The sequence below is a fragment of the Streptomyces sp. NPDC002513 genome (assembly GCF_053595355.1).
The window spans coordinates 1-54849 of sequence record NZ_JBSFXK010000035.1 but is presented as its reverse complement, the minus strand read 5'-3'; the positions used below and the strand labels follow the sequence as shown (position 1 = coordinate 54849).

The following is a 54849-nucleotide window of genomic DNA, read 5'->3' as shown; positions in this document are numbered from 1 at the left end:
GGTGTTCCTCACAGCCAGGACTGTCACCCGCGTATCTGTCCCCGGCGCGAGGCCGAGGCGATGGATCCGGTCAAGGCTCTGCAGGAACCGCCCCGCCATGAAGTCACGGTCCACATACACCGCGTCGTGACAGACGTGATGCAGGCTGATTCCCTCTCCGAGCGTCGCAGGGTTAGAGATCAGCACCATGCAGCTCGGGTCTTCCCGGAAGCGTCGCAGTTGCTCGTCTCGGTCGGCTGTGCCCCCGTAGACGACGGCTGGACTGTACTTCTCAAGCAACTGCTCCAGAGTGGTAAGACTCCGCACGAACGTGGTCCACACCAGTGTCTTGCGGCCCCGCTCGGCATTCTCTGCAACTATCGCTACCGCCTCCTTGTACTTGGGAGACAGCTCGTAGTCCGGCAGATTCTGCATGAGGGAGTACAAGGAGCTTCCCTGGGGGATCTCCATCGGCGGCAGCTGATAAGCCAACGGCTCATATCGGCTACCGCCCTCAAGGAGCAGGGCAGGACTCGTAGCTGCCATGAGGAGCCGCAGAGCCGTCTTGCCGAGCGAGCTGAGGTCCTCTCTTGCCGCTCTGCTGTTCATACCACCGACCAGGGAACCGTAGATTTCGTCATGCAGCGGAGGCATATCCAGGTACCGGATCCCAAGGTGAACGGGGGGAAGGCCCAGTTCCTGCTTCGTCGTCCGAGTGAACAGAGGCCGAAGGACAGTGCTGGCGTAGGCAAGGTCTCCGCCCGCCACAGCTCGGACTACAGTGCGCTGACCGTGGCCCGGCCAGACGAAGCCCATCAGGTTCTCCAGGTCCTTCGATCCGTTCGGCGCTGGCGTCCCAGTAAGGATCATCCGCCGCTCAGCGAGGGGGCCAAGTGCCATACATGCAGCGCCGTACGTGCCTCGTGCGCCGAGCTTCATCCTGTGCGCCTCATCAAGGATGATCATCGAAGGCGCCGCCTTCAACCAACTAGCCAACGTGGCCAACGAGCGGTCCAGCCGCTCGTAGTTGACGATAAGTACCTCCGCCCATTGGTCCATCGATCCGTCGAGAACATGGGTCCGCAGTGGGTACCTGAAACAAACGGCGGTCTCGTAACGCCAGGACTCATAGGCCGACTTAGGGCACACCACCAAAACTCGGCTCACCTTTCCCCGAGCCTTCTGCGCGGCGTAGACCGCAAGGGCCACGCGTGTCTTACCCGCACCGGGGACGCTGAAGTTGGCCCCGTGCTGGAGTGACAGCAGCTTTGCGATGTCACGAAGCTGGAATGTACTGAGTTCAGCTTCCCACGTGTCTCCAAGCAAGCTCGGAACTGAGCCAGGGGCAACCTCACCCTGCGGCTGAGAACCAGCAAGTCGTTCCTCGACCGTGTTCGCGTCCCTGACGACGCTTGTCACAAGGTTGCGCAGCTCGGGAGCCCACTCCACTCCCTCGTGATGAGGCCAACTCCCAAGAACCGCCAGATCGGCGAGCAGTTCGTCAAGCGCGACTGAGGCGCTCAGAGGCCCGAGCTGGCCGCCCGTACGGAAACGGGCGGCCAGCTCTACAAGGTCCTGCTGGTAGTGATCGGTTGTCCTGAGGACGACTCGTGTGCGTGCCTCGTCAAGGCCGAGATGCAGGGACGTTTCCGTGTTTTCCGTTGTCACTGCGGGCCCCCCGCAGCCGCGGCCTCCAGCAGCCAGGCAACTCCGTCCCCGGGATTAGGCAAGCCACGGCCGGCCTGCTGAGCCAGCTTCCGAAGGCTGCCACGGAGCTTCAGCACCGCCTCGTCGAAAGCCTCCTCATCCAGGCTCCGGGAGGTGCGGGCCTGGACAAGGTCCATCACGCACTGATCGATGCTCGCGCAGGCCTCTGCAAGGCGAGCAGGCGCCAGCTGCTTGCGCTTCCGCAAGCGTCGATCGCGGCCAGCAGCGTCAATCGCCTCGTCAAACGCCCTCTTCGCTTCGTCGAGTACGGACTGGCCCTGTGCTTTGTCACCATCGAGCAGCTCCGGGCCAGCGCTCCGGACCGCAGCGCTGGCGCGGAGGATCTGGTCGTTCAGCGCTCGAGCCTCGGAAACTGCAGAGGAGGCCGAGGGCACCGTCAGACCAAGTCCCGGAATGGACACTGCTTCCGGCTGTGTTGCAACAGAGTCGCCCGTGGCCAGCGTGGCCGGCAACGTACGGCCCAGGTGCCCCTCCTTCAAGAACTCCTCGTCGATATGTCGGACGTCGGTCTTCGAGAAGTTCAGGAGGATAGCGGCCAGCCGCCACTCCTTGAGGACCTCCGCCTGGTCACGGTCGACGGTCTCAAGCTTGACGTACAGGCGGTGGAGTTCCTTGAGTCGCTCCTGAGCCCCCTCCCAGTCCACCAATCGCAGTGCGAGACCACCGCCGCTCTTGCTCCGGTCGATCAGCTCCCTGATCGTGCTAAGGATCCAGCGCTCCTGGTGATAGGTCTTGACCTGGATCCGGAACTCCTTGGCGATCTGCTCAGGTGTCCGGCCAAGCGCTGCCTGCTCCTCCATCGCCAGGAGCTTGTTGATGAACGTGTAGTCGCGCCGATGGTCCTTGCGCAGCTGGAGGGATAGTTCGACGGCGTTGATGTCCGCCCATGTGAACGACTCAGGCAGGACCCCAACCCGCATCGACTGGACACCGAGCTCCCGCAGGGCGGCAGCTCGCGTGTTTCCATTCACCAAAATTCCGTGGTGTGTCACGAGGCCAGGGTCGTTCTGACCGAACTGCTTCAAGCTGTCTTTCAGCGTATCGAACTCCGGGTCCCGCAAGTTCGGATCGGCCGGCGACGCCTGGAGCAGGAATTTCAGGTAGTCCTGGCTTTCGGCACTCCAGGGGTCCTTCTCCAGAGCGTCGTCACGAGCCGAGTCGTGGCTGCGCTGGGCGCGGATCCGGTGCGTACCCGGGTTGAAGTACAGCCCGCTGAGCGGGAGGTCGATCACCTCAACATGTGCCTGCTGCTCATTCCAGTCCACCGTGACGGTCTCCCTGGTACCGCCGGCGACCTTGACCTCCTCAACCTTCTTCTTGATCAGTTCACTGAACTCGGCCGCCCGAGGCGGCGGCGGAAACTCCCGCAGCATTGCTCTCCCCCTTCTGTACTAGTCGTCCATGTCGTCGAGCGCGTCGGCGACGGCCTTGCGTGAGTCGTCAGGCAGAGTCCTGTAGAGGCCCCAGATCTTCTCCATGGGGCTGAGGGACCTCTGGTCGGCGGCAATCCACGCTGAGAAGACCTGCCGTTCCATGGGAGACAGGCCTTCCGCCAGGTCGAGGATCACTCCCAAGTCGACCTCGCGATCGGCTCCGCCCGCCCCGCATCGCTTGCATTCCGTGACGAGCTGGTAGTCGACCGTTCCGTCTGGCATCAAAACCTTGCGCCGAGCCACGTTCAACACCGACAAGGTGATGCCGTCCTCGTACGCCTCGCCGCCCGCGATGCCGCACGAACGGCAGAGGTAGTTGTCCGCCTGGAACACCTTCAAGCGCTGGGCCGCCGTGAGGCTGTTCTTATGCTTCGGCGCCTTGGACTTGCCCGGGATCCAGACGTCCTCGCCCCTGACCACGAAGCGCTGCTCCTGCTGCTTCAGTGAAGGGTCATCGCGGCTGGTGTCGATGCGCCAGTCGCGATCCCGCAGGTCCCGGATGCGCCGGTCGATCTGAGCGACATCCGGGAAGGCCGCGCGCAACTGTGCCTTCGTAAAGATATTGCCCTCGCCCACTACAAGAAGAAGCCACAGCGCTGCACGCGCCATGCTCCCCAACTTCGTGTCCTGCCAGGACGGCAGCGTCATCTAGTGCCTCCGGTCATGTCGCGCGAAAAAACGCACTAAGCCAATGCAATGCACAGCAAAACTGCGCAATGCAGGCTTACACCCCCCGCCTCTCGGGCGGCTCCTCAGCCAGTCTGACACCACAACCCGAAAGGAAGTCCAGCGCCAGAACACTTGCTCCAGAAATAGCAAGGATCAACTCCCCGCCGCTCGGGCACAATTGCGAGATCGGGATCACGACCTCGCTTGGAACCCGGAGGCAGAGCGGCATGGCAAAGGACGACACGGGCGCGGCTCAACACGACTGGATCGACAAGGGGTTCGGCAGTGACGTTTCTGCTGGCCAGCGCGCCCTCGCACGGGCACTGCAAGGGCTCTGCCGTCACTTGGTCGACGTCGACCAATCAGGCATACCTACTGGAAAGCGACCAACTCAGGCTAGAGCGGCGAAGCGCATTTATAGCAACGAAAGCTCTCTGTCCAGATTCCTGAGCGGGGACTCCATCCCCAGCCTGAGAATCATCGAGGAGCTGCACAGGGCGGCCTGCTCAGACACGGGCGGAGAAGGCCTCGTCGGCATCACTCTCAAGGAACTCAGGAGCCTCCGGGACCATGCACATGCGGAGAGGCGCTGCCGCCACTGCGCTGAGCTGGTTGCGGAACTCGACGAAGTCACCCAGTGGCTCCGCGAGACGCAGTCCGAAAGTGCATCCCTGCGCCAGACCAGCCAAGACAACGCCAAGGATCTTGAAGCCCTACGCGGCGACGTGGAGATGCTGACGGCGACAATCACAGAACTGAAGGCAACCAGGGCCGGCTTGCAAGCCCGTCTCGCGGTTCGCGCGTCGTCGACTCCGCTGCCGGTCCCCCGCCGGAGGGGGGACCGGCAGCGGAGGAAGAACGATGTTGCCGCCACACGCCTGGTGGCCAAGCAGGCGGGGGAACTGCATAGCGGCGGCCGGCGGGATGCGGCGCTTTCTCTGCTGCGCCACACCACGGAAGTACTTAACCACCTTGAGACGGCGACGCTGCTCCGCCTGCTGAGACGGGAGCAGGAGGACAGCCTCGCTGACAACTTGATCCATATCTACGGCCGGGATCAGAACGACCAGGACATCCTGCACGTGGCTCTGGAACTACATAAGCAGGGCGCCACCGATGACGCCGGCGCGCTTCTCCGAGCCGCACTGGAGTGACCACTGGCATGCGCTTTTCTGCTAAGCCGCCTCCGTTTCGGCTTCGTAGTGCGTCTGCGCCCGATCGAGGATGTCGTCCGGGTCATGGCCACGAGCAGCAGTCCAGTGGAGGAGATCAGCGATGAGTTCGATCGCTGCCTGCTCAAGGACAGCGTTCCGTTTGCCACCCTGGAGCACGGGCTTTCCTGCTGCGCCCTGGTAGCACTCAAGCGCCTTGAAGGCCCGCTCGATGCGCAAGCACGCACGCTCTGAACTGAACGCGATCTCGCACCAGACCGCCTTGCCAGCAGCCGTCAGGCCCGCCCCCCACCTCACGGCCAGTGCCGCGATGAGATGCAGGCCGCGGCCGCACTCCTCGTCGCAGCTTGGGCTCCTCAGCGAAGGGAGCATGCTGCTCTTGTCGTGGACTTCGACGCGTAAACGCTCCTTCCGGCACTCCAGGACCAAGGTCGCTGACGCGCCCTCGCCGACGTGCTTGATGACGTTCGTTGCCAGCTCCGTAACGAGAAGCTCCACCTCATCGGCAGCGGCAGGGGTCCCCCACTGCCTGAGCTGCGCGACCGCGGCTCTCCGAAGCAGAGACACCTCCGCCGGCACTGCCTCGAAAGGCAGGACACAGCGGAGTCGGGGCTCGGCGGCCTCGTAGCAAGTCATGACTACTCCTCCCTCCCGGGCCACACACGCACCCAACCTGCCGTGTTGGCCTGGCTGCGCTGTGTAGCGATCCGTAAGCCGAGAATGGCATAGAGAAGTCTTGCCGTGTAACTTCTCACGATAATCCATCGGGTGAATCTGGTGGCCGGGTGCCTCGTGGACTGCCTAGCCTGATGCGCGTCGCCGGGCGTGTCGCCCAGCGCTCGCACAGAGGAGCCGCATGTCCGTTCGAGCCACCACACGCCGTCGACAACTGGGCGCAATGATGCGCAAGTTGCGTGCTCGCAAGGGGCTGACGCTTGAGGAAGCCGGAGGGCTTGTCGGCGTGTCCAAGGCGACGGTCAGCAGGTATGAGACTCAGGCCGGCCCAGTCAAGTGGATCGTGATCGACGCGCTGTGCCGGGAGTACGGAGCGACTGAGGCTGAGCGTCGGGCTGTTGTCGCCCTGGCGAAGGACGTCAAGCAGCAGGGTTGGTGGAGTTCATTCGCCGACTCCATCCCGGAGAGCATGAACCTTCTGCTCACGCTTGAGAACGAGGCCGTACGCGAAGATCACTTCTCCTGCGTCTACGTCCCTGGCCTTCTGCAGACCCGTGCTTACAGCACCGCGCTCCAGAAGGCCAACGAGGTGCCCTTGGAGCTTGCAGAGGTCGAGCGGCTCGTGGACATCCGTATGAAGCGGCAGGAGGTCCTCGGCCGTCAGAAGCCTCCGAGACTGTGGGCCATCCTGGATGAGTCCGTGATCCGTCGGGTCGTCGGTTCACCGGAGACCATGAAGGAGCAACTCGGCCGCCTGCTGGAGGCGAACGAGTCCGCCCACATCAGGCTCCAGGTGCTCCCCTTCTCCAAGGGCGCCCACGCGGCAGCTCTCGGAAGCTTCGTCATCATTGGCGGTGCCGAAGCGGCCCTCGACGTGGTGTACGTCGACTTCCACACGGGGTCACTCTTCCTGGAGAAGGACGAGGAACTGGAGCGATACAGACTTGCGTTCGAGTACCTCCGGGCGCAAGCGTTGGACATGGAGGCATCCTCCGCCATGATCCATCGCGTTCGCAAGGAGCTGTGAATGCCCGTCGGCCAGCCGCCAGTCCCCGATTCCGCATGGTTCAAATCGTCTCATAGCGGGGGCAACACCACTGAATGTGTGGAGGCCGCCTTCGTACCGAACGGCGTACTGATACGGGACTCCAAGCAGCCTGACCGGGCCTGCGTGGCGGTATCACCCGACGCATGGTGCCAGTTCCTGACCGATTGGCTGAAGCGCTGATCCATGGCGAAAGAGACACTGTTGGCAACGCCAGTGATTCCTGTAAGAGTTGGACAGCGCTGATGAGAAGCAGGCGGCGAACGGGGCAGTAGTGCAGAGGTGGAGACGGGTTGCGCTGATTCTCTGCGCTTTGGCACTCGGTGTCCTCGCACTCGCCTATCCCCGTGGGCACGGCGATGTCGTGGATGCGACGCAGTTCAGCGTCGCTTTCTTCGCCACGCTGCTCACCGGTGAGGCGGTCATCTTCGCGCTGACTTTCTCCGCGGCCAGCTCCTGGCCGTCGTTACGAGCGATCGACGGCCACATCGCCTTCCGGGAATGGGTGTTGATCGGCTGGTTCGCCGCCCTGTTCACCGGCTGCGGGTTGCTCGGCGGCAACGAAGCCAGTGCTACTTATGGCGCGTTGCTGTTCCTTCTGGCCAATATTTTCGGGATCTTCTCTTTCGTTCAGCTCTTCGGTCTGGCGAGTATCGGCGGCCGCAACCGGCTGCTACGTCGGACCCTGACCGAAGCTCTGGCCCGGCAGGGCACGGTTCCCGGCTCCGCCTCTCCCGAGCCCGAGAACGACCCCATCATCCACACCTACCTGGGCACCGTCAGCCAGGCGGCCACGAGCAACGACCCCACGGCGATCCGGCACCTCGTCAACCAACTGGTGGAGGCAGAGGTCCCGGCGGAAGCTGCGGACAGAACCATCACGGTTCACCTCGACGTCCTCCATCGTCTATCGCGCGCCACGCTGGTCAGCGGTGCGGACCCGGTTCAGGTCATCGTCTGCGCCCATGCGCTGATCGACTCAACCATCCGGCACTCCCGCCGCCTGCCTGACCCAGCGCCAGCGCTGGGTGCGCTCAGCCGCTACCTGGCGTGGCTCGCGAACACCGTGCTGCTCATGTCGGTACGAGGCGTGGCTTCCAACCGAGCCGCCCGCGAGCTGGTCGCACTCACTACCGACGCCCGGCTGAAGATCCTGCGCTGCGTCGACCCGGACCCGAAGTCCGCCAACACCCGCGACGAACTCGGCACGATTTTCACCAGACCGATCCAAGTCCTGCTGTGGAGCGGTGACTTCAGCGAGTTCCACGGCGCCCATCAGGCGAGCGCACTGTACGGCGCCTACGAGATCCTCACCGGCACCAAGTTCATGGGCAACTACTGGGACGGCGCCTCCATCCTGGCTCAGCTGCGCCAGGTCCTCTACGGAGCCGACGCCCTCTCCACTCCCGAAGCCGACGCCGCGCGCAGCACCTTCGCCTCCGTGCAGGGATACGACCACTTCTGGGCGCTCGTCTCGGTGACCGCGCTCGCCACCCTGCGTGACGCTCGCCTGCCTCACCCCCCGGAGCTGATCCGTCCCGAATTCACGCCGGATCAACAGCTGTTGGGCGCCTATCTACGCACCTTCGCCACTCACCGATACTTCAGCACCGCCGCGGAGGCCAGAGAAGCGCTGTTGGGGCTCATCAGCCGTGCCGACCCGCCCAGTTCACCAGCCGCAGAGATAAGAAGGGCACGGCGCGGTCACAGCTATCAGGTACCCGCCCCGCTCGTCGAACCACACCAGCGTCCGGCCGCAATGCTCCTGGCCATCGCCTGCCGCATCGCTCCGCTTGCTCCAGGCGACAGTGACACGGCGCTGCGTGCCTTTCTCGCCTCCCTCCCCACTCACGCGCTCAAGGCCGCCGCGCGCCTGGCAGCACGAGTTCTGCCTGGAGCTGCCGAGGAGGGCCAACCGGCTGAGGCCATCGTCACCGGTCTCAGAGTTCTCCAACTCGTCGGCGCGCACACCCGGGAGGGAGCATGACCGATCCCGTCATAGATGCAGACGCCTGGCGGGGGCGGCTGGCCGACCTTGGGACGGAAGAGGTAACCGCCGCCGTCGTCGTACAGTGCGGCCAGGACTGGCTACTGCCCGAACTCACGGCTTTCCGCAACGAAGTCGATCAGGCCCTCATGACTGCCCAGCTGCGCCGCGGTGACAGTCTCGCCATTACCCGCGTAGTGCTGCACAGCCTCCCCCTTGAGCCCGACGCTGCGGCCCGTCCCACCGCGATCGACGAAGCCTTCGAGGAATGGCATCACCGGCTGTCCGCCACTAGTGTTCTACTCTGTGACTCCAGTCCAGCCGCACCCCGCGTCCATCGCCTGATCCTCCGTGGCGACCAAGTAGCTGCTGACGTCCCGGATATGCTCGAACTGCGTAAAAACGGCGAATGGACCGACCCTCACATGGCCGGACTGGCGCTGCGCACCACCGAGATCGTCGGCGCCACCACTCCACTCACCGGCTACGACCTGAGCCTGGACGGTCCGTTCGGCGACGCCGACCCTTCCGTCTACATGTGAGTGCACCCGCAACTGGCTCAATCGGATACTTGGAGACAAGGTGCCCTACGTTCCCGAGACCGCCCAGGACCATGCCTTCCTCACGCAGGCCATCAAACTGTCCCGGCACGCCCTCGAAGACGAGGGCAAGACCCCCTTCGGGGCGCTCGTCGTCATCGACGGGGAAGTCGTCGGGACTGGCACCAGCTCGGTGGTCGAACTTCACGATCCTACTGCTCATGCGGAAGTCATGGCCCTGCGTGCCGCCGGCGCCGAGCTCGGGCGCCACCTCATGGAAGACGCCGTCATGTACTGCAGCAGCGAACCGTGCCCCATGTGTCTGGTCGCCTGCTACTGGGCTCGGATTCCCCGTCTCGTGTACGCCGCCACCAGCCATGACGTGGCTGTTAACGGCTTCGAGGACCTCCAGTACTACAGGCAACTCGCCCTCCCGAACGCCGAACGCGCCCTCCTCGATGAGACCGCAGCGGGCAACGAGGCTCGCGATGTGGCGATCGCAGCCCTGTCTCACTGGGCAGACAAGCTGCCGTTTCCCGTGGAGCCCAAGCTCTGACCCACCCCGGTCGCGACGGCACCAGCAAGACGGCGGCCACCAGCAGACACAGCCCTGCAACCGGCCCCACAGGCCACCCATGCACCGGCCGCTGGCGACACCGACTCGGGGCGGGACTCGGAGGGCGGGTGCCGCCTGCGTGCGGCAGACTCCCGCCTCCGGGCCCGATGGCCGTCGTCAGCCGAACGCGATCAGCCGAACTGGCCCGGCTGGTAGTCGCCCGCCGGCTGCTGGACGATCACATTCATGCGGTTGTACGTGTTGATGAGGGCGATGAGGGAGACCAGTGCGGCGAGCTGGTCCTCGTCGTAGTGCTTGGCGGCGTTCGCCCAGACCTCGTCGGGGACGCCGCCTGCCGCGTCGGCGATGCGGGTGCCCTGTTCGGTCAGGTCCAGGGCGGCGCGCTCGGCGTCCGTGAAGACCTTGGCCTCCCGCCAGGCCGCGACCAGGTGGAGGCGCTGCTGGGTTTCCCCGGCGGCCGTGGCGTCCTTGGTGTGCATGTCGGTGCAGAAGCCGCAGCCGTTGATCTGGCTGGCGCGGATCTTCACCAGCTCCTGGGTCGCCGCCGGCAGGGTGGAGTCGGAGACGACCTTCCCCGCCGAGTTGATGTACCGGGCGAACTTGGCCGCGACGTTGTTGCTGAAGAAGTTGAGGCGGGCTTCCATGGTGATCTCCTTGATCCTGGCCGTAGTGACCGTTCCACAGCACTGACGGAGCGGAACGGCGGGATGTGACGGCCAGGGCGGGGAGATGCGTGTGACGTGGGTCACGCTTCGTGCGTGCGTGTCCTGACAGGTGGGCGATGCCGGTGACCTGTGGCCGACGCTGTCGCAGGTCGTCACCATGGTTTCTTCACGACACCTCACGAGAGGGTGTGAACCGGCAGGTCAAAAGAGCTCGAGCTCGGCGGACTCGACGGCTCCCAGCATGCGGCACTTCCCGGTCTCTCCGTCCACGCAGACGTAGCCCGTGCCGATGGCCATGTCCCGGAGGTCACCGCTGCGGAGATAGGCGACCGACTGACAATCGAAGTAGAACCTGCTGTCGACGAGGGTGCGCTCACCGTCTACGAGTGCGAAGGCCGTTCCCTCATGGCTCACTTCCTCGTCCAGGAACCTCTGGGCCAGCTTGGCCGCCTCTTCGATGCTCAGCATCAGCCTGTCCTCAGAGTTGGTCGTCGACTTCCGGTCGGGGCTGCCCTTCCTGCGCGCCGTGGCCCACGCCCGCTCTGCCATTGCTGACCCCCTCCACCCGTTTAGACGGCGCATCATGATCCGGACCCTCGCCCTGCCCGCCGATGGTGCCGGTGATCAAGGCGCCTGCGGTGAGCGTGATGGACAGGGTGTGGCCTCCCGGAGCGCCGGCCGACGGAAGCAAGTCCTTATGGCTGGACTTGACGCTGGAGTAGGAATACCCCGGGTCGGGCGGCGAGATTCACACAGCCCCCCGAAGCGGAATTTAATGCTCAGCCCATACGGCGATTTGCCATTTTGCGGTCGGCTCAATTCGAAGCTTGACCAGACGGTCGGCTGGCGTGCTCTCAAAATCGGTTGTATACACAGCCCGACCATCGCAAGCAGCGACGTTCATGACCAGACCACCGGATCCATCAGACAGGTTCAATTTGCCATTACCGATGCAGGCAACCTTGATGGTGAGGTGCGAACATCCCTTTTTGAGAGTTGGCAGCGACAGTGAATGAATTCCTTGTCCTTCGGTTGCCAGCAAAAGGGCGCCGGTAGAAGGTCCAGACAGCCTGAGGGCGTCCAGTCCTGGGAGCCTGGCACTTGTGGACGGGCCGGGTGACGGCATCGCCGTATTTGAGGAGGCGGGTGCGCTGGCCTCCGTCGACCCTGGGTGAGATGGAGAGTTGCTTGAGCATCCCGCCAAGAACCCCATAAATGCGGCCAGAGCCGTGAATGACGCCAAAAAGCGGCACGAATGCACCCGAATCCCCGTTTCCCCCGTCAGCCAGCCGGTCCCGCTGACCATAGGGAATTTATATGACCAACGGGCCAACAGGGAAGAGCGATTAGCAAAGAAAAGGTAGATACCGAAAGGGGCATTCCGGTTGATCGTTGCGGAATGACTGGAAAACAACACTTGTGATCAATACAGCTAGTACTCCAGCCGTAGATCGTGATCTTCATGGTCGAGCTGTCCTGCCTCACTGAGCCTTGACCGGTCTCAGCGAACTCTGATCACGCCGTCTTCCGACACGTGAAGTGCGTCATCATGGTGCGCATGGGGGAGTTCAACGGTTCGTACGTGGTTCGGTATGGCTGGACTCGTACTGGCGTCTTGGGCGTCATGGTCATGGTCCTGCTCATAGGGGTGGAGGGCTTCCTTCCGCACGTGGAGCCGCCGGAGATGGACCACGTCGATCTAGTGTTCAGCCCCTTGGCTGTGTGGATCGCGGCGGTCTGCTCCAGTCACCGCAAGAGTGTGCAGGTGGACAAGCAGGGAATCACGCTTTACCGCCTCCTTCCTTTCCGCAGGCCTGAGTTCGTGGCCTGGCCCGAGGTCGTGGCGGTGGACTGGTCGGCCACAGGCCCCCCGTGGTGGCGCGGCAGCGACCTGGAGGTCTACTGCCGCACTCCCCGGCAGACCGCCGCGTGCCTCTCGACCAGCCGCCGGCGGGAAGCGCTTGATACCTACCTGGCCACGCACGTTGACCCGGACTTCGTCGCGGTGTTCGGGAACGCCACCCGGATCAGACGCTCCACGACTTTGAGCCGTATCGACCCCGTCCGCCTGGCCACGGCTATCGCATGTCTCGCTCCTGACGTCCGGTACTTCGGCGATCTCGGCGACGTTGCGCTCGGCGGCCAAACCGGAGGCCGCCAGTCCGACGCGACGTCGTGAAAGAGCGGACACGTCGATGAGACGAAACGGCCGGTGGTCAAGGTTCGATGAGACCGGTCGAACGTCACTGAGACAGGGCATGGGCGACAAGGACGGCCCTGCCGACCTGGCACCGCTCAGCCTTCGGTAGAACGCTCAGCCTTCGCTGCAGCAGGACACGAGCGGCTACTTGGCGCCGGTAATGGGAGTTACGAGCTCGGGCCTGGTGTCGTCGTCGCCACTGTGACCAGCGAAGCCGGTGCGTGAGATCGTGGAACGGGCTGATCAGCGCCGCGAACAGATGCTGGATCTCGTTGCCGGTCAGGGGGATCAGGTCGTCGGGCGGGGGATTTTCCCGGCATTCGACGGCTGCGGTGACGGCCAGAAAGGCGTGGGCGAGCATGGCGAGGGTGACCCACCTGTGCCAGGAGGTCCAGCGGCGGACCTGGTGCTCGTCCAGGCCGGCCAAGCCCTTGCTGGCCTGGAACGTCTCCTCCACAGTCCAGCGCCGCCCAGCCACCCGCACCAGGTCGGACAACGGCACCTGCCGAGGCGAGAAGCAGCGGTAGAAGGCGAGTTCACCGGTTCGTCGGTTGCGGCGGACCAGCAGCCACCAGTGGCCGGGGCATCCAGCCGATCCTTGGATGTCGACCTGGGCCCAGTCGTAGTACCGCTCGCCTTTGGCACCCGCTCCTGCCGAGCGCCGCTGCCATGCCCGCCTGGGTATCCGCGCCGCCAGTGCCTTCGCCTGGAGCTTTCCCCCGGGGATGGTGACGGGGTGGGTGCTGGAGACGGCCAGCACGTAGCCGAACCGACGGTTTTCGAGGGCGACCCGCAGGTGTGGGTTGTCGCCGTAGACCTCGTCTCCGGCGACCCAGCGGGCGGGCGTCCCCGCGTCAAGCGCCCGGGCGATCATCCGCGCGGCAAGCTGGGGCTTGGTCGCGAAGGAGAGACCATCAGGCATACCGGCAGCTCGGCAGCGATCGGCGTCGTCGGTCCACGAGCGCGGAACGTAAAGGGCCCGGTCGATCGCGGCGTGCCCACGGTCCGCGGAGTAGACCAGGTAGACGGCAACCTGCGCGTTCTCGATGCGGCCCGCCGTACCGGTGTACTGGCGCTGCACCCCGACGGTTGTGGTGCCCTTCTTGAGATCTCCAGTCTCGTCGACTACGAGCACCGCCTCGTCGTCGTGCAGGTGCTCCACCACGTAGGCCCGCACGTCGTCGCGGACCTGGTCGGCGTCCCACTTGGCCCGCCCGAGCAGGTGCTGCATGCCGTCCGGGGTGCTCTCTCCGGCCCACTCTGCGATGGTCCAGCAGTTTTTGCGCGGCAGGTCGGACAGCAGCCCGAGCACCAACCGCCCGACCCGACGTCGGGGTTCGACCCGTGCGAACCGGCCCGCGATCTGGGCCATCAGGCCCTCGAACGCCTCCTGCCAGCGGGCAGGGTCTACGCTGTGACCTGCGGCCACCGCATGATCTTCAGTCTTCACACACCGATGATCAACGGTGGCCGCACCCGTCTCCACAGCGCGTCAGGGTCGCGCAGCGCCTGTCTGCCGTCATGTGTCTGGAGGACTTGTGCAACGTGGCGAAGTCTGGTGGGTCCAGTTCGACGAGCGGAGGTTGGTCGTACTGCTGTCGGGAGACGACACGTCCGGGATCCGGGTGATGCAGGTCGTCGCTCCGGCGGGCGTCGACATCAGCGGTCTGGGCATCGAAGTGACGGTCGGCGCCGGTGAAGGACTGCCGTTCGAAGGCGTGCTGCGGCTCGCGTTCCCGCGTCCAGGCTTCACCCCGTGCACGTGGCTGACCACTGTGTCCCGGGACGACCTGATAGAGCGGGCGGCCGTCCTGTCCTCCGTGAAGCTCAGCGAGATTGACGACGCCCTCCGACTCGCTGAACAAGCGCAGGAGCGGACCCCGGCCACGACCGCGAAGCTCAGCGAGATAAGGGATGCCCTCCGTCTCGGTGAACTCGGGTAGACGGAGAAGGAGCCGACGCCCGCGACGGCGTGGGCGATCTCGGGCGAGATGATCGACGCTGGCCACCTGCTGCCTCGGCGCCCCTCACCACCGAGATCACGATCTACGGCTGGAGTACTAGCGGTCAATCGGGATCTCATAGACGGTCTTGCAGTGAGCGGCGGGAACCACTCTGTCCGCCGTCTCCACGGGCCGCCCCTGGTCGCTGTAGTACGTCCGCCATGTACGTGGCGAGCGCGGCCTTCTGGATGCCGAGTGTCGACGCCTCCTCGGTAGTCGCCTGCCTCGGCTCGGGCTGCTCCACAGCATGGCTGACGGTGACGCCGATCGCGGCCATGCGGTTCACGACGCCCGCCCGGCGTGTGGTCCTCCCTCAGGGAGAACGACGAGAGTGCCGGTGGCTCCTGTGGCCGGGCCGCCCGGCTCCGACCCGGCGTCGGACCGGGTCGGTGTGCGGAGTTAGCCTCGTTGCGCCGGGGCGTGCGGCCGGGATGTGGCCGCCGGGCCGGCTCGGAGTCGTGTCAGAGGAAGGCGGCAGCAACGATGGTGAAGGTTCCTACGGCCCTGGTGGCCGCGAGTGGTCTTGTCGGCGGGTACGGAGTCGCCCGCTGGAGCAAGAAGCGGCAGCTCGGCGGGGCCGTGCTGGCGGTCGCGGGGGCGACGGCCGCGCAGCGGTGGCGGCGGCAGGCCGGGGGTCCGGCGGCCGGGGCGCTGACCGCCGCGTATGTCGCCGCGTTCGCCGGGTCGCATCCGCTGGCCAAGAAGGTGGGCGCCTGGCCGGCCGTGTTCGGGGTGGCGGGTGCCGTCGCCCTGGCGTCGTGGGCCGTGGCGGACCGGCGCGGCTGACCTCCGGGTTCCTCGGGGCACCGGCGGGCGCTCGCCTTCGGGTTCCTCGGGGCACCGGCGGGCGGTCACGCCACCTCGCCCCGGAGCCCCCGGGGCGCCTACGGTGTCGCCCTGGCGCTCGCCGCTCCCTCCGGCACCGCCGTCAGCGGCACGGCGATGTCCTCCAGCGAGCGGCGTTCCGCGCGTACCGCGAGCAGGGCCGCGACCAGGCCCGCCGCGCACATCAGGGCCGCGCCGATCTGGAAGGCGAGGACCGTGTCGCCGACCTTGCCGGTGTTGGTGAGGTCCGCGAACAGCAGGGGGCCGCTGATGCCGCCGGCCGCGGTGCCGAGGGCGTAGAAGAAGGCGATGGACATGGCCCGGGTCTCCATCGGGAACACCTCGGAGACCGTCAGATAGGCGCTGGAGGCGCCCGCCGAGGCGAAGAAGAGCACCACGCACCAGCAGGCCGTCAGGGTGACCGCGCTCAGCGCACCCCGGCCGAAGAGCCAGGCCGTACCGAACAGGAGCAGCCCCGACAGCAGATAGGTCGAGGAGATCATCACCCGGCGGCCGACGGTGTCGAAGAGCTTGCCGAGCAGCAGCGGGCCGGAGAAGTTGCCGACCGCGATGACGGCGAAGTAGTAGCCGGTGTGATCGGCCGGGACGTCGAAGAACCTGGTGAGGATCGCGCCGAAGCCGAAGGTGATGGCGTTGTAGAGGAACGCCTGGCCGATGAAGAGGGAGAAGCCCAGGGTCGCGCGCTTGCGGTACTGGGAGAAGACCGTGCGGGCGATGTCGAGGAAGCCGATGCTCCTGCGCTGGTGGATGGTGATCTCGGTCTCGGGGCGGGGCAGCCGCTCGCCCTTCTCCGCCTTGATCTGCCGTTCGATGGCGGACACCACCGCTTCCGCCTCCCGCTCCCTGCCGTGGATCAGCAGCCAGCGCGGACTCTCGGGCACGTGCCGCCGCACCAGGAGGATGACCAGGCCGAGGACGACGCCCAGCGCGAACGTCAGCCGCCAGCCCACGTCCTTCGCCAGGATGCCGGTGTTCAGCGCGAGGATCGACAGCAGGGAGCCGCCGACCGCGCCCACCCAGAAGCTGCCGTTGATGATCAGGTCGACGCGGCCGCGGTAGTACGCGGGGATCAGCTCGTCGATCGCGGAGTTGATGGCCGCGTACTCACCGCCGATGCCGAAACCGGTGAGGAAGCGGAAGAGGAAGAACCACCAGGGCTGGAAGGAGACCGCCGTCAGGGCGGTGGCCGCGAGGTAGACCCCGAGGGTGATCATGAACAGCCTCTTGCGGCCGTAGCGGTCGGTGAGGCGGCCCCAGAAGAGGGCGCCGGAACAGGCGCCCGCCACATACAGCGCCGCCGCCATGCCGGTGACCTGGCCGGAGCTGATCGCAAGACCGCTGCCGGGCTCCGACAGCCGGCTGGCGATGTTGCCGACGACCGTGACCTCCAGGCCGTCGAGGATCCACACCGTGCCGAGCCCGATCACGATCCTCCAGTGCCAACGCGACCAGGGCAGGCGATCGAGGCGAGCGGGTATCGCGGTGGTGACCGTGCCGGGCGGGGGCGCGGTGGGGGACATGGCTGCCTCCTTGTGACGCCGGGCGACGCCGCACGGGGCCCGAGTGCCCGCTCACCAGCGCCCTACGCCCGGCGCACCCCCGGCGCCGGCCGCCGGCTCTCATCCGATCGCCCCGGCACCGGCCGCCGGCTCACCCCCCGAGCACCCGCGACACCGTGTAGATCAGCAGTCCCGCGAGTGAGCCCACCACCGTGCCGTTGATCCGGATGAACTGCAGGTCCCGGCCGATGTGCGCCTCTATCTTCCGCGTGGTGTGCCCGGCGTCCCAGCTCGCGACCGTGTCCGTGATGAGGGAGGTGATCTCCTTGCGGTACGTCGTCACGACGTGCACCGCCGCGCCCTCCACCCACCGGTCCACCTTGGCCTGGGTGCCCGGCTCGTGCGCCATACGGCCGCCCAGCGACAGCAGCGACGCCCGCACCCGCACCCGCAGCTCGCTCCGCTCGTCCTGCGCGGCGGAGAGGATCATGGAGCGGACGGCGGTCCAGGCGGAGGCGATCAGGTCCTGGACCTCGCCGCGGCCCAGCACCTCGCCCTTGAGCCGCTCCACGCGCGCCCGGGTGTCGGTGTCGGACTGCAGGTCGGAGGCGAAGTCGGCGAGGAACCGGTCGAGGGCGGCGCGCGCGGGGTGCGAGGGCGAGTCGCGCATCTCGGTGACGAACCGCAGCAGTTCCTTGTAGATGCGCTCGCCGACCTTCTTGTCGACGAACCGGGGGGTCCATCCGGGGGCGCCGCCCTGGACGGCGGTCATGACCTGGTCGTCGTGCAGCACGAGCCAGTCGTGGGCGCGGACGCATATCAGGTCGACGACCCGTCTGTGGCCGCCGTCCGCGACGACCCGCTCCAGCATCTTGCCGAGGCCGGGCGCGATCTCCTGGGCGCCGGCGCGGCGGGTGATGGCCTCGCCGACCACCGCCTGGACATCGGAGTCGCGCAGCACGGTCAGGGCCCCGCGCAGAGCCGTCGCCAGCTCGGCCGTCACCCGGTCGGCGTTCTCCGGGCGGGCGAGCCAGGCGCCCAGGCGGCTGCTGATGCCGACGGCGCGCAGCCGCTGCCGTACGACCTCCTGGGAGAGGAAGTTCTCGCCGACGAACTCGCCCAGCGAGACACCGAGCTGGTCCTTCTTGTTCGGGATGATGGCCGTGTGCGGGATGGGCAGGCCGAGCGGGTGCCGGAAGAGCGCGGTGACCGCGAACCAGTCGGCGAGCGCGCCGACCATGCCGGCCTCGGCGGCCGCCGCCACATATCCGGCCCAGGGGCCCGCGCCGGAGTGCCGCGCCCAGGTGGCGAGGGTGTACACGAGCGCCACGAGCAGCAGCAGTCCGGTCGCCGTGCTCTTCATCCGGCGCACGCCCCGGCGCTTCTCCTCGTCGGCGGCACTGAAGGCGGTCATCGCCCGGCTCGGGACGGCGGCAGCCCGGCCCACGGCGGCAGCAGCGCCCGTCACGGCGTCCGGCGCCGCGCCAGCGGACGGTCCGGCACCGGCAGACCGTCCGGCGACCGCAGGCCGCCCGCCGCGCGCCGCTTCATCCGGTTGTGTGCGTTCCATCCGCTCCACCCGATCGTGTCCTCCACAACACATTGTCCCTTCCTGACCGACTCCTGGAACGGAACAGGAGTTCCCGGCGTCTGTCCGCTCGGAGAAGTCTCGGGGGCTTTTCAGGGTCTCGTCGGGGTTCCTCTCGGGGATCGGGTAAGGGCTCCTGCGCTCCCTCCCGCCTCATGACCCCTCATGAGGATGCTCAACACCGGAGCCTCGTCGCTCCCGTCGCCCGAGGAGACCCGCGCCGCATGACCAGGCGACACGGTTATGCCCTGCTGTCCGCGATCGTCGCGGTGATCGTGGCCCTGTCCGCCGCCCTGTACGTCGGCGCCGCAGCCGATGACGGCGGTGGCCGCGGCGCCCCCGCCGCCGGCCGGCAGGCCCCGCCGGGCTCCGCCGCCCCCGCCTCCGCCGGCACCTGGGTGAGCACCTGGTCGGCCTCGCCCTCCGGCGCCGAACCGGGCACCGGGACCGACGGGATGGCGGGACGGTCCGTGCGCAACGTCGTGCACACCGACGTCGGCGGTACGAGTGCCCGTATCACGCTGTCCAACCTCTACGGGCGGCAGCCGCTGACCGTCACGCACGCCTCGATCGCCCTCGCCGCGGCGGGCGGCCCCGCCGCGGCTCCCGGCACCATGCGCCGCCTGACCTTCGGCGGCGCCGTCCCGGTCGTCGTGCCCGCCGGAGCGCAGGTGGTCAGCGACGCCGTACGCATCGCCGTCCCGCACGACTCGGACGTGCTCGTGACCACGTACTCCCCCACCCCGGCGGGCCCGGTCACCTACCACCGGCACGCCCGCCAGATCTCCTACGTCGCACAGGGCGACCGCACGGAGGACGCGAGCGGCGCCGGGTACACCGGACGGAGCCCGTCCTGGCGCTGGCTGACCGCGCTCGACGTGCTCAGCGACGAGGCTGTCGGGACCGTGGTCGCCCTCGGCGACTCGATCACCGACGGCGTCACCTCCACCACGGGCGCCGACCGCCGCTGGACGGACGTCCTCGCCGAACGGCTGCGCCAGTCGGCCGGAACCGGTGACGTGCCCCGCTACAGCGTGGTCAACCAGGGAATCAGCGGCAACCGGGTCCTGGCCGACGGCGGCCCCGGCCGGCCCGCCGGCAACCCGAGTGCCCTCAGCCGCTTCGACCGCGACGTACTGGGCCGTACGAACGTCAAGGCCGTCGTCGTCGACCTCGGCGTCAACGACATCCTGCGCGATCCCGGCCGGGCCGACCCCGACCGGATCACGGAGGGCCTGCGCACCCTGGTCCGCCGGGCGCACGCACACGGGCTGAAGGTCGTCGGGGCGACACTGATGCCGTTCGAGGGCCACCGCGGCTACCGGCCCGACCGCGAGCGGGTGCGGCAGGCCGTCAACGCGCGGATCCGGTCGGGCACGGTGTACGACGCGGTCGTCGACTTCGACGCGGCACTGCGCGACCCGTACGATCCGCGCCGGCTGCGCCCCGACTACGACTCGGGCGACCACCTCCACCCCGGCGACCGGGGCTTCGCCAGGATGGCGGAGGTCTTCGACCTGACCTCGCTGAAGGGCGCGGCACCGGCGCGGCTGTGACGGCGACCGGCCCGGCCGGCCCGGCCGGGACCGCCAAGCCGCGGGTTCGTTCAGTAGTCCCCGTGACGGCGGCGGTCGCGTTCCTCGCGGCGAGCCTCTCGGCGGGCCTCCCGGCGTTCCTCCCGGCGCTCCTCGTGCCGCTCGCGGCGTTCCTCGAGGTGTTCGCGGAGCAGTTCGAGGTGATCCTCCAGGGCCTCACGGGCGTCGGACAGGCCCTCCGGGCCCTCCGGGCCCCCGCGACGGGATGCGTTCAGCTCCTGGCGTGCGGCCTTGCGGTCCAGCTTCTCCCGGCGCCGCTCCTCCTTCAGCCGCTGCCGCTCGGCCCGGGTCAGCTTGCGCTCGACGCCGACCCCGCCCCAGAACGCGAACCCGGTGACGATCACGCGCGGCGCGCCGGGTTCGCCGGGCGTGCCCTCCTCGCGTTGGTCGAAGCCGCCCATGATCCCGATGCCGCGCACGACCACCTCGACGCCCGGCGGCACGATCACATTCATCCCGCCCATGATCGCCACGCAGTTGATCTCGACCTCGTGGTCCGCGAAGTTCGCCTCCCGCAGATCGATCTCGCCGCCGCCCCAGAAGGCGAAGGAGGTGAACCGCCGGGGCACCGTCCAGCGCCCCTTGCGCTGGAACCCGGACAGGATGGCCACCGCCCACGAGGACGACCCCTCGCCGCCGACGATCCGCTCCCGCCAACTCCCGCTCACCACAGGCTCCTTGACCAGGGACACCGGCGGGGCCCCGGCGCCCGCGGCCGGCAGGTCCCGGGTGATCGGCGCCAGTTCGCGGTACGTCCGCGCCCGGTAGGTCGCCTCCAGCCGCTCCTCGAACTCCTCCATGTCGAGACGGCCCTCCGCGAGGGCGTCCCGCAAGACCTCGGCGACCCGTTCACGGTCGGCGTCGGAAGCACGGAGATCCGGTGCGGAAGACCCGGAATCCCGCGGCGTCAGCCGCTGATCGTCACGTCCCCCGGAAGACACAGCGTCGGTCATGGGCCTCAGCCTACGAGTTCGACGGGCGCCGGACTACGCCGAAGTCCACTCGGTGTCCTACGCCGAAGCCCTCTCGGCGTACATCCGCGCGATCACCTCCTCGATGTCCGGCTCCCGCACCGACAGGTCCACCAGCGGATACTCCGCCGCGATCCGCGCCACCAGCGGGGCCGCCGACCCGGACGCGGGGAAGGCGAGCCACTGCCGCGGCCCCTCGATGCGCACCACGCGCGCGGGCGGCGCCTCGATCGGCGGCAGCTCCCGCTCCAGGTCGACCACGAGGACGCGCTCGCTGTCGCCCACCTCGTGCAGCCCGGCCGGCGTACCGTCGTACACCAGGCGCCCGTGGTCGATGACCATCACCCGCGAGCACAGTTGCTCGATGTCCTGGAGATCGTGCGTGGTGAGCAGCACCGTCGTGCCGCGCTCGGCGTTCAACTCCCGCAGGAACGCGCGGACCTTGGCCTTGGAGACGACGTCGAGGCCGATGGTCGGCTCGTCCAGGTAGAGCACCTCCGGGTCGTGCAGCAGGGCCGCCGCGATGTCGCCGCGCATTCGCTGCCCCAGCGACAGTTGCCGCACCGGCACATCCAACAGGCTGCCCAGCTCCAGGAGTTCGACGAGGTGGTCCAGCCGCTCGCGGTACCGCCCGTCCGGGATGCGGTACATCCGGTGCATCAGGCGGTAGGAGTCGATCAGCGGCAGGTCCCACCACAGGGTCGTCCGCTGCCCGAACACCACCCCGATGCGCTGGGCGAGCCGCAGCCGTTCGCGGGCGGGGTCGATCCCGGCGACCCGCAGCCGGCCGCCGCTCGGGGTGAGGATCCCGGTCAGCATCTTGATGGTGGTGGACTTCCCGGCGCCGTTCGGCCCGATGTAGCCGACCATCTCGCCGCGCGCCACGGTGAAGGAGAGCCCGTCGACGGCCCGCACCTGCCGCCGCTCACTGCGGAGGAAACCGGTCCGCTTGCGCACCTGGAAGACCTTCTCCACACCGTCCAGCTCGATGAAGCGAGCGTCCCGTGCCACGCCGCCGTCCCGTGCCACGCCACCGTCCCGCGTCATGCCACCGTCCCGCGTCAAGCCGTCGCCCCGCATCAGGTCACCCTCCCGCATCAGGCCACCGTCCATGAATCTCTCAGCTCCCCGTACTCCGGTACGAACGCAGTCCCGCGCGCCAGGCCAGCCCCGCCGCCGCGCAGCAGCCCGCCGCCACCAGCGGCGGGGCGAAGGCGACCCAGGCCGGCAGGTCGAGCGGATAGGGCCGCCCCAGTACGTACAGCGCGGGCAGCCAGTTGACGAAGGCGAGCGGCAGCACGAAGGTCACCCCGCGCACCAGTTCCTTCGCGAAGACGGTGGGCGGGTACTGCAGCAGCGTCTGACCGCCGTAGGTGAAGGAGTTCTGCACCTCGGAGGCGTCCTGCGCGACGAACTGGAAGGCCGCGCCCGCCACGAACAGCGCGCTGAAGATCAGGCCGCCGCTGAGCAGCGTCAGCGGGATCACCGCCACCTTGAGCGGGGTCCAGGCGACATCGAGCGCGGCGAGCGCGTACCCGAGGACGCACGCCCCCTGGGTGATCCGGCCGAGCCGGCGCGGCGCGAAGCGGTCCGCGGCGACCTGCGCCAGCACGGGCGCGGGGCGCACCAGCAGGGTGTCCAGCGTGCCGTCGCGCACCCGTCGCCCCAGCCGGTCCATGGAGCCGAGCGCGAGGTCCGCGAGCCCGAACGCGGTCGCCGACAGGCCGTACAGAAAGGCGACCTCGGGCAGCCGGTACCCGCCGATGACGTCGACCCGCGAGAACATCAGCAGGATCGCGACGAAGTCCAGCGCGGTCGCCACGAGGTTGCCGAGCGCACTCATCACGAACGAGGCGCGGTAGGCCATCGTGGAGCGGATCCACATCGCGGTGATCAGCCGGTAGGCGCGCAGACCCTCCCGCACCCGGCCGTACGTCTGCCCGTCCCGCCCGGACCGCCGCCGGCCTCCGCCCCAGCGGGCCACGTCCGCGTACGCGCCCACGTCCGCGCCGTCGTCCACGCCCGCGCCGTCGTCCACGCCCGCTTCCACGCCGGCGCCCGCGGCCTCGTGCATCCGCCCGCGCGTCTCCCCGTACGTCTCCTCAGCCACCCTGCACCACCACCCGGCGCGTCGCCGCGGACTGGAGCATCCGCCCGGCCGCCAGCAGCACCACGGCCCAGGCGAACTGGCGGGCGTAGACGGCCGCCGGGTCCGCCGTGCCCAGCAGGATGTCCGTGGGCGCCTGGATCAGCGACGCCCAGGGCAGGGCGCGCACGATCTCGCCGAGCACGTCCGGGAAGACGTTCAGCGGCAGCAGCATCCCCGAGCAGAAGATGGCCGTGATCCAGGAGATCTGCGCCACACCCGCCCCGTCCATCAGCCAGAACGCGCTGAGCGCGACCAGGAAGCGGATCGCGAAACTGACCACCGCGCCCAGCGTGACGGCGGCCAGGAAGGCCACCCAGACCAGCGGGCTGGTGGGCAGGGCGAGCGGGAAGACGAGCGCGCCGACCACCATCGGGAGCACGCCCCGCGCCAGCAGGTGGAACAGGGCCCGCCCCAGATCCCCGGCCAGCCACCACAGCTGGAGGTCGGCGGGCCGGTACAGGTCGATCGCGATGTCGCCGGTGCGGATGCGCTCGATCAGTTCGTCCTCGAAGCCGCCGCCCATCACCGAGACGGTCATCAGCAGCGCCTGCCCGATCCACACGTACGTCAACGCCTGAGCCTCGTCGTACCCCCCGAGATGAGGCCGTTCGTGCCACAGGGCGAGGTAGGTGTATGCCAAGATCAACCCGAAGACTGTGTTGGTGAACACCCCCGCCGCGGTCGCGGTCCGGTAGGTCGCGTACCGCCGGAAACCACCGGCGGCGACAGCGACGTACAACCGGCCTGTCCCCACGGGAGAACCTCCTTCGACGTGTGCCGGAGCGAAGCGCAGGAGCCTAGCGCGCGGACGAAGTGGGGTACCACACGTTTTCCCGCTACGACAGGTCCGCCGTACCGGGAACTGAACGGTGGGTGCGACAGTCTTCATCAGGGGGCACACATGGCGTATCAGGGCGTACGGGAACGTACGACGCGAAACGGGAGTCCGGCACCACGATGAGCGACGAGCCGCAGCCGCAGCAGAGCAGCAAGGGCGTGGCGTCCACAGAGCCGCCGGAGCCCGCGGCCGAGGACCCGCGACCGGCGGCCGAGGACCCGCGATCCGCGGCCTCGGACCCACCTGCGGCCAAGGTCCCGCAGCCCGCGGCCAAGAGCCCGGAGCCCGCGGCCAAGAACCCGCAATCCGTGGCCTCGGACCCACCCGCGGCCAAGAACCCGCAATCCGCGGCCTCTGACCCACCCGCGGCCAAGGTCCCACAGCCCTCGGACCCGCAGCCCACGACCAAGAGCTCACCGCCCGCAGCAGCCAAGGTCCCGGTCCCGCGGCCCGCGGCCAGGAATCCGCAGCCCGCGGACCCGCCGCCCACGGCCATAGACCCGCAGCCCGCGGCCTTGGTCCAGCAGTCCGGGTCCGGGTCCGGGTCCGGGTCCGGGTCCGGCGGGAAGCCGAAGCGCCCCCGGCGCACGGGATGGCGCCGGCTGATCCCCACCTGGCGGCTGGTGCTCGGCACCTGCGTCGTCGGACTCCTGCTGCTCGTCGGCCTGTTCGCCCTGGGCTACTCCATGGTCAAGATCCCGCCCGCCAACGCGCTGGCGACCAAGCAGAGCAACGTCTACCTGTACGCGGACGGCACCGAGATCGCCCGCGACGGCCAGGTCAACCGCGAGAACGTCGGCCTCGCCCAGGTCTCCAAGGACGCCCAGCACGCCGTGCTCGCCGCCGAGGACCGCGACTTCTACAGCGAGTCCGCCGTCGACCCCAAGGCGATGATCCGCGCCGGCTGGAACACCGCCACCGGCAAGGGCAAGCAGTCCGGCTCCACGATCACCCAGCAGTACGTCAAGAACTACTACCTGGGCCAGGAACAGACCGTCACCCGCAAGGTGAAGGAGTTCTTCATCTCGATCAAGCTGGACCGAGAGAAGAGCAAGAACGCCATCCTCGAGGGCTACCTCAACACCAGCTTCTTCGGCCGCAACGCCTACGGCATCCAGGCCGCCGCCCGGGCCTACTACGGCGTCGACGCCGTGGGCCTCGACCCGGCCAGGGGCGCCTACCTCGCCGCGCTGCTCAACGCGCCCAGCGAGTACGACGTCGTCGCGCACCCGGAGAACAGGGGCGCGGCCGAGGCCCGTTGGAACTACGTCCTCGACGGCATGGTCACGAAGGGCTGGCTCAGCCGATCCGAGCGCGCCGGCATGAAGTTCCCCATGCCGAAGGAGGCCACCTCCTCCACCAGCCTGTCCGGCCAGCGCGGCTACCTCGTCAACGCGATCAAGGACTCTCTGCTCGAGAACAAGATCGTCGACTCGGACCAGCTCGCCGCCGGCGGTTACCGCATCACCACCACCCTGGAGAAGAGCAAGCAGGACGCCTTCGTCAAAGCGGTGAACGACCAGCTGATGTCCAAGCTGGACAAGAACCGCAAGGTCGACACCTACGTCCGCGCGGGCGGCGCCGCCGTCGACCCGCGCACCGGCAAGGTCCTCGCCATGTACGGCGGCATCGACTACGTGAAGCAGTACACGAACAACGCCACGCGCGGCGACTTCCAGGTGGGCTCCACCTTCAAGCCGTTCGTGCTCACCTCCGCCGTGGAGAACGGTTCCCGGACCCAGGACGGCCGGCCCATCACGCCCAACACGATCTACGACGGCACCAACAAGCGCCCCGTCCAGGGCTGGTCCGGCGGTGTCTATGCCCCCGAGAACGAGGACAGCCACTCCTACGGCGACATCACCGTGCGCAGCGCCACCGACAAGTCGGTCAACGCGGTGTACGCGCAGATGGCCGTGGACGTCGGCCCGGCGAAGATCAAGCAGACCGCGATCGACCTCGGCATCCCGGCCGGCACCAAGGACCTGAACCCCTACCCGTCCATCGCCCTCGGCACGGCCACCGCCAGTGTCCTGGACATGGCGGAGGCGTACGCGACGCTCGCCAACCACGGCCAGCACGGCACGTACACCCTGATCGACAAGATCACCAAGAACGGCCAGGACGTGGTCCAGCTTCCCGAGCGGAAGACCAGCCAGGCCGTCAGCCGCGAGGCCGCCGACACCACGACCTCGGTCCTGCAGAGCGTCGTCCAGAACGGCACGGCCACCAGCGCCCAGGCCGCGGGCCGCCCCGCCGCCGGCAAGACCGGCACCGCGGAGGAGGACACGGCGGCCTGGTTCGCGGGCTACACCCCCGACCTCGCCACGGTGGTCTCGGTGATGGGCCAGGACCCGGTCACGGCCGCCCACAAGCCGCTGTACGGCGCGATGGGCCTGCCCCGCATCAACGGCGGCGGCGCGCCCGCGCAGATCTGGGCGCAGTTCACGAAGGACGCGCTCCAGGGCAAGCCGGTCCAGGACTTCGACCTCAAGCTCCAGGACGGCGCCGACCAGACCCTGGAGCCCTCCACGGGCCCCACGGACCAGCAGCCCGGCACCACCGGCGCCCAGGACAACGGCGGCACCACCGGCGACCAGAGCACCCAGGGGCAGGACCAGGGCCAGACCCAGGGCCAGACGAACGGCGGCACCATCGGCGGCCCGACCGGTCCCGGCGGCCCCGGCGGCCCCACCGGGACCGGCGGCACCACGGGCGCCGGCGGCCCCACCGGCACGGACGGCACCACCGGGACGGGCGGCACCACGGACACCGGCGGCACCACCGGGACCGGCGGGGCGACGGGCGGCACAGGCGGCACCACGGGCGCCGGCGGCACCACCGGCAACGGGGGCACGACCGGGACCGGCGGCACGACCGGCGACGGCGGAACGACCGGGCCGGGCGGCGCGACGGGAGGAGCGGGGGTCTGAGCGGGGCGGCCGGGCGGCCGGGCGGTCACCGCCGCGACCCGGCCGCGCGGGGTCAGTGACCCGAGGTCGCCTTCAGCCCCACCACGGCCACCAGCAGCAGCGCCACGAAGAAGATCCGCGCGGCGGTCGCGGGCTCGCCGAGCACCGTCATGCCCAGGACCGCCGCGCCGGCCGCGCCGATGCCCACCCAGACGCCGTACGCCGTACCGATGGGCAGGGATTTCGCGGCGTACGACAGCAGGAGCATGCTGACGACGATGCCCGCGCCGGTGGCCAGACTCGGCCAGAGGCGGGTGAATCCGTCGGTGTACTTCATGCCGACCGACCAGCCGACCTCCAGCAGGCCGGCGAGGACGAGCAGGACCCACGCCATGGGGGCACCTCCGTGTTCCGGTGATCAACAGGGGGGTGCGTCGTCTTTGCGGTCCCGGTACGGCGCGTCTCGTCGGGTCCCTCGCGGGTCCGTCCAACGTAGCAAAGAACAAGCAAAAGGGGCTGGTGACAAGGATCACCAGCCCCTTTCGCACACCGCTCGCGCGGGCCCGCGGGCCGTAACGGACCCCCGGCCCACGGGCATACGGGCCTACGGGCATACGGGCATACGGGCCTACGGGGCCTGCGCAGACCGTCCGGCCTACAGGTAGAGCCCCGTGGAGTCCTCCGACCCCTCGAAGCGGTCCGCGGCCACCGCGTGAAGGTCGCGTTCGCGCATCAGCACGTACGCGGTCCCGCGCACCTCGACCTCGGCCCGGTCCTCCGGGTCGTACAGGACCCGGTCGCCCGGCTCCACGGTCCGCACGTTCTGCCCGACCGCGACGACCTCGGCCCAGGCGAGGCGCCGGCCGACGGCCGCGGTCGCGGGGATCAGGATGCCGCCGCCGGAGCGGCGCTCGCCCTCGGCGGTGTCCTGCCGCACCAGCACGCGGTCGTGCAGCATCCGGATGGGCAGCTTGTCGTGGTGGGTCTTCTCGCTCACGCCCCGAACCTACCTGTCTCCGACGGCTTCGTGCGCGGCCGGGTCAGCGCTTGCGGCGCCGGGACCCGAGGGCCAGCAGGCCCACGACCCCGACCACGACCAGCGCCACGGGCACGATGCGCTCCAGGCGCGGCGTGCCGTCCTCCGTGACCAGTTGTCCCTTCACCTCGCCGACGACCCGGTTCGCGCCGACGTAGGCACGCCCGAGCGTGTTGTCGACATGGGAGACGACCCTGGCCTTGGCGTCCCCGACGATCGTCTTCGGGTGCACCCGGACGCCGATCTCGTCGAGCGTCTCGGCCAGCGTTTCGCGGCGGCGTTTGATGTCCGCCTCGATCTGCGCCGGAGTTCTGGTGTCCGGTGTGCCCGACGTGTCCGCCACCGCGCTTCCTCCGTGGTCGTTTGCGACGTGTTCCGTGCAATTCCGGTATCTGTGGTCGACAGTCTGTCAGTTCCTCGCCGAACGCACTCATCGGCACCCCTCGGAAGCGGCCGGAAGCGGATTAGGCTCGTCGGGGTAAAGCCCCCTGTCTGTGAGGTAACGACGATGAGTGAGCGACTCCAGCCCGGCGACACCGCCCCGGCCTTCACCCTGCCGGACGCCGACGGCAACGAGGTCTCCCTGGCCGACCACAAGGGCCGCAAGGTCATCGTGTACTTCTACCCCGCCGCGCTCACCCCCGGCTGCACCAAGCAGGCGTGCGACTTCACGGACAACCTGTCGCTGCTGGCGGGCGCCGGCTACGACGTCATCGGCATCTCCCCCGACAAGCCGGAGAAGCTCGCGAAGTTCCGCGAGAAGGAGGACCTGAAGGTCACCCTGCTCTCCGACCCGGACAAGAAGGTGCTGGAGGCGTACGGCGCGTTCGGCGAGAAGAAGCTGTACGGCAAGACGGTCGTCGGCGTCATCCGCTCCACGGTGATCGTGGACGAGGAGGGCAAGGTCGAGCGGGCCCTGTACAACGTGAAGGCGACAGGGCACGTGGCGAAGATCATCAAGGACCTGGGGATCTAGAAAGATCTAGAAACCCAGCAAACCCCACCCCCGAGCGGCTCGTACCGCCCCTTCCGGTACGGGCCGTTCCGCATGCGGGGCGTGACGATCCGATCAACGGTTCGTTACTCCGTACGGACCGCGAACACGCGGCCGGAAGCGGAGGGATTCGATGGGGGACAGTGCGTACACCAAGGAGCGGCTGGAGGAGGCGGCTCAGGGGGCGCGGACGCTGTCGGAGGCGTTACTGCGGCTGGGGGTGGATCCGAAGAGTTCGAAGCGGGACTACATCAGGGGGCGGATGAAGAAGCTCGGGGTGAACACCTCGCACTTCGAGCGGGAAGGGGTGAAGTGGACGAGGGAAGTGCTCGAGCCCGTGGTCGCCGCGTCCACGAGTATCAACGAGGTGGTACGTCGGCTCGGGCTCGACTCCGTGGGGGGACATCAGACCAACATCGCCCGCCGCATCAAAGCGCACGGTATCGACACCTCGCACTTCACGTCCGTGGTGCGCACCGAACGCATGAGGTACAACCAGCGCCGCCGGACCGCGGAAGAGATCCTCGTCGAGGACACCTCGGCGCATGCTCCGCGGGTTCCGAGTCAGCGCCTCAGGAGAGCGATGCGCGAGGTGGGAGTGGAGGAGCGCTGCGCCCTCTGCGGAATCGAATCGGTCTGGCTCGGGGAACCGCTCCCGCTGGAGATCGACCATATCGACGGCAACTGGCGGGACAACCGCATCGAGAACCTTCGGTTCCTCTGCCCGAACTGCCACTCGACGACGGACAGTTACCGCGGCCGCGGCAAGAGCCGTGCTCAGAAAGGCCTCGTATGAGCACGGGTGCCCTCCGCCCACACCGCAGAGGCCCTAGCCCCACCCCCGACGAACTGCGTGCGGCGGTGGCCCAGTCGACCTGCCTCCGGGAGGTCTTGCAGCGCCTGCAGCGCCCCGACAACCGCTGGCAACGGGCGTTGCTACGCCAATGCATCGCCGAAGAGGGCCTGACGACCGCCCACTTCCTGGGACAGGGACACCAACGAGGGAAACGCAGCCTCAACGCCAAACGGCCTGAGGACATCCTGGTCCTGCACGACGGTCACCATCGGACAGACACCGCACGTCTACGCCGCGCGCTTCGGGACATCGGCGTGCCCGAGCAATGCGCCGGATGCGGGGTCGGTCCCGAATGGCTCGGAAAGCCCATGACGCTGGAGATCGACCACATCAACGGGGACTGGCGGGACAACCGTAGGGAGAACCTGCGGCTCCTCTGTCCCAACTGTCACGCGATCACCAGCACGTGGTGCAGAGGAGGTCGGCGAGCGATACACGGCGCCCAGTAGAGTAGGCGGCGCTGCGGGCCCGTACCCCAGCTGGCTAGAGGGCGCCGGTTTAGGTCCGGTGTGTCGTGGGTTCGAGTCCCACCGGGCTCACCGCAGCGGAGGGCGCACCATCCATGGGTGGTGCGCCCTCCGGCATGCTCGCTCAGCCCAGCAGTTCCCGCACCACCGGCACCAGGGCCCGGAATGCCTTGCCGCGGTGGCTGATCGCGTTCTTCTCGTCGGGGGTCAGTTCCGCGCAGGTGCGCGTCTCGCCCTCGGGCTGGAGGATCGGGTCGTAGCCGAAGCCGTTCGTGCCGGACGGGGCGTGCCGCAGGGTGCCCCTGAGCTGGCCCTCGACCACGCGTTCGGTGCCGTCCGGCAGGGCCAGGGCGGCCGCGCAGGCGAAGTGGGCGGCCCGGTGGGGGGCGTCGATGTCGGCGAGCTGGGCCAGGAGCAGCTCCAGGTTCGCCCGGTCGTCGCCGTGCCGGCCCGCCCAGCGCGCCGAGAAGATGCCGGGGGCGCCGCCCAGCACGTCCACACAGAGGCCGGAGTCGTCGGCCACGGCCGGCAGGCCCGTCGCCCGGGCCAGGGCCTGGGCCTTGAGCAGGGCGTTCTCGGCGAAGGTGACGCCGGTTTCCTTGACGTCGGGGATGTCGGGGTAGGCATCCGCGCCGACGAGGTCGTGCGGGAGCCCGGCTTCGGCGAGGATCGCCCTGAGTTCGGTGATCTTTCCGGCGTTGCGGGTGGCGAGGATCAGGCGGGTCATGCCGTCCAGTATCCGTGGGGTGGCGGCGCCCCTTCGCCGTGCCCCGGTTCCCTCAGGACGCAACGGCCTTCGCCTGTCCCTGTGGTACGAGGACGTACTGGGTGGTACCAGGACGTACCGGCCCTCGTCTAGGACGTGCAGACCTTCGTCAGTTCGCCGGCCGCGTCCGTGACCGGGCCGACGTCGGGGGTCTTGTCGCCGTTCTTGAGGGCTTCGCGGACGTTGCCGACGGACGTGCGCAGGCCGTCGACCGCCTTGTTGACGTCGACGTCGTCCGTCTTGTCGCCGATCTTGTCGAGGTCGTTCTCGATGGAGTTCAGGGAGGCGTCCGCCTGGCTCGGGTCGTTCGCCGCGTTCTCGACGGCCTGCTGGAGGTTGGTGACGCTGTCGGCTATCGCGTCGGCGGTCTGCACACAGTCGATCGCCTTGTTGACGGCGTCGCAGCCGGCGCTCGCCCCCACGGCGGCGAGTACGGCGACGGCGGCGAACGCGGCGGTGGTGGTGCGGCGACGGTGGTGGCGCGCGGCCATGAAACGGTTCCTCCCCGTGTGACGGTGCCGCGCCTTCCCCTGGAGGCACCGGCCGGTCCGGCGCGTACGGCACCGCGGGCGGGGCGCGGGTTCTGCCCGGCGCCCCGCCGCGTCGGCTGTGCGGCTACTCCTCAAAACGCCGGACGGCGCTACTCGGTTGCCTCGAGGGTCGCGCGCTGGATCGCGGTGAGCTGTTCGCAGCCCGTGGCGGCGAGGTCGAGGAGGGCGTTGAGTTCCTCGCGGTTGAACGGCGTCGCCTCGGCCGTGCCCTGGACCTCGACGAAGCGGCCGTCGCCGGTGCAGACGACGTTCATGTCGGTGTCGGCCTTGACGTCCTCCTCGTAGCGGAGGTCGAGGAGGGGGACGCCGCCCACGATGCCCACGGAGACGGCCGAGACGGTGCCGGTCAGCGGCTGCCGGCCGGCCTTGACCAGCTTCTTGCGCCGAGCGAAGGCCACCGCGTCGGCCAGTGCCACATAGGCGCCGGTGATCGCGGCGGTGCGGGTGCCGCCGTCCGCCTGGAGGACGTCGCAGTCGAGGACGATGGTGTTCTCGCCGAGCGCCCTGTAGTCGACGACGGCGCGCAGGGAGCGGCCGATGAGGCGGCTGATCTCGTGCGTACGGCCGCCGATCTTGCCCTTGACCGACTCGCGGTCGCCGCGGGTGTTGGTGGCGCGGGGCAGCATGGCGTACTCGGCGGTGACCCAGCCCTCGCCGGTGCCCTTGCGCCAGCGCGGCACTCCCTCGGTGAGGGAGGCGGTGCAGAGGACCTTCGTGTCACCGAAGGAGACGAGGACGGAGCCCTCGGCGTGCTTGCTCCAGCCGCGCTCGATGGTGATGGGGCGGAGCTGGTCGGGGGTGCGACCGTCGATTCGAGACATGGGTCCGAGCCTATCCGTACGCGGAGAAGGGGCCCCTCCCGCGGTGGAAAGGGCCCCTTCCGAGTGAGTGCCGGACCGCTGGGGTCCCGGGCGGGCTCACATCATGTCTTCGATCTCCGTGGCGATCGGGTCGGCGTCGGTGCCGATGACGACCTGGATGGCGCTGCCCATCTTGACGACGCCGTGGGCGCCGGCGGCCTTGAGCGCGGCCTCGTCGACCAGCGAGGGGTCGTTGACCTCGGTGCGGAGGCGGGTGATGCAGCCCTCGACCTCTTCGATGTTGTCGATGCCGCCGAGCCCGGCAACGATCTTCTCAGCCTTGCTGGCCATGTCTTCTCTCCCTGATCCGAACCGCTTTGTCGCAGTAACCCACAGCTGGCCCAACTTCGCGAGCGGTCCTGTCGTCGGCACCCGGGGAGGGGTTCCGGCGGTGCGACCGCCCGGACGCTGGTCTACACCACCTGAGGACCGCAGCCAAGCAGTGTGTCGTATTTCTCCCTCTATGGGCATTGCCTCCCGTATGCCCTGGGCCACAGAATTCGTGGGTTCCTTATCTCGCATTCACCGTGCTACAACAGGTCTACACCACCTGTGGTGTAGACCACGGAGACGCCGCCGTCCCCCCTCTCCCCTGTCCCCGGGCGGCGCCATGCCCACTGGAGGAAGTAGTGTCCACGGTCAGCGCCGCCCCCGCGGCTGACAAGAAGAAAAAGGGCGCGGGCGTGATGGCTGTTCTGCAGCGCATCGGCCGCAGCCTCATGCTGCCGGTGGCGGTACTGCCCGCTGCCGCCCTCCTGGTGCGTCTGGGCAACACCGACATGCTCGGGCGCCCCTCCTTCCCCACCTTCCTCACGAAGATCGCGGGCTTCATGGCCGCTGGCGGCAACGCGATCCTCGACAACATGGCGCTGCTGTTCGCGGTGGGCATCGCGATCGGCTTCGCGAAGAAGTCGGACGGTTCGACGGCGCTCGCGGCGGTCGTGGGCTACCTGGTCTTCAAGAACGTGCTCGCCACGTTCACCGACAAGAACCTGCCCCAGGTGGCGCAGGTCGTGGACGGCAAGGTCGTCATGGTGAACGCGCCGGTGGACGCCAAGGTCCTCGGCGGTGTGGTGATGGGCATCGTCGTCGCCCTCCTCTACCAGCGCTTCTACCGGACCAAGCTGCCGGACTGGGCGGGCTTCTTCGGCGGCCGGCGTCTCGTTCCCATCCTGTCGGCCTTCGCGGGCCTGGTCATCGGCATCGTCTTCGGCTACATCTGGCCGGTGCTGGGCACCGGTCTGCACAACTTCGGTGAGTGGCTGGTCGGCTCGGGCGCCGTCGGCGCGGGCATCTTCGGTGTCGCCAACCGTGCGCTGATCCCGATCGGCATGCACCACCTGCTGAACTCGTTCCCCTGGTTCCAGGCGGGCGACTACCACGGCAAGAGCGGCGACATCGCCCGCTTCCTGGCCGGGGACCCCACCGCGGGCCAGTTCATGACGGGCTTCTTCCCGATCATGATGTTCGGTCTTCCCGCGGCGTGCCTGGCCATGGTGCACTGCGCCCGCCCGGAGCGGCGCAAGGTGGTCGGCGGCATGATGTTCTCGATCGCGCTGACGAGCTTCGTGACGGGTGTGACCGAGCCCATCGAGTTCACCTTCATGTTCATCGCGCCGGTGCTGTACGCGATCCACGCGGTGCTCACCGGTGTCTCCCTCGCGCTGACCTGGGCCCTCGGTATGAAGGACGGCTTCGGCTTCTCGGCGGGTGTGGTCGACTTCGGCCTGAACCTCGGCATCGCCACCAACCCCTGGGGCCTGGTCCTGGTCGGCCTCTGTTTCGCGGTGGTCTACTACGCGGTCTTCCGCTTCGCGATCACCAAGTTCAACCTGCCCACGCCGGGCCGCGAGTCCGACGAGGAGCTGGCGGAACTGCAGAAGGCCGAGGCCAAGTAGGCACCGGCCGTCAGCACCGGCCACGAACGGGCCCCGGGAGCCGATCGGCTCCCGGGGCCCGTTCGTCGTGGGGGTCCGCCGTGCGTCGTGGGGATCCGCACGGCACTCGCCAGATCCCGTACGACAGGTGATCCGTACGGCGCTCGCTAGATCTCGTACGACACCCGCGGCGCCGCCAGGTCCACCGGTCCCGGGTACGCCGCGCGGGCGTCCTCCAGGTTGACCTGGGGGTCGGTCCACGGCGGGATGTGGGTGAGGACCAGGCGGTGGGCGCCGGCGCGGGCGGCCGACTCGCCGGCCTGGCGGCCGTTGAGGTGGAGGTCCGGGATGTCCTCCTTGCCGTAGGTGAACGCGGCCTCGCACAGGAAGAGGTCCGTGTCGTGGGCAAGGGCGTCCAGGGCCTCGCTCACGCCCGTGTCGCCGGAGTACGTGAGCGACTTGCCGCCGTGCTCGACGCGGATCGCGTACGCCTCCACGGGGTGGCGCATGCGTTCCGTGTGGACGGTGAAGGGGCCGATCTCGAACGTGCCCGGCTTCACCGTGTGGAAGTCGAAGACCTCGCTCATCGAGGAGGCCGAGGGGGTGTCGGCGTAGGCGGTGGTCAGGCGCTGCTCGGTGCCTTCGGGTCCGTAGACCGGGACCGGGTGCGCGCGGCCGCCGTCGTGGCGGTAGTAGCGCGCGACGAAGTACCCGAGCATGTCGATGCAGTGGTCGGCGTGCAGATGGCTGAGGAAGATGGCGTCGAGGTCGTAGAGACCGCAGTGGCGCTGCAGCTCGCCGAGGGCGCCGTTGCCCATGTCGAGGAGCAGCCGGAAGCCGTCGGCCTCGACGAGGTAGCTCGAGCAGGCCGATTCCGCGGACGGGAACGACCCCGAGCAGCCGACGACGGTGAGCTTCATAGAGCTGGAACCTCCGCGTGGCGATATGGAAAAGGGCAGGGACGGGGGCGGTGACGGGGGTCGTGCGGTCCGTCGAGCGTAAGGCGCGGAAGGTCGGGTCGCGCCTTCGCCAAGGGCCGTTGTGGGGGAACTCACCTGTGGTGTCACCGGTTCGGCTGGAACGGGGGCGCATGAGGCTTATGAGAGGGCGCACGGGAGTTGAAGGAGGGCGGGCGTCCCGGCGGACGCGCCGGTACCGTCGTCCTATGGACACGTCCTGGTGGCTCGCGCTGGCGGCGGTGGTGCTGCTCGCGCTGGTCGCGACGCTGGTGGACGGGTGGGGGCGCGGCGGGCGCCGTCACCGTGCGGCCACGCGTCCGGCGGGTCGCACGCGGGTCCATCCGCGCCCGGCCGAGATCTGGTGGGCGGACGTGCCCTCCCAGGGCCGGGCGGCCGGCCGGGAGCGGCCGTGTCTGGTGCTGACGGTGCACGGGGACAGCGCGACGGTCGCGGGGATCACCAGCAGGTTCCACGACGAGCGGGCGGGTGTGATCCCGCTGCCGCCGGGCATGGTGGCCGATGCCCAGGGCCGGCCGAGCTTCCTGGAGACGGACGAGCTGCGGGACGTGCCGCTGTGGGACTTCCGGCGGCGGGTCGGGGTGGTGGACCCCGCGCTGTGGGACCAGGTGCGCTACCTGGCGGGGTGAGCCGGCGGTGCGGGGCGAGCGGTGTCATCGCGTCGCCACCATGACCGTGACCGTCCACCGCTCGATGCCCAGGCACGACATCTGGCCGGGGTGCTTGGCGCACAGGGGGCGGGTCGCGGTGAGCCGTGCCGTGCCGGGTGCGACCGCGTCGAAGGCGGCGATGGTGTCACCGGGTGCGCTGCCGATGCCGGCGTTGACGGCCTTCAGCGCGCCGCCCATGACGGTGACGGGGCTCCAGGGCCGGTCCTTGCTGCCGGCCAGGGTGAGGCGGAGCCGCCCGCCCCCCGTCAGACAGACGGCGTGGCCCGTGTCGGCGGCGGTGAGCCGGACTTCGGGCGCGCATTCCGGTCCGGTCGCCGTGGGGGACGGTGGAACCGGGGCGGCTTTCGAGGGCGGAACGGAGGGTGGTGCGGAAGGTGATGCGGACGGGGAAGCCGACGGCGGGCGCGACGGGGCTCCTCCGGCGCCTGTCACGCCTGAGCCCTGGCCGCCGCAGCCCGCGAGGAGCAGTGCCGCCGCGGCTGCGACGAGGGGGGTGGTGATGGTCCCGTGGGGGGTCGTACGGCGCATGGGGCGGCCGCCTTTCCTCAAGCCCGTGCCCTGTGTGCTGGCCCTTGCGCTGCTGTGACGTTTCTCCGGCGCATCGGGATCCCTGCCTCCGTCACATCGCGGGATCGTGTCCGGCACATCGGGGATCGATCCCTGTCTCCAGCACACCGGGATCGTGTCCGGTGCACCGGAACTCCTGTCTCCAGCGCACCAGCATCCCCGCACAACCGCCACCGGGCCCGAACGCCAGCGGGCCCCGGCCGCACCCGCGGCCGGGGCCCGTCGCACCGGAGTGCGTCACGAGGTCAGCCGGTCGTCAGCGCGGTGTCGTCGACGACGAAGCTGGTCTGGAGGGAGGAGTCCTCGACCCCGCTGAAGGTCAGCGTGGCCGTGGAGCCGGCCAGCGAGGACAGGTCGAAGGACTTCTGGGCGTAGCCCGAGGCGGCGTTGACGTTCGAGTACGTCGCCAGGGTCTTGCCGCCCGCGGTCACCGTGAGCTTGTCGTACGCGGTGCTGCCGGTCTCCGCGGTGTCGATGTGCAGGTAGAAGGTGAGCGTGGCCTTGCAGCCGGACGGGATGGTCACCGACTGGGACACGGTGTCGGTGTGGCTGGAGCCGTAGCCGTCGAGCCAGGCCTTGTAGGAGCCGCTGTGCGCCGCCTCACCGGTGTCGTTGGTGATGACCCCGCTGCTGGCGGTCCAGGCGGTGTTGCCCGACTCGAAGCCGGGGTTGCCGAGGAGCTGCGTGCTCGTGCAGGTGCCGCCGGAGGAGCTGACCGTCCAGGTGAAGGAGGCCGAGCCGGAGGCGCCGGTCGTGTCCTGGGCGGTGACGGTCACGTTGTAGGTGCCCGCCGTGGAGGCGGTGCCGGAGATCAGGCCGGTCGAGCTGTTGATCGACAGGCCGGTCGGCAGACCGGTGGCGCTGTAGGTGAGGGCCGCTCCCGCGCTGTCGGAGGCCGAGATCTGCAGGCTGGCCGAGCCGCCGGTGGTGGTGGACTGGCTGCCCGGGTTGGTGACGGTCACGGTGCTGCCGCTGCTGCCGCCAAAGGAGAAGGCGGACGTGCCGTTGGGGGTGCCCCAGCCGGTCGGGCCGTCGTAGCCGGTGCGGGCGGTGCAGAAGTACGAGGTGGAGCAGCTGCCGTTGCTGCCGCTGGTCACGTCGTACAGGTTCGAGGTGTGGGAGTACGGGTACTTCGCCGGGTAGTCGGCGGAGCCCGGGGTGCCCGCGAGGGCGTAGACGCCGGCGATGATCGGGGCGGAGGCGCTGGTGCCGCCGTAGACCGCCCAGCCGGAGCCGCCGTAGGTGTCGTAGACCGCGACGCCGGTGGCCGGGTCGGCGACCGCGGAGACGTCGGCCTCCATGCGCTTGGCGCAGCCGGTGTCGGTCTGCCAGCTGGGCTTCGGGTCGTAGGCGGAGCAGCCGGAGCCGGTGCCCTCGGTGGAGCTGGTGTTCCAGACGGACTCGGTCCAGCCGCGGGACGTGGAGGACGTCGACAGCGCGGTGCCGCCCACGGCGGTCACGTACTGGGAGGTCGCCGGGTACTCGGCGCCGTAGCCGGAGTCACCCGCGGAGACGGTGATCGCGACGCCGGGGTGCTTGAAGTACGAGGTGTCCTCGCCGGTCTGGGAGGAGGACTCGGAGCCGCCCCAGCTGTTGGAGACGAACTTGGCGCCGAGGGCGACCGCCTCGTTCTCCGCGGTCCCGAGGTCGGAGTCGGTGGCCGAGTTGGCCTCGACGAGGATGATGTTGCAGTTGGGGCAGACGGCGCTGACCATGTCGATGTCGAGCGCCTCTTCGCCGGCCCAGCCGGTGTCGTTCGTCGGCAGCGAGGTGGTGGAGCCGGTCTGGCTGACCTGCTTGAAGCAGCCGTTGGCCTTGGTGCACGCCGACAGGCCGAACTGGGAGCGGTAGGCGGCCAGGTCCGACTCGGCGTTGGGGTCGTTGTAGGCGTCGACCACCGCGACCGTGAGGCCGGAGCCGCCCGTCGAGGGCAGGTTGTAGGCGCTGTGCAGGTTGGCCGGGCTCAGGCCGGAGGGCGCGGCGGCCAGGGCCGCGGCGAGGCTCTGCCTGATGTCGGTGCGCCGCTGGGCGAAGCAGGACGCGTGGCCGGCGGCGGGGGTGGCGCACAGGTGCTGGGTGGGCACCTTCTGGCCTGCCTTGCCGGTGGCGTGGACGGTCTGTGCCGTGGGGGCCGTCAGCGCCTTGGCGTTCTGGGCGGCGCGGCCGGAGTGCGAGGAGAGGGTGGTGTCGGGGGCGCTGTGGGCCCCGGCGGCCGGGGCCGCCATGAGACCGGCGACGGTGAGGGCGAGTGCGGGGACTGCGGCGGTGAGAAGTCTTCGCAGACTCCGTCGCCGCTTGCTCGGGCGTGACGCACGCATGGGGGTGGTGCCTCTCTCGTGTGAGGCCGGCGCCGCGCGGACCTGGGTGGGGCCGTGCGCGGAGCCGCAGCCGGACGTGGGGATTCACGAGCTGGGTGACAGGCCGTGACGCGCGTAGCGGCGGCGGTTCGCGCGAGCATGGGCATGACACTTGGACCATTTCGAACGCCCGCGATGCCGAATGAGCGTGACATGACAGGGTGCGCCAGACCGTAACCCGCGGTGGAGAGGGGCGGGCAGCCCCGAAGAGAGATCTTTACCGCTCCATGAGCAGCGCTTAGCCCCCTCATAGGAGGGGGTTGACGCGTTGATGGCGGGCCGGGCCCCCTCACGGGAGGGGGTTTGCACGCTGTGGGGAGAGCTGGGGCGAGGGCTGGGTCCGGGGACGAGAGGGAAGACCGGTACCGCGACCCCATCGCGGTACCAGGACCGGCTAAGCCCAGAGCTGCCCTTGCAGTTTCCCGATCGCCTCTTCCGTGGTGGCCGCCGTGTAGACGCCGGTCGACAGGTACTTCCAGCCGCCGTCGGCCACGATGAAGACGATGTCGGCGCTCTCGCCCGCCTGGACGGCCTTCTTCCCGACGCCGATGGCGGCGTGCAGGGCGGCGCCCGTGGAGATGCCCGCGAAGATGCCCTCCTGCTGGAGGAGTTCACGGGTGCGGGTCACCGCGTCCGCCGAGCCGACCGAGAAGCGGGTGGTCAGCACGGAGGCGTCGTACAGCTCCGGGACGAAGCCCTCGTCGAGGTTGCGCAGCCCGTACACCAGGTCGTCGTAGCGGGGCTCCGCCGCGACGATCTTCACGTCAGGCTTGTGCTCGCGCAGATAGCGGCCCACGCCCATCAGCGTTCCCGTGGTGCCGAGGCCGGCCACGAAGTGCGTGAGGGAGGGCAGGTCGGCGAGGATCTCGGGGCCGGTCGTCGCGTAGTGCGCGCCCGCGTTGTCCGGGTTGCCGTACTGGTAGAGCATCACCCAGTCCGGGTGCTCGGCGGCCAGCTCCTTGGCGACGCGCACCGCGGTGTTGGAACCGCCCGCGGCCGGGCTGGAAATGATCTCGGCGCCCCACATGCCCAGCAGGTCCCGGCGCTCCTGGGAGGTGTTCTCCGGCATCACGCACACCATCCGGTAGCCCTTGAGCTTGGCCGCCATGGCCAGGGAGATGCCCGTGTTGCCCGAGGTGGGCTCCAGGATCGTGCAGCCGGGGGTGAGCCGGCCGTCCTTCTCCGCCTGCTCGATCATGTGCAGGGCGGGGCGGTCCTTGACCGAGCCGGTCGGGTTGCGGTCCTCCAGCTTGGCCCAGATACGGACGTCGGGGGACGGCGACAGCCGCGGCAGGCACACCAGGGGGGTGTTGCCCACCGCCGCCAGTGGGGAGTCGTAGCGCATCGGTGATCAGCGACCGTCAGGCCATACCGCCGGCGACCGCCGGCAGGATCGTCACGTTGTCGCCGTCGGCGACCTTGGTGTTGATGCCGTCGAGGAAGCGGACGTCCTCGTCGTTCAGATAGACGTTCACGAAGCGGCGCAGCTCTCCGCCGGCGGCCTCGTCGACGATGCGGGCGTGGATGCCCGTGTGCCGGGTCTCAAGGTCGGCGAGCAGCTCGGCGAGGGTCTCCCCGGTGCCCTCGACGGCCTTCTGGCCGTCGGTGTACTGGCGGAGGATGGTGGGGATGCGGACCTCGATGGCCATGGCTTGGGGCTCCTGTCGGGAGAGGTGAGGTCGGAGGGCGCGCGATAGCGCGAAGATCGAGGACTACGCCGGGTGCGGCTCCCCCGCGCTCTCGGCTGCGCGGCGCAGGGGGTGCCCCGTCGGCTCACGGCCGTACGGCGGCAGGCCGACGTCAACAGATGGCGCTGTTCAGCCTGCACAGGTCGACGTGCAGCCGCGCCACGAGCAGCGTGCCCGGCGCCTTCTTGCTCACGTCGTCCAGAACCATGGGGTCATCGTATCGATTCCCGCGCCGCTGCCCGGAGTGTGATCTCGTATGGTGGATGAATTCTGCCCGAATCGCGGGATCAGTAGCTCTCCACCACGGTGACCTCCTCCTCCGTCACCTCGCCCGCCACGATCCGGAACGAGCGGAACTGGAAGGGGCCCGCGCCGTCCGTGTCGGCGGTGGAGACCAGGACGTAGTGGGCGCCCGGCTCGTTGGCGTAGCTGATGTCCGTGCGGGACGGGTAGGCCTCGGTCGCGGTGTGGGAGTGGTAGATGACCACCGGCTCCTCGTCGCGGTCGTCCATCTCCCGGTACAGCTTGAGCAGGTCGCCGGAGTCGAACTCGTAGAACGTGGGCGAGCGGGCCGCGTTCAGCATCGGGATGAAGCGCTCGGGGCGGTCGGAGCCCGCCGGGCCCGCGACCACGCCGCACGCCTCGTCGGGGTGGTCCTGGCGGGCGTGCTCGACGATCCGGTCGTACAGGGCCTGGGTGAGGGTCAGCATGACGGTCAGGATAAGCAGCCGGGCACGAGGGGCCGCGCCCGGCGTTCGGCTCCGGGATCTCCGGGAACTCAGGGAACGCGTCCAGCAGGGCGGCCGCACATGACGAGCGGGCCGTTCCCTGCCGAGGAGTGGCACGGAACGGCCCGCACGGTGGGCTACGAGAGTCAGCCGACCCGCTCGAACTCCCGCTCGCGGCGCTGGGTGACCTCCGGGTTGCGCGCCTTCAGCACGGCCCAGCCGACACCGAGGGCGACCGCCCAGCCCGCCATCACGTACAGACAGGTGCGGGAGTCGTGGTCGTAGGCGATCAGGCCGGTGACGAACAGCAGGAACACGATGGCGATCCAGCTGCACACCGCGCCGCCCGGCGCCGGGAAGGAGGAGGCGGGCAGCCGGCCCGCGTCGACCGCGCGGCGGTACAGCACGTGGCTGATCAGGATCATCAGCCAGGTCCAGATGCCGGCCGCGGTCGCCACCGAGGTGACGTAGCCGAAGGCCTTCTCCGGGACGATGTAGTTCAGGATCACGCCGATGCCCATGAAGGCGACGGAGATCGTGATGCCGAGCGCCGGGGTCTTGGACGCGGACAGCCGGCTGAAGGCCTGCGGGGCCTCACCGTTGTCCGCGAGGGTGCGCAGCATGCGGCCCGTGGAGTACATGCCGGAGTTGCAGGACGACAGGGCCGCGGTGAGCACCACGAAGTTGACGATGCCCGCGCCGGCCGGGATGCCGATGACCGCGAAGGCCTTCACGAAGGGGCTGACGCCCGCCGCGAACTCGGTCCACTTCACCACGCACAGGATGACGGTGAGGGCGCCGACGTAGAACAGGGCGATGCGCCAGGGCAGGGTGTTGATCGCCTTCGGGAGGGTCTTCTCCGGGTCCTCGGACTCGCCGGCCGTCACACCGACCAGCTCGACGGCGAGGTAAGCGAACATGACGCCCTGGAGCGTCATCAGCGAGGAGCCGATGCCCTTGGGGAAGAAGCCGTGGAACTGCCAGAGGTTGGAGACCGAGGCGGTGTCACCGGCGGCGCTGAAGCCGAAGGTCAGCACGCCGAGGCCGATCACGATCATGCCGATGAGCGCGGTGACCTTGACCATCGAGAACCAGAACTCGATCTCGCCGAACAGCTTCACCGAGATCAGGTTGGCCACGAACAGGACCACCAGGAAGACCAGTGCCGTCACCCACTGCGGGACGGACGGGAACCAGTAATGGACGTAGATCGCGGCGGCCGTCAGCTCGGCCATGCCGGTCACCACCCACATCAGCCAGTACGTCCAGCCGGTGAAATAACCGAAGAACGGGCCGAGGAACTCGCGGGAGTACTCCGCGAAGGAGCCCGAGACCGGACGGTAGAGGAGCAGCTCGCCGAGCGCCCGCATGATGAAGAAGATGATCACGCCTGCGAGGGCGTACATGAGGATCAGGCTGGGTCCGGCCTTGGCGATGTTCGCCCCGGCGCCCAGGAACAGGCCGACGCCGACGGCGCCGCCTATCGCGATCATCTGGACCTGACGGCTGCCGAGCCCGCGCTCGTACCCCTCCTCGGGGGCGTCGCCGCCCACGGCCTCACTGCCGTCGTACTGCTTCCCGACCTGCGATGAGGTCATGTTGGTGCGCCTTTCTCCACGCCGATCCGAGCCAGTCCCATGGCTTCGGATCGGGTTCCGATCCCCCCGGATGTGATGGAGCTGTGCCTGGCCGGCGATCCGCCGGCTCGGTGGCGCACCCGAGCGGACATGGGTGGTGTCCGTCGGGCGGTCGTGAAGGTGTATCACGGCCGCATCGTTGATCGGCGGTGTGACATGTGACGCACCGCACCGGAAGAAGTGGACAAAGAGAAGTCGAAACAGACAAATACGACCACGGAGGTGACGGGATCGTTATCCGGATCTGAGCGTCCCCTGAGCGAACACCGGATGACGGCCCGGCGCGGAACACATTCCGCGCCTCAATCCATCACGTATTCCGCCGTTTCAGGGCATAACGCATTCCGCCGTTTCAGGGCATAAGGGGCGAGCGTTTCAGGACATGAGAGTCACGCGCTTCAGGGCATAAGGGTCGTGACGAGGGTTTCCTGGAGGCCGCCGAGCCACAGATAGGCCATCACCATCGGCTTGCGCGGGTCGTCGTCCGGCAGCTCGTAGAGGTGGTCGCTGTCGTCCTCGTCGAGGATCTCCAGCCGGGACCCGATCGCGAGGCGCAGGTCGTTGAGGGCGCCGAGCCACTGCTCGGAGTCCCCGCGCGTCAGCTTCAGGACCCCGCCCTCCCCGCTCACCGAGGTCACGCCGTCCAGCGAGCGGATCACCGCGAGGGCGTTCTCGCGCTTGCGCGCGCGCAGGTCGTTCTCGGTGAAGCGGCGGAACTCGGCGGAGTACGCGCGCCGCTCCTCGGCCTCCTCGAAAGAGGCCGGCTCGGCGCCGGGGCCGCCGTAGGCGTCCGGGAGCAGGCGGCGCAGCACCGGGTCGGCGGGCGGCTCGCTCGGGCCCTCCGCGAACAGCTCGGCGAGCGGGTCGTCGGGGGCGTCCTCGGCCGGGCCGGGCCCGATGAGCTCCAGCAGCTGAACGGCCAGCGACCGGATGATGGAGATCTCGACGTCGTCGAGCGCGACGGCCGCGCCGCCGCCGGGGAGCGGTTCGAAGTGTCCTGGCATCGTCTTTTCAGTGCTTGACGGGTCTGCGCCGTGCGCTATTTACGGTCCTGCTGAAGGGTGGCCCACAGACCGTATCCGTGCATGGCCTGGACGTCGCGCTCCATCTCCTCACGCGTCCCGCTGGAGACCACCGCCCGGCCCTTGTGATGGACGTCGAGCATGAGCTTGGTGGCCTTGTCCTTGGGGTAGCCGAAGTACGTCTGGAAGACGTAGGTCACATAGCTCATGAGGTTGACCGGGTCATTGTGAACGATCGTCACCCAGGGGACGTCCGGTGCCGGGACGGCGAACTGTTCCTCCGCCGACTCGGTCTTTTCGATCTCAAGAGGTGCGGGAGCCGTCACACGGCCCATGCTGCCATCTCACGGGGCGCCACGCACAAACGGACACCCGTGCCATCGCCATAAATCGTCAGACTGACGAGATGGGAGTACGATCAGCGGTCGTGCTGCATACCCTGGGGGACGGCCCCCGGCCCCCGGCCGACGCCGGGGGGACCGGCAGAGTGATGTGCGAGGAGAGCTTGGTGGGCGTAGCGGACCTTGGGTTGCCGGTGGACGTACCCTCGACGGCGCTCTTCACCGACCACTACGAACTGACGATGCTGCAGGCCGCCCTCGCGGCGGGGACCGCCGAGCGGCGCTCCGTCTTCGAGGTCTTCACCCGGCGGCTGCCCGAGGGCCGCCGCTACGGCGTCGTGGCCGGTACCGGGCGCGTCCTGGACGCGGTCGAGAACTTCCGCTTCGACACGGCCGTCCTCGGATTCCTGCGGGAGCGCGGGATCGTCGACGAGGAGACGCTCCAGTGGCTCGCCGCGTACCGCTTCGGCGGGGACATCTGGGGCTACCCGGAGGGCGAGGTGTACTTCCCGGGCTCGCCGATCATGCGGGTCGAGGGCTCCTTCGCCGAGTGCGTGCTCCTGGAGACGGTGATCCTGTCGATCCTCAACCACGACTCCGCCGTGGCGGCCGCCGCCTCCCGGATGTCCTCCGCCGCCGACGGCCGGCCGCTGATCGAGATGGGCGCGCGCCGCACCCACGAGCTGGCCGCCGTGGCCGCCTCGCGGGCCGCCTACGTCGGCGGCTTCACCACCACCTCCGACCTGGCGGCCGGTTTCCGGTACGGGATCCCGACGGTCGGCACGTCCGCGCACGCCTTCACGCTCCTGCACGACCGGGAGCGGGACGCCTTCCAGGCCCAGGTGGAGTCGCTCGGCCGGGGCACCACCCTGCTGGTGGACACCTACGACGTGGCCGAGGCCGTGCGGGTGGCCGTGGAGGTCGCCGGGCCCGAGCTGGGCGCGGTCCGCATCGACTCCGGCGATCTGCTGCTGATGGCGCACCGGGTCCGGCAGCAGCTCGACGAGCTGGGCGCGGCCAAGACGAAGATCGTCGTGACCTCCGACCTGGACGAGTACGCGATCGCCTCGCTGCGGGCGGCCCCCGTGGACGCGTACGGCGTCGGCACCCAGGTGGTGACGGGCTCCGGGCACCCCACCTGCTCGATGGTCTACAAGCTGGTCGCCCGCGCCGAGTCGGCCGACCCGAAGGCGCCGCTGGTGCCGGTCGCGAAGAAGTCGACCGGCGGCAAGACCTCCATAGGCGGGCGCAAGTGGGCGGCGCGGCGGCTCGACGAGGAGGGGGTGGCGGAGGCCGAGGTCATCGGCACCGGGCCGGTGCCGGACGCACTCGTGGACCGGCAGCTGCTGGTCGAGCTGATCAAGGGCGGCCAGGTCGTCGCCCGCGAGCCGCTGGACGTCGTACGCGACCGGCACACGGCCGCGCGCGCCAATCTGCCGCTGTCGGCGACGCAGCTCTCGCGTGGGGAACCGGTCATTCCGACCGAGTACGTGTGAGGCGGGTACGGGTGAGGGGCGTGTGTCGCGTCGGGTTGACGCGACACGAGGAACCCGGGGACCGGACGCGGTGCGGTCCGGACCGGCCCGTCTTCCGGGCGCATGAACGGGCGACCGGGGGGAATGCAACGGCAGCGCGCTCACGCACCCGACCGATCCTCCCGTGCCCCCTCCCGTCCGCCCCTCGAAGTCTCTAGGCTCGGTAGGTCGTACAGACGGCCGGGCCCCGCGCCTCTCCGCTGTCGAACCGCTGCCGACCCGAAGGACACCGACCATGCGCCGCGCCTTGATCGTCGTAGACGTGCAGAACGACTTCTGTGAAGGCGGCAGCCTCGCGGTGGCCGGGGGTGCCGACGTGGCCGCCGCGATCACCGAGCTGATCGGGCAGGCCCCCGCCGGGTACCGCCATGTCGTCGCCACCCGGGACCACCACATCGCCCCGGGCGGGCACTTCGCCGACAACCCCGACTATGTGCACTCGTGGCCCGCACACTGTGTGGCGGGCACCGAGGGCGTCGGCTTCCATCCCAATTTCGCCCCGGCGGTCGCCTCCGGCGCGGTCGACGCCGTCTTCGACAAGGGCGCGTACGCGGCGGCCTACAGCGGCTTCGAGGGGGTCGACGAGAACGGGCGGTCGCTGGCCGACTGGCTGCGGAACCGGGAGATCGACGAGGTGGACGTGGTGGGCATCGCCACGGACCACTGCGTGCGCGCCACCGCCCTGGACGCCGCGCGGCACGGCTTCCGCACCCAGGTGCTGCTGGACCTGACCGCCGGGGTGTCCGAGGAGACCACCGAGCGGGCGCTCGAGGAACTCCGGGAGGCCGGGGTGGAGCTGTCCGGCAAGCCCGTGGTGTAGCCCCGGCTCACACCGGCGCCGCCGTCTGCCGCAGCAGGGCCCGGATCGGGTGCCACAGCTCCTGCGACAGCTCCTGGCCCGCGCTGTCCGGGGCCGTGCGCCAGATCAGGCCGTCGGGGTGGTGCAGGACCGCTGTGACCTCGTCGGGGGTCGGCGGGGCCGCGTTGCCGCGCAGGTACACCGCGCGCAGGCCCAGGTTGCGCAGCCGCGTCAGCGCCCGGGCGCGGTTCTGGGCGAGTACGAGTACGCGGACGAAGCCGCCCGCCGAGCCGGGACTGGGCAGGTTCAGCGCCACCACCACACTGCCGCTCGGCAGCTTGCAGAAACCTCCTGCGGCCATACCTGTTCACACCCCCGTGAAACCTGATGTCAATAAGAGAGCCACAGGACGCACCTAAACACGATCGGCCGCGACCCGCCAGAGGGTCGCGGCCGATCATGCTTTGACCTGCGAAAATGTTCTACCGCCTGTGAGCGGTTCCACTCCGGAGAAGATCATCCGGGAGGTGTCACCGGGACGGCTGCACCGCCACCGTCAGTACGCTGCCGTCCTTCGTCTGCCGCAGGAGCCTGATCTTCGTGCGGGTGTCCGGCACCTTCACACTCGCGTACGGGGTCGCGGAGTAGTAGTAGGTGCCCTTGTGGTCGTCGAAGACCGGGATGCCCGGCCGGCTCTGGATCTTGGTGGCCACGCTGTCGCTGTGCAGCGTGATCGCGTCCGTCGGCTCCAGGGTGAAGGTCGAGTCGAAGCCCTGCATGCGCGTGCGCAGATAGGTGCCGTCCGCCCACTTCAGCGGCGCGGCGTGAGCGTCGACGGGCAGGATGAGCCCCTGGCCCGGGTGCTCACTGACGTTGTTGTCCGCCTGCGAGGTGTCCCAGTACCAGACCAGCAGGCCGTTCTGGTACGGGTAGTGCTCCACCCAGTTCGGCTTGGTGTTCAGGAAGCCGAAGTTGTACGGGCCGGTCTTCAGGGTCGCGTCGTACGACACGTACTGGCGGTTCTCGGCGATGTAGTACTGGGGGTAGTCGCCGCTGTAGGAAGCGCCCTTGACCGAGAAGCCGTTCACCGCCCAGTCGCCGGTGCCGTTCTCGGCGCCGTCGGTGAAGACGGGGGATCCGTCGGCGGTGAGGGTGATGTCGTCCGCCGCGAAGCCCTTCTTGGCCACACCGGTGTCGGTGGTGTAGCGGAAGCGCAGCTTGATCTTCTGACCGGCGTAGGCGTCCAGCGGGTAGACCAGGTCGCCGTAGCCGTCGAGGGTGCCGGTGAGCGCGGGCTGGTCGCTCGCGTCGCGCGGGATCGGGACGCCGTTCACCGTGCCGTCGACCGGCTTCCAGGTGGTGCCGCCGTCGGTGGAGACCTCCGTGTACAGGAAGTCGTAGTTCTGCTCGATGTCGTAGTAGCCCTTGAGGGACAGCGCGGCGGACGATCTGCCGGTGAGGTCGACATCGCGGGTCAGCGTGTTGTTGAGTCCGTTGCCACTGCCGCTCCACCACTGGTACGAGCCGCTCGCCGGGGGGATCAGCTCCGTGGTGACGGTCTTCTTCGGCAGCGTGACGAGCACGGCCTGCGGGTCCTCGGTGTTGTACTCCGTGTACCCGACCTTCGTCAGCGACGTGGCGCGGGAGGTGACGGTCCGGTAGTTCAGCCAGCCCAGTTGGAGCTTGTCCCAGGCGGTGAAGTCACCGGGGGTGTCGCCGATGCTGTTCTTGCCGGTGCCGAGCCAGGAGCCGGAGGACATCAGGTCCCAGAACCCGGTGGAGTTGTCGGCGTTGCCGGTGGTGTCGTAGTTGTCGGGCAGGCCCAGGTCGTGGCCGTACTCGTGGGCGAAGACGCCGAGTCCGCCGTTCTCCGGCTGGATGGTGTAGTCGCCGACCCACACGCCGGTGTCGCCGATCTGCGTGCCACCGAGCCTGTTGGTGTCGGGGCCGGTGTTGCCGGCGTCGGTGCCGTACGCGTACCAGCGGTGGGCCCAGATCGCGTCCTCGCCCTGCGCGCCGCCGCCCGCGGACTCGTCCTCGCCGGCGTGCACGATCTGGAAGTGGTCGATGTAGCCGTCGGGCTCGTTGAAGTTGCCGTCGCCGTCGTGGTCGTAGCGGTCCCACTGGTCGTACTGGGCGACCTTGGCCTTGATCTGCGCGTCGGTGTCCCCGGCGGCCTTGCGCTGGGCGACCCACTGGGCGAGGGCGTCGCTGACCAGGTTCCACACGCAGGTGTCGCACTGGTTGGTGCCGTACCGGGCCTCGTTGTAGTCGACCTTGACCCAGTCCTGGACCTGGCCGTCGACCGAGTAACGGCCGGAGGACGCCTTCTCGTAGAACTGCTTGAGCGAGTTCTTCTTCGGGTCCGCGGAGAAGTAGAGGTCCTGGTAGTGCTGCCGGTCGTAGTCCGGCTGCCAGGCGGTGCTGTTGTCCGTGGCGCGGTCCGGCGCGGCTATCTGATTGTGCCCGGGGCCGGCCGTGCCGCCGTACTGCGACGTCTTGGTGCCGAACTCCGCGAGGATGGTGAAGATCTTGTCGGTGCGCTCGCGGGCGAGTTCGACGTACTTGCCGCTGCTGAGCTTCACCACCTTCGAGGCGCCGCGGTCCATGACCGACGCCTTGCCGGATATGACCCGGTTGAGCGCCTCCTCGCGCTGGGCCTCCCGGGTCTTGCTCAGCGGTCCGTCGAGATTGTGCCCCCTGCTCCCGACCGGCTGCGGGTCGTGCCGGTGGACGGGGGCCGCGGGAGCGTTCCCGCCCCCCTGGGCCACGGCGGTGGTCGAGAGGGTGGCGGTGGCCGCCGCCAGCGCGACGACGGTCGCGCCCGCTCTGAACGTCCAGGGTCTGCTGGTCACTTGAAGTCCTCCCCGACGCGCCCGGTCACGCGGAAGGGGGTCCTGGTGGCAGGGAAGGTCCGCGCGGGGTACGCGTGTGTCAAGTGACGACATTTGACCGGAGGTTTAAGAGAAAAGACAGATCTTGACTTGAACAGGTCAAGTGCATTAGGAGAACGAGGTGTTCGGCATACACACGACGCACGAACGGCGTACGGGCGATGCGCGGATGCCTTGCAGACGGCATAGTCACCTGTCAACCGGCGCGCGCACCTGTCCGGTTGGTGGACTGCATGACTCCGTGCGCCCCCCATGCATCCGCACCGTGGGTTAGGTCACGCTTACCGGCCGTTCCCCTCGGGCATGGAGGCGAATAGAATTGACAGGCGGAGCGTGGGAATGGTGACGGATTACCCCGTCGACACCGTTGTCATCCCGCGATTCTTAGCCACGTCACGTGCCCCGCAGTCGGTTGTTCGTTTCGTCCGCATTTTTCGCACTTTCCGCATTGTCCGTGTTGTCCGTGTTGTCCGCATCCTCCCCCATCGCGAGAGGCACGGGGGGAGACCCCCACCCCCGAGGAATGACCATGCCTCGTCCGAACGCCGCACAGCTCGCCTACGGTTCCTGCACCGTGATCTTCTCGACCCTCGCCATGCTGTTGCTGTCCCAGACGAGTTCGGGCCTGGGGATCACCGTGATCGTCCTCGCGGCCCTCGCCCTCGGACTCCTCGTCTCCGTGACGGTCCCCGTACCGAGGTCCGCGTCGGCCGCCGGCCGGCGCTCCGCTCCGGCCGGGCGCCCGACGGCGTCCGTCGGATCGGCCGCGCCCGCCGAGCCCGCGCACGAGCCGGCGAACCCCTGAACCGGGCGCCGCGCTCCCCGCACCGCGCGGGACCCCACGCACCATGACGCACCACCACGTCGAACGGACATGAACCGGCGGGCCCTTGCAGCACGGGCCCGCCGGTTCATACGTACGCCGCCGCCGTCGCGCTCATCCCCCGGGACCGGTCATACCGTGGTCACCTCCACGGTCTTGGCCGCCTTGTCGTGCAGCCCCTGCTTGTAGGGCCGGTCGAAAAAGCTCCAGCCGCCGCAGATCGCCGTCCAGACGCAGGCACAGCAGAACGCGAACGGCAGCCACAGCACGGCCGCGCGGATCAGCGCGGTCTGCACGGAGGGGGTGGAGCCGTCCGCCAGATCGGCCACCCGCATGTTCAGCAGCCGCTTGCCGAGCGTCTGGCCCGACCGGGAGATCATGACGGTGTCGTACGCGATGTAGAGCACGGCGGCGATCACGGACTGGCCGATGGACTTGCCGTACTCGATCCTGTCCGCCTCCACGTTGTACTCGATGGTGTGAGTCGCCCAGGACACCAGCCAGACGGCCACCCCCACGATGATCATGTCGATGATCCGGGCGAGCACGCGTTTGCCGCTGTCGGCCAGCGGGGGCATTCCGGCGAGGGGATCCGTGCCGCCGTAGGGGCCGGGGCCGTACGGGCCTCCGCCGCCATACGGCCCTCCGGCGCCGTACGGTCCCCCCGCGCCGTAGGGGCCTTCGCCGCCGGGGGGACCGCCGCCGGGGGGCGGGGGTGCGCCGTAGGGGCCGCCGCCGGGCGGGGGTTCACTGCCCCACGGGGGGCCGCCGCCCTGCTGCGGGCCCCCGTGGGACGCGGACCCGCCGCTCTCGGACGACGGGGGCTGCTTCTTTCTGAACGGGTCGTCCTCCGGAGAGTCCCCGGAGCCGGGGAGCGGCGGTTCGGTGCTCATGGCCCGAGTCGACCGCGAACCCCGCCGCTCCGCATCCGTAGAGGTCCGTCCGGGTCAGCCCGCCACGAACGTGTGCGCGGCCTTGTCGTGCCAGCACTGGCGCCAGGGACGGTCGAACAGACACCACAGGACGCCGACGACACCGATGCCCAGCAGACCCGGAACGCTGTAGACCAGCCAGCGGCACAGGGCCAGACCGAAGGTCGGCGGTTCATGGCCCTCGATGTCCCGCACCTGGATTCCGCACAGCTTCTTGCCGAGGGTGCGGCCCCAGCGGGCGGTGGGCAGCGCCTCGTAGAGCACACCGAAGCCGAGGAGCACGGCGAGCACGATGGCGAGATAGACCGAGGTCGTGCCGTCGAGCAGCCAGACCGTGACGGTCCGCCCGGACAGCCGGGCCGCGTCGATCTTGCCGTCGATGTGGTCGATCGCCTTGCCGGCCAGCGGGACCGCGGCCGCACCCGTGACCGCCGCCAGGACCAGGGTGTCGAGCAGCCGGGCGGCCAGCCGCTTGCCGAGGCCCGCGGGCCGGACCGCCGCCTGCGCCCGGGCGGCCGCCAGGAACGGGTCGTCCACCGGCGGCTTCCACGGGGCGGGCGGCCGGTCGCCGCCATCGTCCGCGCTCGCGAGCTGATGCACCTGCTGCGCCCATGAGGGCTGGCCGCCGCCGGGGCCCGTGGTCAGGGGCGTGGCCGGGCCCGTGGACTGCTGCGGCAGACTCGCCGCCTGCTGTTGGAGGCCCGCCACCGGTTGCTGCTGGAGACTCGGCGTCGGCTGCTGGGAGAGTGAGCCGGGCGGATGCTGGACGGGCGGTCCCGCCGCGGGGGCCTGGGGGGCCGACGGCGACGGCGTCCGGGGAGCCGGGGCGGTCCGCGGCGGGGTGGCCTGGGGTACCTCCGGGTCCAGGCCGAGCGCCTGGCGGGCCGCGGCCTGGGCGCTGGGCGTACGCGCGGCGGGGTGCCCCGCGGCGGAACCGGCCGCCCCCGCGCCCTGCTCCCCCCTGCGTGGGGAGAGCGCGCGGAAGGTCATGGTGCTCTCGGAGGGAACGGGCTCCTCGGTGCCCGCGGTCCGGGCGGGGCCCGGGGCGGATCCGGCCGCGGCGGGCGGGATGGTGGCGGTGCCGTCCGTCCGGATCGCCCTGCCGTCGGGCGCGCCCTCGCGCGGCAGCCGCGGGTCGGGAGTCTCGGGCGCGCCCTCGCGCGGCAGCCGCGGGTCGGCGGTCTCCGGCGCGCCCCATGACACCTGACGGTCCTGGTCGCCGCCGAACCCGGACTGCCGGGAGCTGTCGGCGCCCCAGGCCGAGGCGGGGTCCGGGCTGCTGTCGTGCGGGGCCGCGGCCGGGCGCGCCGGGCCGGGCGCGCCGGCGGGGTCCTCGTCGAAGAAGTGCGGGCCCGTCTCCTCCACGGAGGGCTGTACGGGGCCCGCGCCGGGCGGGGCCGGCGGGGTGCCGTCTGCGGGCGCCGGCCGACTGGTGCCGGGCACCCAGGCGGCCCCGTTCCAGTACCGGACGTATCCGGGAATGGACGGATCCGGGTAGTAGCCTTCGCGGGGCCTGTCGTCACCGGGTGCCGGGGTGGGGGCGCTCATGTCCGTCGTCCCGTATCTGCTCGCGGGGTTGTGTGGGCGTCCACAGCTCTGTGTGGACATCCACATCTATCAGAAGCGGGCAGGCAACACGGCCCCTCCGCCCGTACCCGCCCCTTTCCGGGCGAGAGCGCGCACGCCCTTCACATACCCGGAACACACACCGAAAGAAATCTCTCCTCAACGCGCGTTCACTCCTGCGGGCTCTCCTCAGAAGACCTTGCCCGGGTTCAGGATGCCCAGGGGGTCGAAGACCTGTTTGATCGCCCGGTGCGTCTCCACGCCCACCGGGCCGATCTCGCGCGCCAGCCACTCCTTCTTCAGCACGCCCACGCCGTGCTCACCGGTGATCGTTCCGCCGAGTTCCAGGCCGAGCTGCATGATCTCGTCGAAGGACTCACGGGCGCGCCGCGACTCGTCGGGGTCCTGTGCGTCGAAGCAGACGGTCGGGTGTGTGTTGCCGTCGCCCGCGTGCGCGCAGACCCCGATGGTGAGCCCGTACTTCTCGGCGATCCGCTCGACCCCTTCGAGCATGTCGCCGAGCCGGGAGCGGGGCACGCACACATCGTCGATCATCGTCGTGCCCTTGACCGCCTCCAGCGCGGTGAGCGACAACCGGCGGGCCTTCAAGAGGAGTTCGGACTCGGCCGCGTCGTCGGCCGGGACGACCTGGGTGGCGCCCGCGGCCTCGCACAGCGCGCCGACCGCCGCGAGGTCGGCGGCCGGGTCCGGGGTGTCGAAGGCGGCGAGCAGCAGCGCCTCGGTGGTCTCCGGCAGGCCCATGTGCGCGAGGTCGTTGACGGCCTTGACGGTCGTACGGTCCATCAGTTCGAGCAGGGACGGTCCATGACCCTCCGTCATGATCCGGCAGACGGCGTCGCAGGCGTCGGCCGCGGACGCGAACTCGGCGGCCAGCACCAGGTGCCGGGGCGGCTTCGGCTTCAGGGCGAGGACCGCGCGGACCACGACACCGAGCGAGCCCTCGGAGCCGACGAAGAGCCGGGTGAGGTCGTATCCGGCGACGCCCTTGGCGGTACGGCGGCCGGTGGACAGCAGGCGCCCGTCGGCGAGGACGACGTCGAGGCCGAGGACGTACTCGGCCGTGACCCCGTACTTGACGCAGCACAGGCCGCCGGAGGCCGTGCCGATGTTGCCGCCGATCGTGCACATCTCCCAACTGGAGGGATCCGGCGGATAGAAGAGGCCGTGTTCGTCCACCGCGCGGGAGAGCGTGGCGTTGACGACGCCGGGCTCGACGACGGCGATGCGGTCGACCGGGTTGATCTCCAGGATCCGGTCCATCTTCGTGAGCGAGAGCACGATGCAGCCGTCGGAGGCGTTCGCCCCGCCCGACAGGCCGGTGCGGGCGCCCTGCGGGACGACCGGGATCCGCAGTTCGGTGGCGGTCCGCATGACGTGCTGGACCTGCTCGACGGTGCGCGGCAGAACGACCACGGCCGGGGTGCCGGCCGTGCAGAAGCTCGCCATGTCGTGTCCGTACGAGGCCGTGATGTCGGGGTCGGACAGGACGGCCTCGGCGGGCAGGCCCGCCCGGAGGCGGTCGAGGAGGTTGCCGGTGACGTCGTCGCGCGGGGCTTCGATACGGCTCATGATCACAGCGTGACACCCGGGAGCGGCGGTGGGAACCCCGTCCGCGGGGGCGGGCGGCCCCTCCGGGACCTGGTGCCAGGGTCCCGGAGGGGCGGGGGTCAGGACCGCTAGGGCCTGTTCTGAGTTTCCCGTCGTTCGAACAGGCCCTAATAGGGCTTTGTTAGGTCCTGTGGTGGGGTTCGGGAGTGGGGGCGGGTTGGCCGCATATCGAGCAGGCGCCGGTCCAGGTGGCCAGGATCTTCTGT

Annotated in this window: 54 protein-coding genes, 1 tRNA gene, 2 pseudogenes and 1 riboswitch (1 of these 58 only partly in view); of the genes and pseudogenes, 20 read left to right on the top strand and 37 right to left on the bottom strand. The window is 69.3% G+C overall.

Annotated features, from left to right (window positions below; translation table 11 throughout):
- The 3 genes from ACWD5Q_RS22350 to ACWD5Q_RS22340 form a co-directional block, all read right to left on the bottom strand.
- Positions 1–1410 carry the 5' portion of a DEAD/DEAH box helicase gene (locus ACWD5Q_RS22350; RefSeq protein ID WP_451428812.1) on the bottom strand. The gene continues 171 nt to the left of window position 1, outside the view, so 1410 of the gene's 1581 nt are visible here — the first part of the coding sequence; the start codon lies at positions 1408–1410; the stop codon falls past the left edge of the window.
- A gap of 233 nt (positions 1411–1643) precedes the next feature.
- Complete coding sequence (locus tag ACWD5Q_RS22345; protein ID WP_451428786.1) at positions 1644–3080, bottom strand: hypothetical protein; 1437 nt, start codon at positions 3078–3080, stop codon at positions 1644–1646.
- Between the two features lie 18 nt (positions 3081–3098).
- Positions 3099–3788 carry a hypothetical protein gene (locus ACWD5Q_RS22340; RefSeq protein ID WP_451428785.1) on the bottom strand — a complete coding sequence of 230 codons (690 nt, stop codon included), beginning with the start codon at positions 3786–3788 and terminating at the stop codon, positions 3099–3101.
- 248 nt (positions 3789–4036) lie between these two features.
- Between ACWD5Q_RS22340 and ACWD5Q_RS22335 the strand changes: the two genes are divergently transcribed.
- Positions 4037–4963, top strand: a complete 927-nt coding sequence (locus ACWD5Q_RS22335) for a hypothetical protein (RefSeq protein WP_451428784.1) — start codon at positions 4037–4039, stop codon at positions 4961–4963.
- 21 nt (positions 4964–4984) lie between these two features.
- On the opposite strand, the gene ACWD5Q_RS22330 is transcribed toward ACWD5Q_RS22335, so the two are convergent.
- Positions 4985–5617, bottom strand: coding sequence for an ATP-binding protein (locus tag ACWD5Q_RS22330; RefSeq protein WP_451428783.1), 633 nt, complete (start codon positions 5615–5617; stop codon positions 4985–4987).
- A 220-nt stretch (positions 5618–5837) separates the two neighbouring features.
- Between ACWD5Q_RS22330 and ACWD5Q_RS22325 the strand changes: the two genes are divergently transcribed.
- The 5 genes from ACWD5Q_RS22325 (at position 5838) to ACWD5Q_RS22305 (ending at position 9783) form a co-directional block, all read left to right on the top strand.
- Positions 5838–6683 carry a helix-turn-helix domain-containing protein gene (locus ACWD5Q_RS22325; protein WP_451428782.1) on the top strand — a complete coding sequence of 282 codons (846 nt, stop codon included), beginning with the start codon at positions 5838–5840 and terminating at the stop codon, positions 6681–6683.
- Positions 6684–6884: a DUF397 domain-containing protein gene (locus ACWD5Q_RS22320; protein ID WP_451428781.1), complete on the top strand. Its 201-nt coding sequence runs from the start codon at positions 6684–6686 to the stop codon at positions 6882–6884. It begins immediately after the preceding gene.
- Positions 6885–7065: 181 nt separating this feature from the next.
- Positions 7066–8688, top strand: a complete 1623-nt coding sequence (locus ACWD5Q_RS22315) for a hypothetical protein (RefSeq protein WP_451428780.1) — start codon at positions 7066–7068, stop codon at positions 8686–8688.
- Positions 8685–9230 (top strand): hypothetical protein, encoded by a 546-nt coding sequence (locus ACWD5Q_RS22310; protein ID WP_451428779.1) that lies wholly within the window; start codon positions 8685–8687, stop codon positions 9228–9230. Before ACWD5Q_RS22315 ends, ACWD5Q_RS22310 begins: the two co-directional genes overlap by 4 nt.
- A gap of 40 nt (positions 9231–9270) precedes the next feature.
- On the top strand, positions 9271–9783 hold the full coding sequence (locus ACWD5Q_RS22305) for a nucleoside deaminase (protein WP_451428778.1): 513 nt from the start codon (positions 9271–9273) through the stop codon (positions 9781–9783).
- Between the two features lie 191 nt (positions 9784–9974).
- Here the strand turns inward: ACWD5Q_RS22305 and ACWD5Q_RS22300 are convergent, their stop codons facing one another.
- The 3 genes from ACWD5Q_RS22300 to ACWD5Q_RS22290 form a co-directional block, all read right to left on the bottom strand.
- The gene (locus ACWD5Q_RS22300; RefSeq protein ID WP_451428777.1) at positions 9975–10448 is read right to left on the bottom strand and encodes a carboxymuconolactone decarboxylase family protein; all 474 of its coding nucleotides are present in this window, start codon (positions 10446–10448) and stop codon (positions 9975–9977) included.
- A 222-nt stretch (positions 10449–10670) separates the two neighbouring features.
- Complete coding sequence (locus ACWD5Q_RS22295; RefSeq protein ID WP_451428776.1) at positions 10671–10937, bottom strand: hypothetical protein; 267 nt, start codon at positions 10935–10937, stop codon at positions 10671–10673.
- A 304-nt stretch (positions 10938–11241) separates the two neighbouring features.
- Positions 11242–11511, bottom strand: coding sequence for a hypothetical protein (locus tag ACWD5Q_RS22290; RefSeq protein WP_451428775.1), 270 nt, complete (start codon positions 11509–11511; stop codon positions 11242–11244).
- A 516-nt stretch (positions 11512–12027) separates the two neighbouring features.
- Here ACWD5Q_RS22290 and ACWD5Q_RS22285 point away from each other — a divergent pair.
- On the top strand, positions 12028–12648 hold the full coding sequence (locus ACWD5Q_RS22285) for a hypothetical protein (protein ID WP_451428774.1): 621 nt from the start codon (positions 12028–12030) through the stop codon (positions 12646–12648).
- A gap of 352 nt (positions 12649–13000) precedes the next feature.
- Here the strand turns inward: ACWD5Q_RS22285 and ACWD5Q_RS22280 are convergent.
- A pseudogene (locus ACWD5Q_RS22280) lies at positions 13001–14041 on the bottom strand (IS701 family transposase); the annotation flags it as partial.
- Between the two features lie 166 nt (positions 14042–14207).
- On the opposite strand from ACWD5Q_RS22280, the gene ACWD5Q_RS22275 reads away from it, so the two are divergent.
- Positions 14208–14612 carry an mRNA interferase PemK gene (locus ACWD5Q_RS22275; RefSeq protein WP_023547126.1) on the top strand — a complete coding sequence of 135 codons (405 nt, stop codon included), beginning with the start codon at positions 14208–14210 and terminating at the stop codon, positions 14610–14612.
- A 117-nt stretch (positions 14613–14729) separates the two neighbouring features.
- On the opposite strand, the pseudogene ACWD5Q_RS22270 reads toward ACWD5Q_RS22275, so the two are convergent.
- Positions 14730–15008 (bottom strand): annotated as a pseudogene (locus ACWD5Q_RS22270) (UTRA domain-containing protein); the annotation flags it as partial.
- Positions 15009–15155: 147 nt separating this feature from the next.
- Here ACWD5Q_RS22270 and ACWD5Q_RS22265 point away from each other — a divergent pair.
- Entirely contained in the window at positions 15156–15458 is a 303-nt protein-coding gene (locus tag ACWD5Q_RS22265) for a hypothetical protein (RefSeq protein ID WP_451428773.1), read from the top strand.
- Between the two features lie 98 nt (positions 15459–15556).
- Here ACWD5Q_RS22265 and ACWD5Q_RS22260 read toward each other — a convergent pair whose 3' ends face one another.
- Together ACWD5Q_RS22260 and ACWD5Q_RS22255 are read right to left on the bottom strand one after the other, a co-directional pair.
- On the bottom strand, positions 15557–17038 hold the full coding sequence (locus ACWD5Q_RS22260) for an MFS transporter (protein ID WP_451428772.1): 1482 nt from the start codon (positions 17036–17038) through the stop codon (positions 15557–15559).
- Between the two features lie 130 nt (positions 17039–17168).
- Positions 17169–18620, bottom strand: a complete 1452-nt coding sequence (locus ACWD5Q_RS22255) for a DUF445 domain-containing protein (protein WP_451428771.1) — start codon at positions 18618–18620, stop codon at positions 17169–17171.
- A gap of 209 nt (positions 18621–18829) precedes the next feature.
- Between ACWD5Q_RS22255 and ACWD5Q_RS22250 the strand changes: the two genes are divergently transcribed.
- Positions 18830–20161, top strand: a complete 1332-nt coding sequence (locus tag ACWD5Q_RS22250; protein WP_451428770.1) for an SGNH/GDSL hydrolase family protein — start codon at positions 18830–18832, stop codon at positions 20159–20161.
- 50 nt (positions 20162–20211) lie between these two features.
- On the opposite strand, the gene ACWD5Q_RS22245 is transcribed toward ACWD5Q_RS22250, so the two are convergent.
- The 4 genes from ACWD5Q_RS22245 to ACWD5Q_RS22230 all read right to left on the bottom strand — a co-directional run bounded on the left by ACWD5Q_RS22245 (position 20212) and on the right by ACWD5Q_RS22230 (position 24074).
- Entirely contained in the window at positions 20212–21153 is a 942-nt protein-coding gene (locus ACWD5Q_RS22245) for a DUF1707 SHOCT-like domain-containing protein (protein WP_451428769.1), read from the bottom strand.
- A gap of 57 nt (positions 21154–21210) precedes the next feature.
- Positions 21211–22218, bottom strand: coding sequence for an ABC transporter ATP-binding protein (locus ACWD5Q_RS22240; protein WP_451428811.1), 1008 nt, complete (start codon positions 22216–22218; stop codon positions 21211–21213).
- Between the two features lie 73 nt (positions 22219–22291).
- Complete coding sequence (locus tag ACWD5Q_RS22235) at positions 22292–23245, bottom strand: ABC transporter permease (RefSeq protein ID WP_451428810.1); 954 nt, start codon at positions 23243–23245, stop codon at positions 22292–22294.
- 28 nt (positions 23246–23273) lie between these two features.
- On the bottom strand, positions 23274–24074 hold the full coding sequence (locus tag ACWD5Q_RS22230; protein ID WP_451428768.1) for an ABC transporter permease: 801 nt from the start codon (positions 24072–24074) through the stop codon (positions 23274–23276).
- Between the two features lie 203 nt (positions 24075–24277).
- Between ACWD5Q_RS22230 and ACWD5Q_RS22225 the strand changes: the two genes are divergently transcribed.
- Complete coding sequence (locus ACWD5Q_RS22225) at positions 24278–27091, top strand: transglycosylase domain-containing protein (RefSeq protein WP_451428767.1); 2814 nt, start codon at positions 24278–24280, stop codon at positions 27089–27091.
- 52 nt (positions 27092–27143) lie between these two features.
- On the opposite strand, the gene ACWD5Q_RS22220 is transcribed toward ACWD5Q_RS22225, so the two are convergent.
- The 3 genes from ACWD5Q_RS22220 to ACWD5Q_RS22210 form a co-directional block, all read right to left on the bottom strand.
- Positions 27144–27464, bottom strand: a complete 321-nt coding sequence (locus tag ACWD5Q_RS22220) for a DMT family transporter (protein WP_451428766.1) — start codon at positions 27462–27464, stop codon at positions 27144–27146.
- A 34-nt stretch (positions 27465–27498) separates the two neighbouring features.
- Positions 27499–27557: riboswitch (guanidine-III (ykkC-III) riboswitch) on the bottom strand.
- Between the two features lie 168 nt (positions 27558–27725).
- On the bottom strand, positions 27726–28067 hold the full coding sequence (locus ACWD5Q_RS22215; protein WP_322725960.1) for a GroES family chaperonin: 342 nt from the start codon (positions 28065–28067) through the stop codon (positions 27726–27728).
- A gap of 43 nt (positions 28068–28110) precedes the next feature.
- Positions 28111–28449: a DUF3618 domain-containing protein gene (locus ACWD5Q_RS22210; protein WP_451428765.1), complete on the bottom strand. Its 339-nt coding sequence runs from the start codon at positions 28447–28449 to the stop codon at positions 28111–28113.
- 165 nt (positions 28450–28614) lie between these two features.
- Between ACWD5Q_RS22210 and bcp the strand changes: the two genes are divergently transcribed.
- The 4 genes from bcp (at position 28615) to ACWD5Q_RS22190 (ending at position 30495) form a co-directional block, all read left to right on the top strand.
- Complete coding sequence (bcp, locus tag ACWD5Q_RS22205; protein ID WP_451428764.1) at positions 28615–29082, top strand: thioredoxin-dependent thiol peroxidase; 468 nt, start codon at positions 28615–28617, stop codon at positions 29080–29082.
- Positions 29083–29233: 151 nt separating this feature from the next.
- Positions 29234–29896 carry an HNH endonuclease signature motif containing protein gene (locus tag ACWD5Q_RS22200; protein WP_451428763.1) on the top strand — a complete coding sequence of 221 codons (663 nt, stop codon included), beginning with the start codon at positions 29234–29236 and terminating at the stop codon, positions 29894–29896.
- Entirely contained in the window at positions 29893–30405 is a 513-nt protein-coding gene (locus ACWD5Q_RS22195; protein ID WP_451428762.1) for an HNH endonuclease signature motif containing protein, read from the top strand. Before ACWD5Q_RS22200 ends, ACWD5Q_RS22195 begins: the two co-directional genes overlap by 4 nt.
- Before the next feature lie 15 nt (positions 30406–30420).
- Positions 30421–30495: transfer RNA gene (locus ACWD5Q_RS22190), tRNA-Leu, on the top strand.
- Between the two features lie 52 nt (positions 30496–30547).
- Here ACWD5Q_RS22190 and rdgB read toward each other — a convergent pair.
- The 4 genes from rdgB to ACWD5Q_RS22170 all read right to left on the bottom strand — a co-directional run bounded on the left by rdgB (position 30548) and on the right by ACWD5Q_RS22170 (position 32891).
- Positions 30548–31150 (bottom strand): RdgB/HAM1 family non-canonical purine NTP pyrophosphatase, encoded by a 603-nt coding sequence (gene rdgB, locus ACWD5Q_RS22185; protein ID WP_451428761.1) that lies wholly within the window; start codon positions 31148–31150, stop codon positions 30548–30550.
- Between the two features lie 128 nt (positions 31151–31278).
- Positions 31279–31680 (bottom strand): hypothetical protein, encoded by a 402-nt coding sequence (locus tag ACWD5Q_RS22180; RefSeq protein ID WP_451428760.1) that lies wholly within the window; start codon positions 31678–31680, stop codon positions 31279–31281.
- Between the two features lie 149 nt (positions 31681–31829).
- Entirely contained in the window at positions 31830–32561 is a 732-nt protein-coding gene (rph, locus tag ACWD5Q_RS22175) for a ribonuclease PH (protein ID WP_451428759.1), read from the bottom strand.
- Between the two features lie 96 nt (positions 32562–32657).
- Positions 32658–32891 carry a glucose PTS transporter subunit EIIB gene (locus ACWD5Q_RS22170; RefSeq protein ID WP_451428758.1) on the bottom strand — a complete coding sequence of 78 codons (234 nt, stop codon included), beginning with the start codon at positions 32889–32891 and terminating at the stop codon, positions 32658–32660.
- Between the two features lie 395 nt (positions 32892–33286).
- Between ACWD5Q_RS22170 and ACWD5Q_RS22165 the strand changes: the two genes are divergently transcribed.
- Positions 33287–34498 (top strand): PTS transporter subunit EIIC, encoded by a 1212-nt coding sequence (locus ACWD5Q_RS22165; protein WP_451428809.1) that lies wholly within the window; start codon positions 33287–33289, stop codon positions 34496–34498.
- A gap of 146 nt (positions 34499–34644) precedes the next feature.
- Here the strand turns inward: ACWD5Q_RS22165 and ACWD5Q_RS22160 are convergent, their stop codons facing one another.
- On the bottom strand, positions 34645–35397 hold the full coding sequence (locus ACWD5Q_RS22160; RefSeq protein WP_451428757.1) for an MBL fold metallo-hydrolase: 753 nt from the start codon (positions 35395–35397) through the stop codon (positions 34645–34647).
- Positions 35398–35642: 245 nt separating this feature from the next.
- Between ACWD5Q_RS22160 and ACWD5Q_RS22155 the strand changes: the two genes are divergently transcribed.
- Positions 35643–36083 (top strand): type II toxin-antitoxin system PemK/MazF family toxin, encoded by a 441-nt coding sequence (locus ACWD5Q_RS22155; RefSeq protein WP_451428756.1) that lies wholly within the window; start codon positions 35643–35645, stop codon positions 36081–36083.
- Between the two features lie 24 nt (positions 36084–36107).
- On the opposite strand, the gene ACWD5Q_RS22150 is transcribed toward ACWD5Q_RS22155, so the two are convergent.
- The 9 genes from ACWD5Q_RS22150 to clpS form a co-directional block, all read right to left on the bottom strand.
- A complete protein-coding gene (locus ACWD5Q_RS22150) occupies positions 36108–36653 on the bottom strand; it encodes a hypothetical protein (RefSeq protein ID WP_451428755.1) in 546 nt (181 codons plus the stop codon).
- 284 nt (positions 36654–36937) lie between these two features.
- A complete protein-coding gene (locus ACWD5Q_RS22145; RefSeq protein WP_451428754.1) occupies positions 36938–39010 on the bottom strand; it encodes a putative Ig domain-containing protein in 2073 nt (690 codons plus the stop codon).
- Between the two features lie 433 nt (positions 39011–39443).
- Positions 39444–40394, bottom strand: a complete 951-nt coding sequence (locus ACWD5Q_RS22140; protein WP_451428753.1) for a PLP-dependent cysteine synthase family protein — start codon at positions 40392–40394, stop codon at positions 39444–39446.
- A 16-nt stretch (positions 40395–40410) separates the two neighbouring features.
- Entirely contained in the window at positions 40411–40698 is a 288-nt protein-coding gene (locus tag ACWD5Q_RS22135) for a MoaD/ThiS family protein (protein WP_451428752.1), read from the bottom strand.
- A gap of 151 nt (positions 40699–40849) precedes the next feature.
- Entirely contained in the window at positions 40850–40945 is a 96-nt protein-coding gene (locus tag ACWD5Q_RS22130) for a putative leader peptide (protein ID WP_451428751.1), read from the bottom strand.
- A 79-nt stretch (positions 40946–41024) separates the two neighbouring features.
- Positions 41025–41447: a Mov34/MPN/PAD-1 family protein gene (locus ACWD5Q_RS22125; RefSeq protein WP_451428750.1), complete on the bottom strand. Its 423-nt coding sequence runs from the start codon at positions 41445–41447 to the stop codon at positions 41025–41027.
- Positions 41448–41611: 164 nt separating this feature from the next.
- Positions 41612–43063 carry an amino acid permease gene (locus ACWD5Q_RS22120; RefSeq protein WP_451428749.1) on the bottom strand — a complete coding sequence of 484 codons (1452 nt, stop codon included), beginning with the start codon at positions 43061–43063 and terminating at the stop codon, positions 41612–41614.
- A 437-nt stretch (positions 43064–43500) separates the two neighbouring features.
- Positions 43501–44106 carry a DUF2017 domain-containing protein gene (locus ACWD5Q_RS22115; RefSeq protein ID WP_451428748.1) on the bottom strand — a complete coding sequence of 202 codons (606 nt, stop codon included), beginning with the start codon at positions 44104–44106 and terminating at the stop codon, positions 43501–43503.
- 35 nt (positions 44107–44141) lie between these two features.
- Positions 44142–44459: an ATP-dependent Clp protease adapter ClpS gene (clpS, locus tag ACWD5Q_RS22110; RefSeq protein ID WP_451428747.1), complete on the bottom strand. Its 318-nt coding sequence runs from the start codon at positions 44457–44459 to the stop codon at positions 44142–44144.
- Positions 44460–44632: 173 nt separating this feature from the next.
- Between clpS and ACWD5Q_RS22105 the strand changes: the two genes are divergently transcribed.
- Positions 44633–45961 (top strand): nicotinate phosphoribosyltransferase, encoded by a 1329-nt coding sequence (locus ACWD5Q_RS22105; RefSeq protein WP_451428746.1) that lies wholly within the window; start codon positions 44633–44635, stop codon positions 45959–45961.
- Between the two features lie 274 nt (positions 45962–46235).
- On the top strand, positions 46236–46820 hold the full coding sequence (locus ACWD5Q_RS22100; protein ID WP_451428745.1) for an isochorismatase family protein: 585 nt from the start codon (positions 46236–46238) through the stop codon (positions 46818–46820).
- A gap of 7 nt (positions 46821–46827) precedes the next feature.
- On the opposite strand, the gene ACWD5Q_RS22095 is transcribed toward ACWD5Q_RS22100, so the two are convergent.
- A complete protein-coding gene (locus ACWD5Q_RS22095; RefSeq protein ID WP_451428744.1) occupies positions 46828–47160 on the bottom strand; it encodes a hypothetical protein in 333 nt (110 codons plus the stop codon).
- A 169-nt stretch (positions 47161–47329) separates the two neighbouring features.
- Positions 47330–49654 carry an immune inhibitor A domain-containing protein gene (locus ACWD5Q_RS22090; protein ID WP_451428743.1) on the bottom strand — a complete coding sequence of 775 codons (2325 nt, stop codon included), beginning with the start codon at positions 49652–49654 and terminating at the stop codon, positions 47330–47332.
- A 568-nt stretch (positions 49655–50222) separates the two neighbouring features.
- Between ACWD5Q_RS22090 and ACWD5Q_RS22085 the strand changes: the two genes are divergently transcribed.
- Positions 50223–50498: a hypothetical protein gene (locus ACWD5Q_RS22085; RefSeq protein ID WP_451428742.1), complete on the top strand. Its 276-nt coding sequence runs from the start codon at positions 50223–50225 to the stop codon at positions 50496–50498.
- 149 nt (positions 50499–50647) lie between these two features.
- Here the strand turns inward: ACWD5Q_RS22085 and ACWD5Q_RS22080 are convergent, their stop codons facing one another.
- The 3 genes from ACWD5Q_RS22080 to ACWD5Q_RS22070 form a co-directional block, all read right to left on the bottom strand.
- Complete coding sequence (locus tag ACWD5Q_RS22080) at positions 50648–51409, bottom strand: RDD family protein (RefSeq protein ID WP_451428741.1); 762 nt, start codon at positions 51407–51409, stop codon at positions 50648–50650.
- A gap of 54 nt (positions 51410–51463) precedes the next feature.
- Positions 51464–52996: an RDD family protein gene (locus ACWD5Q_RS22075; RefSeq protein WP_451428740.1), complete on the bottom strand. Its 1533-nt coding sequence runs from the start codon at positions 52994–52996 to the stop codon at positions 51464–51466.
- A gap of 207 nt (positions 52997–53203) precedes the next feature.
- Positions 53204–54610, bottom strand: coding sequence for an FAD-binding oxidoreductase (locus ACWD5Q_RS22070; RefSeq protein WP_451428739.1), 1407 nt, complete (start codon positions 54608–54610; stop codon positions 53204–53206).
- Positions 54611–54849: the final 239 nt, after the last annotated feature.

Excerpts from the sequence above, each read along its gene's own strand:
- ACWD5Q_RS22235 (WP_451428810.1), bottom strand. The coding sequence starts at position 23,245 with ATGCACGAGGCCGCGGGCGCCGGCGTGGAAGCGGGCGTGGACGACGGC.
- ACWD5Q_RS22155 (WP_451428756.1), top strand. The coding sequence starts at position 35,643 with ATGGACACGTCCTGGTGGCTCGCGCTGGCGGCGGTGGTGCTGCTCGCG.
- ACWD5Q_RS22200 (WP_451428763.1), top strand. The coding sequence starts at position 29,234 with ATGGGGGACAGTGCGTACACCAAGGAGCGGCTGGAGGAGGCGGCTCAG.
- ACWD5Q_RS22165 (WP_451428809.1), top strand. The coding sequence starts at position 33,287 with ATGGCTGTTCTGCAGCGCATCGGCCGCAGCCTCATGCTGCCGGTGGCG.
- ACWD5Q_RS22095 (WP_451428744.1), bottom strand. The coding sequence starts at position 47,160 with ATGGCCGCAGGAGGTTTCTGCAAGCTGCCGAGCGGCAGTGTGGTGGTG.
- ACWD5Q_RS22335 (WP_451428784.1), top strand. The coding sequence starts at position 4,037 with ATGGCAAAGGACGACACGGGCGCGGCTCAACACGACTGGATCGACAAG.
- ACWD5Q_RS22325 (WP_451428782.1), top strand. The coding sequence starts at position 5,838 with ATGTCCGTTCGAGCCACCACACGCCGTCGACAACTGGGCGCAATGATG.
- ACWD5Q_RS22140 (WP_451428753.1), bottom strand. The coding sequence starts at position 40,394 with ATGCGCTACGACTCCCCACTGGCGGCGGTGGGCAACACCCCCCTGGTG.
- ACWD5Q_RS22225 (WP_451428767.1), top strand. The coding sequence starts at position 24,278 with ATGAGCGACGAGCCGCAGCCGCAGCAGAGCAGCAAGGGCGTGGCGTCC.
- ACWD5Q_RS22170 (WP_451428758.1), bottom strand. The coding sequence starts at position 32,891 with ATGGCCAGCAAGGCTGAGAAGATCGTTGCCGGGCTCGGCGGCATCGAC.
- ACWD5Q_RS22085 (WP_451428742.1), top strand. The coding sequence starts at position 50,223 with ATGCCTCGTCCGAACGCCGCACAGCTCGCCTACGGTTCCTGCACCGTG.
- ACWD5Q_RS22245 (WP_451428769.1), bottom strand. The coding sequence starts at position 21,153 with ATGACCGACGCTGTGTCTTCCGGGGGACGTGACGATCAGCGGCTGACG.
- ACWD5Q_RS22345 (WP_451428786.1), bottom strand. The coding sequence starts at position 3,080 with ATGCTGCGGGAGTTTCCGCCGCCGCCTCGGGCGGCCGAGTTCAGTGAA.
- rph (WP_451428759.1), bottom strand. The coding sequence starts at position 32,561 with ATGTCTCGAATCGACGGTCGCACCCCCGACCAGCTCCGCCCCATCACC.
- ACWD5Q_RS22150 (WP_451428755.1), bottom strand. The coding sequence starts at position 36,653 with ATGCGCCGTACGACCCCCCACGGGACCATCACCACCCCCCTCGTCGCA.
- rdgB (WP_451428761.1), bottom strand. The coding sequence starts at position 31,150 with ATGACCCGCCTGATCCTCGCCACCCGCAACGCCGGAAAGATCACCGAA.
- ACWD5Q_RS22100 (WP_451428745.1), top strand. The coding sequence starts at position 46,236 with ATGCGCCGCGCCTTGATCGTCGTAGACGTGCAGAACGACTTCTGTGAA.
- ACWD5Q_RS22180 (WP_451428760.1), bottom strand. The coding sequence starts at position 31,680 with ATGGCCGCGCGCCACCACCGTCGCCGCACCACCACCGCCGCGTTCGCC.
- ACWD5Q_RS22125 (WP_451428750.1), bottom strand. The coding sequence starts at position 41,447 with ATGCTGACCCTCACCCAGGCCCTGTACGACCGGATCGTCGAGCACGCC.
- ACWD5Q_RS22250 (WP_451428770.1), top strand. The coding sequence starts at position 18,830 with ATGACCAGGCGACACGGTTATGCCCTGCTGTCCGCGATCGTCGCGGTG.
- ACWD5Q_RS22260 (WP_451428772.1), bottom strand. The coding sequence starts at position 17,038 with ATGTCCCCCACCGCGCCCCCGCCCGGCACGGTCACCACCGCGATACCC.
- ACWD5Q_RS22130 (WP_451428751.1), bottom strand. The coding sequence starts at position 40,945 with ATGGTTCTGGACGACGTGAGCAAGAAGGCGCCGGGCACGCTGCTCGTG.
- ACWD5Q_RS22115 (WP_451428748.1), bottom strand. The coding sequence starts at position 44,106 with ATGCCAGGACACTTCGAACCGCTCCCCGGCGGCGGCGCGGCCGTCGCG.
- ACWD5Q_RS22145 (WP_451428754.1), bottom strand. The coding sequence starts at position 39,010 with ATGCGTGCGTCACGCCCGAGCAAGCGGCGACGGAGTCTGCGAAGACTT.
- clpS (WP_451428747.1), bottom strand. The coding sequence starts at position 44,459 with ATGGGCCGTGTGACGGCTCCCGCACCTCTTGAGATCGAAAAGACCGAG.
- bcp (WP_451428764.1), top strand. The coding sequence starts at position 28,615 with ATGAGTGAGCGACTCCAGCCCGGCGACACCGCCCCGGCCTTCACCCTG.
- ACWD5Q_RS22240 (WP_451428811.1), bottom strand. The coding sequence starts at position 22,218 with ATGACGCGGGACGGTGGCGTGGCACGGGACGGCGGCGTGGCACGGGAC.
- ACWD5Q_RS22265 (WP_451428773.1), top strand. The coding sequence starts at position 15,156 with ATGGTGAAGGTTCCTACGGCCCTGGTGGCCGCGAGTGGTCTTGTCGGC.
- ACWD5Q_RS22285 (WP_451428774.1), top strand. The coding sequence starts at position 12,028 with ATGGGGGAGTTCAACGGTTCGTACGTGGTTCGGTATGGCTGGACTCGT.
- ACWD5Q_RS22080 (WP_451428741.1), bottom strand. The coding sequence starts at position 51,409 with ATGAGCACCGAACCGCCGCTCCCCGGCTCCGGGGACTCTCCGGAGGAC.
- ACWD5Q_RS22120 (WP_451428749.1), bottom strand. The coding sequence starts at position 43,063 with ATGACCTCATCGCAGGTCGGGAAGCAGTACGACGGCAGTGAGGCCGTG.
- ACWD5Q_RS22295 (WP_451428776.1), bottom strand. The coding sequence starts at position 10,937 with ATGCTGAGCATCGAAGAGGCGGCCAAGCTGGCCCAGAGGTTCCTGGAC.
- ACWD5Q_RS22135 (WP_451428752.1), bottom strand. The coding sequence starts at position 40,698 with ATGGCCATCGAGGTCCGCATCCCCACCATCCTCCGCCAGTACACCGAC.
- ACWD5Q_RS22310 (WP_451428779.1), top strand. The coding sequence starts at position 8,685 with ATGACCGATCCCGTCATAGATGCAGACGCCTGGCGGGGGCGGCTGGCC.
- ACWD5Q_RS22195 (WP_451428762.1), top strand. The coding sequence starts at position 29,893 with ATGAGCACGGGTGCCCTCCGCCCACACCGCAGAGGCCCTAGCCCCACC.
- ACWD5Q_RS22255 (WP_451428771.1), bottom strand. The coding sequence starts at position 18,620 with ATGTGTTGTGGAGGACACGATCGGGTGGAGCGGATGGAACGCACACAA.
- ACWD5Q_RS22160 (WP_451428757.1), bottom strand. The coding sequence starts at position 35,397 with ATGAAGCTCACCGTCGTCGGCTGCTCGGGGTCGTTCCCGTCCGCGGAA.
- ACWD5Q_RS22075 (WP_451428740.1), bottom strand. The coding sequence starts at position 52,996 with ATGAGCGCCCCCACCCCGGCACCCGGTGACGACAGGCCCCGCGAAGGC.
- ACWD5Q_RS22330 (WP_451428783.1), bottom strand. The coding sequence starts at position 5,617 with ATGACTTGCTACGAGGCCGCCGAGCCCCGACTCCGCTGTGTCCTGCCT.
- ACWD5Q_RS22320 (WP_451428781.1), top strand. The coding sequence starts at position 6,684 with ATGCCCGTCGGCCAGCCGCCAGTCCCCGATTCCGCATGGTTCAAATCG.
- ACWD5Q_RS22220 (WP_451428766.1), bottom strand. The coding sequence starts at position 27,464 with ATGGCGTGGGTCCTGCTCGTCCTCGCCGGCCTGCTGGAGGTCGGCTGG.
- ACWD5Q_RS22340 (WP_451428785.1), bottom strand. The coding sequence starts at position 3,788 with ATGACGCTGCCGTCCTGGCAGGACACGAAGTTGGGGAGCATGGCGCGT.
- ACWD5Q_RS22300 (WP_451428777.1), bottom strand. The coding sequence starts at position 10,448 with ATGGAAGCCCGCCTCAACTTCTTCAGCAACAACGTCGCGGCCAAGTTC.